This window comes from Pseudolysinimonas kribbensis, from assembly GCF_039531715.1.
GTDB classification, from domain to species: domain Bacteria; phylum Actinomycetota; class Actinomycetes; order Actinomycetales; family Microbacteriaceae; genus Pseudolysinimonas; species Pseudolysinimonas kribbensis.
Window position 1 is genome coordinate 596,269 of record NZ_BAAAQO010000004.1, and the last position, 55,327, is coordinate 651,595.

General features: G+C 71.6%; 57 protein-coding genes and 2 tRNA genes (1 of these 59 cut by a window edge). 21 read left to right on the plus strand and 38 right to left on the minus strand.

Going from position 1 to position 55,327, the window contains the following annotated elements; genetic code table 11:
- Window positions 1–27 precede the first annotated feature (27 nt).
- The gene (locus ABD285_RS13460; RefSeq protein WP_284255086.1) at window positions 28–654 is read right to left on the minus strand and encodes a UdgX family uracil-DNA binding protein; all 627 of its coding nucleotides are present in this window, start codon (window positions 652–654) and stop codon (window positions 28–30) included.
- 73 nt (window positions 655–727) lie between these two features.
- On the opposite strand from ABD285_RS13460, the gene ABD285_RS13465 reads away from it, so the two are divergent.
- Genes ABD285_RS13465 through ABD285_RS13480 form a run of 4 tightly spaced genes read left to right on the plus strand, consistent with a single transcriptional unit; the run spans window position 728 to window position 3,519 of the window.
- Window positions 728–1,267, plus strand: coding sequence for a hypothetical protein (locus tag ABD285_RS13465; RefSeq protein ID WP_284255084.1), 540 nt, complete (start codon window positions 728–730; stop codon window positions 1,265–1,267).
- 10 nt (window positions 1,268–1,277) lie between these two features.
- The gene (locus ABD285_RS13470; protein WP_284255083.1) at window positions 1,278–2,012 is read left to right on the plus strand and encodes a LamB/YcsF family protein; all 735 of its coding nucleotides are present in this window, start codon (window positions 1,278–1,280) and stop codon (window positions 2,010–2,012) included.
- The gene (locus ABD285_RS13475; RefSeq protein ID WP_344203001.1) at window positions 2,009–2,644 is read left to right on the plus strand and encodes a 5-oxoprolinase subunit B family protein; all 636 of its coding nucleotides are present in this window, start codon (window positions 2,009–2,011) and stop codon (window positions 2,642–2,644) included. Before ABD285_RS13470 ends, ABD285_RS13475 begins: the two co-directional genes overlap by 4 nt.
- On the plus strand, window positions 2,641–3,519 hold the full coding sequence (locus tag ABD285_RS13480; protein ID WP_344203003.1) for a 5-oxoprolinase subunit C family protein: 879 nt from the start codon (window positions 2,641–2,643) through the stop codon (window positions 3,517–3,519). The genes ABD285_RS13475 and ABD285_RS13480 overlap by 4 nt, the downstream gene beginning before the upstream one ends.
- A 22-nt stretch (window positions 3,520–3,541) precedes the next feature.
- Here ABD285_RS13480 and ABD285_RS13485 read toward each other — a convergent pair.
- From ABD285_RS13485 to ABD285_RS13515, 7 genes are all read right to left on the minus strand, one after another.
- Window positions 3,542–3,617, minus strand: a tRNA-Ala gene (locus tag ABD285_RS13485).
- A gap of 78 nt (window positions 3,618–3,695) precedes the next feature.
- Window positions 3,696–4,070 carry a ribosome silencing factor gene (gene rsfS, locus ABD285_RS13490; protein ID WP_284255082.1) on the minus strand — a complete coding sequence of 125 codons (375 nt, stop codon included), beginning with the start codon at window positions 4,068–4,070 and terminating at the stop codon, window positions 3,696–3,698.
- Window positions 4,067–5,482 (minus strand): hypothetical protein, encoded by a 1,416-nt coding sequence (locus tag ABD285_RS13495; protein ID WP_344203005.1) that lies wholly within the window; start codon window positions 5,480–5,482, stop codon window positions 4,067–4,069. Before ABD285_RS13495 ends, rsfS begins: the two co-directional genes overlap by 4 nt.
- Window positions 5,479–6,084, minus strand: coding sequence for a nicotinate-nucleotide adenylyltransferase (nadD, locus tag ABD285_RS13500; RefSeq protein WP_284255080.1), 606 nt, complete (start codon window positions 6,082–6,084; stop codon window positions 5,479–5,481). Before nadD ends, ABD285_RS13495 begins: the two co-directional genes overlap by 4 nt.
- A 9-nt stretch (window positions 6,085–6,093) precedes the next feature.
- Window positions 6,094–6,321, minus strand: a complete 228-nt coding sequence (locus ABD285_RS13505) for a hypothetical protein (RefSeq protein ID WP_284255079.1) — start codon at window positions 6,319–6,321, stop codon at window positions 6,094–6,096.
- A 46-nt stretch (window positions 6,322–6,367) separates the two neighbouring features.
- The gene (locus tag ABD285_RS13510) at window positions 6,368–7,636 is read right to left on the minus strand and encodes a glutamate-5-semialdehyde dehydrogenase (protein WP_284255078.1); all 1,269 of its coding nucleotides are present in this window, start codon (window positions 7,634–7,636) and stop codon (window positions 6,368–6,370) included.
- A 9-nt stretch (window positions 7,637–7,645) separates the two neighbouring features.
- A complete protein-coding gene (locus tag ABD285_RS13515) occupies window positions 7,646–8,296 on the minus strand; it encodes a GntR family transcriptional regulator (RefSeq protein ID WP_344203008.1) in 651 nt (216 codons plus the stop codon).
- Between the two features lie 50 nt (window positions 8,297–8,346).
- Here ABD285_RS13515 and ABD285_RS13520 point away from each other — a divergent pair, with 50 nt between their 5' ends.
- Window positions 8,347–9,558 carry an MFS transporter gene (locus ABD285_RS13520; protein WP_284255076.1) on the plus strand — a complete coding sequence of 404 codons (1,212 nt, stop codon included), beginning with the start codon at window positions 8,347–8,349 and terminating at the stop codon, window positions 9,556–9,558.
- A 131-nt stretch (window positions 9,559–9,689) separates the two neighbouring features.
- Here ABD285_RS13520 and proB read toward each other — a convergent pair whose 3' ends face one another.
- The 4 genes from proB to rplU form a co-directional block, all read right to left on the minus strand.
- The gene (gene proB / locus ABD285_RS13525) at window positions 9,690–10,472 is read right to left on the minus strand and encodes a glutamate 5-kinase (RefSeq protein ID WP_344203009.1); all 783 of its coding nucleotides are present in this window, start codon (window positions 10,470–10,472) and stop codon (window positions 9,690–9,692) included.
- On the minus strand, window positions 10,469–12,001 hold the full coding sequence (obgE, locus tag ABD285_RS13530) for a GTPase ObgE (protein ID WP_344203011.1): 1,533 nt from the start codon (window positions 11,999–12,001) through the stop codon (window positions 10,469–10,471). The genes proB and obgE overlap by 4 nt, the downstream gene beginning before the upstream one ends.
- A 68-nt stretch (window positions 12,002–12,069) precedes the next feature.
- Window positions 12,070–12,327 carry a 50S ribosomal protein L27 gene (gene rpmA, locus ABD285_RS13535; RefSeq protein ID WP_284255075.1) on the minus strand — a complete coding sequence of 86 codons (258 nt, stop codon included), beginning with the start codon at window positions 12,325–12,327 and terminating at the stop codon, window positions 12,070–12,072.
- 13 nt (window positions 12,328–12,340) lie between these two features.
- Window positions 12,341–12,649 (minus strand): 50S ribosomal protein L21, encoded by a 309-nt coding sequence (gene rplU, locus ABD285_RS13540; protein WP_284255074.1) that lies wholly within the window; start codon window positions 12,647–12,649, stop codon window positions 12,341–12,343.
- Window positions 12,650–12,804: 155 nt separating this feature from the next.
- On the opposite strand from rplU, the gene ABD285_RS13545 reads away from it, so the two are divergent.
- The gene (locus ABD285_RS13545; protein WP_284255073.1) at window positions 12,805–13,080 is read left to right on the plus strand and encodes a DUF4031 domain-containing protein; all 276 of its coding nucleotides are present in this window, start codon (window positions 12,805–12,807) and stop codon (window positions 13,078–13,080) included.
- 54 nt (window positions 13,081–13,134) lie between these two features.
- Here the strand turns inward: ABD285_RS13545 and ABD285_RS13550 are convergent, their stop codons facing one another.
- On the minus strand, window positions 13,135–15,501 hold the full coding sequence (locus tag ABD285_RS13550; RefSeq protein ID WP_344203013.1) for an Rne/Rng family ribonuclease: 2,367 nt from the start codon (window positions 15,499–15,501) through the stop codon (window positions 13,135–13,137).
- A gap of 321 nt (window positions 15,502–15,822) precedes the next feature.
- Here ABD285_RS13550 and ABD285_RS13555 point away from each other — a divergent pair, with 321 nt between their 5' ends.
- The gene (locus ABD285_RS13555; protein ID WP_284255071.1) at window positions 15,823–16,419 is read left to right on the plus strand and encodes a vitamin K epoxide reductase family protein; all 597 of its coding nucleotides are present in this window, start codon (window positions 15,823–15,825) and stop codon (window positions 16,417–16,419) included.
- 58 nt (window positions 16,420–16,477) lie between these two features.
- A complete protein-coding gene (locus tag ABD285_RS13560) occupies window positions 16,478–17,335 on the plus strand; it encodes a thioredoxin domain-containing protein (RefSeq protein ID WP_284255069.1) in 858 nt (285 codons plus the stop codon).
- Between the two features lie 67 nt (window positions 17,336–17,402).
- Here the strand turns inward: ABD285_RS13560 and ndk are convergent, their stop codons facing one another.
- The 5 genes from ndk to ABD285_RS13585 all read right to left on the minus strand — a co-directional run bounded on the left by ndk (window position 17,403) and on the right by ABD285_RS13585 (window position 23,582).
- A complete protein-coding gene (gene ndk, locus ABD285_RS13565; protein WP_284255068.1) occupies window positions 17,403–17,819 on the minus strand; it encodes a nucleoside-diphosphate kinase in 417 nt (138 codons plus the stop codon).
- A gap of 2 nt (window positions 17,820–17,821) precedes the next feature.
- A complete protein-coding gene (locus ABD285_RS13570) occupies window positions 17,822–18,172 on the minus strand; it encodes a DUF4233 domain-containing protein (RefSeq protein ID WP_284255067.1) in 351 nt (116 codons plus the stop codon).
- 98 nt (window positions 18,173–18,270) lie between these two features.
- On the minus strand, window positions 18,271–19,647 hold the full coding sequence (locus tag ABD285_RS13575; RefSeq protein WP_284255066.1) for a bifunctional folylpolyglutamate synthase/dihydrofolate synthase: 1,377 nt from the start codon (window positions 19,645–19,647) through the stop codon (window positions 18,271–18,273).
- Window positions 19,644–22,844, minus strand: a complete 3,201-nt coding sequence (gene ileS, locus ABD285_RS13580) for an isoleucine--tRNA ligase (protein ID WP_344203017.1) — start codon at window positions 22,842–22,844, stop codon at window positions 19,644–19,646. Before ileS ends, ABD285_RS13575 begins: the two co-directional genes overlap by 4 nt.
- 204 nt (window positions 22,845–23,048) lie before the next feature.
- Complete coding sequence (locus ABD285_RS13585; RefSeq protein WP_284255065.1) at window positions 23,049–23,582, minus strand: TetR/AcrR family transcriptional regulator; 534 nt, start codon at window positions 23,580–23,582, stop codon at window positions 23,049–23,051.
- Window positions 23,583–23,644: 62 nt separating this feature from the next.
- Here ABD285_RS13585 and ABD285_RS13590 point away from each other — a divergent pair, with 62 nt between their 5' ends.
- Together ABD285_RS13590 and ABD285_RS13595 are read left to right on the plus strand one after the other, a co-directional pair.
- A complete protein-coding gene (locus tag ABD285_RS13590; RefSeq protein ID WP_284255064.1) occupies window positions 23,645–24,988 on the plus strand; it encodes an MFS transporter in 1,344 nt (447 codons plus the stop codon).
- Window positions 24,989–25,068: 80 nt separating this feature from the next.
- Window positions 25,069–26,097, plus strand: coding sequence for a hypothetical protein (locus ABD285_RS13595; RefSeq protein WP_344203019.1), 1,029 nt, complete (start codon window positions 25,069–25,071; stop codon window positions 26,095–26,097).
- Here ABD285_RS13595 and ABD285_RS13600 read toward each other — a convergent pair.
- From ABD285_RS13600 to ABD285_RS13625, 6 genes are all read right to left on the minus strand, one after another.
- The gene (locus tag ABD285_RS13600) at window positions 26,075–27,163 is read right to left on the minus strand and encodes a Gfo/Idh/MocA family protein (RefSeq protein WP_284255062.1); all 1,089 of its coding nucleotides are present in this window, start codon (window positions 27,161–27,163) and stop codon (window positions 26,075–26,077) included. The two genes, ABD285_RS13595 and ABD285_RS13600, sit on opposite strands and share 23 nt — an antisense overlap.
- Window positions 27,160–27,942 carry a ThuA domain-containing protein gene (locus ABD285_RS13605; protein ID WP_284255061.1) on the minus strand — a complete coding sequence of 261 codons (783 nt, stop codon included), beginning with the start codon at window positions 27,940–27,942 and terminating at the stop codon, window positions 27,160–27,162. The genes ABD285_RS13600 and ABD285_RS13605 overlap by 4 nt, the downstream gene beginning before the upstream one ends.
- A 37-nt stretch (window positions 27,943–27,979) precedes the next feature.
- Window positions 27,980–28,798 (minus strand): carbohydrate ABC transporter permease, encoded by an 819-nt coding sequence (locus ABD285_RS13610; protein WP_284255060.1) that lies wholly within the window; start codon window positions 28,796–28,798, stop codon window positions 27,980–27,982.
- 12 nt (window positions 28,799–28,810) lie between these two features.
- A complete protein-coding gene (locus ABD285_RS13615) occupies window positions 28,811–29,776 on the minus strand; it encodes a carbohydrate ABC transporter permease (protein ID WP_425565038.1) in 966 nt (321 codons plus the stop codon).
- A gap of 40 nt (window positions 29,777–29,816) precedes the next feature.
- The gene (locus tag ABD285_RS13620) at window positions 29,817–31,022 is read right to left on the minus strand and encodes a sugar ABC transporter substrate-binding protein (RefSeq protein WP_284255059.1); all 1,206 of its coding nucleotides are present in this window, start codon (window positions 31,020–31,022) and stop codon (window positions 29,817–29,819) included.
- 91 nt (window positions 31,023–31,113) lie between these two features.
- Entirely contained in the window at window positions 31,114–31,290 is a 177-nt protein-coding gene (locus ABD285_RS13625; protein WP_284255058.1) for a hypothetical protein, read from the minus strand.
- Between the two features lie 162 nt (window positions 31,291–31,452).
- Here ABD285_RS13625 and ABD285_RS13630 point away from each other — a divergent pair, with 162 nt between their 5' ends.
- The 6 genes from ABD285_RS13630 (at window position 31,453) to ABD285_RS13655 (ending at window position 37,122) form a co-directional block, all read left to right on the plus strand.
- Window positions 31,453–32,505, plus strand: coding sequence for a LacI family DNA-binding transcriptional regulator (locus ABD285_RS13630; RefSeq protein WP_344203023.1), 1,053 nt, complete (start codon window positions 31,453–31,455; stop codon window positions 32,503–32,505).
- Window positions 32,506–32,571: 66 nt separating this feature from the next.
- Window positions 32,572–33,222 (plus strand): hypothetical protein, encoded by a 651-nt coding sequence (locus tag ABD285_RS13635; RefSeq protein ID WP_284255056.1) that lies wholly within the window; start codon window positions 32,572–32,574, stop codon window positions 33,220–33,222.
- A gap of 123 nt (window positions 33,223–33,345) precedes the next feature.
- Window positions 33,346–35,901, plus strand: a complete 2,556-nt coding sequence (gene valS, locus ABD285_RS13640; protein ID WP_344203025.1) for a valine--tRNA ligase — start codon at window positions 33,346–33,348, stop codon at window positions 35,899–35,901.
- 23 nt (window positions 35,902–35,924) lie between these two features.
- Window positions 35,925–36,371, plus strand: coding sequence for a GNAT family N-acetyltransferase (locus ABD285_RS13645; protein ID WP_344203027.1), 447 nt, complete (start codon window positions 35,925–35,927; stop codon window positions 36,369–36,371).
- Between the two features lie 38 nt (window positions 36,372–36,409).
- Window positions 36,410–36,940, plus strand: coding sequence for a hypothetical protein (locus tag ABD285_RS13650; protein ID WP_284255054.1), 531 nt, complete (start codon window positions 36,410–36,412; stop codon window positions 36,938–36,940).
- The gene (locus ABD285_RS13655) at window positions 36,937–37,122 is read left to right on the plus strand and encodes a hypothetical protein (RefSeq protein ID WP_344203030.1); all 186 of its coding nucleotides are present in this window, start codon (window positions 36,937–36,939) and stop codon (window positions 37,120–37,122) included. The genes ABD285_RS13650 and ABD285_RS13655 overlap by 4 nt, the downstream gene beginning before the upstream one ends.
- A gap of 6 nt (window positions 37,123–37,128) precedes the next feature.
- Here ABD285_RS13655 and ABD285_RS13660 read toward each other — a convergent pair whose 3' ends face one another.
- Window positions 37,129–37,335 (minus strand): hypothetical protein, encoded by a 207-nt coding sequence (locus ABD285_RS13660; RefSeq protein ID WP_344203032.1) that lies wholly within the window; start codon window positions 37,333–37,335, stop codon window positions 37,129–37,131.
- 20 nt (window positions 37,336–37,355) lie between these two features.
- Window positions 37,356–37,976: an ArsR/SmtB family transcription factor gene (locus ABD285_RS13665; RefSeq protein WP_344203034.1), complete on the minus strand. Its 621-nt coding sequence runs from the start codon at window positions 37,974–37,976 to the stop codon at window positions 37,356–37,358.
- A 106-nt stretch (window positions 37,977–38,082) separates the two neighbouring features.
- Between ABD285_RS13665 and ABD285_RS13670 the strand changes: the two genes are divergently transcribed.
- On the plus strand, window positions 38,083–40,143 hold the full coding sequence (locus ABD285_RS13670) for a M3 family metallopeptidase (protein WP_344203036.1): 2,061 nt from the start codon (window positions 38,083–38,085) through the stop codon (window positions 40,141–40,143).
- Window positions 40,144–40,221: 78 nt separating this feature from the next.
- Here the strand turns inward: ABD285_RS13670 and ABD285_RS13675 are convergent, their stop codons facing one another.
- The 5 genes from ABD285_RS13675 to clpX form a co-directional block, all read right to left on the minus strand.
- Window positions 40,222–41,202 carry a hypothetical protein gene (locus ABD285_RS13675; protein ID WP_344203038.1) on the minus strand — a complete coding sequence of 327 codons (981 nt, stop codon included), beginning with the start codon at window positions 41,200–41,202 and terminating at the stop codon, window positions 40,222–40,224.
- Between the two features lie 162 nt (window positions 41,203–41,364).
- A complete protein-coding gene (locus tag ABD285_RS13680) occupies window positions 41,365–42,429 on the minus strand; it encodes an LLM class flavin-dependent oxidoreductase (RefSeq protein WP_284255049.1) in 1,065 nt (354 codons plus the stop codon).
- A gap of 47 nt (window positions 42,430–42,476) precedes the next feature.
- Window positions 42,477–45,422, minus strand: coding sequence for a sialidase family protein (locus ABD285_RS13685; RefSeq protein WP_344203041.1), 2,946 nt, complete (start codon window positions 45,420–45,422; stop codon window positions 42,477–42,479).
- A 112-nt stretch (window positions 45,423–45,534) separates the two neighbouring features.
- Complete coding sequence (locus tag ABD285_RS13690; RefSeq protein WP_344203559.1) at window positions 45,535–46,734, minus strand: benzoate/H(+) symporter BenE family transporter; 1,200 nt, start codon at window positions 46,732–46,734, stop codon at window positions 45,535–45,537.
- 14 nt (window positions 46,735–46,748) lie between these two features.
- Window positions 46,749–48,026: an ATP-dependent Clp protease ATP-binding subunit ClpX gene (gene clpX, locus ABD285_RS13695; RefSeq protein WP_284255047.1), complete on the minus strand. Its 1,278-nt coding sequence runs from the start codon at window positions 48,024–48,026 to the stop codon at window positions 46,749–46,751.
- Between the two features lie 126 nt (window positions 48,027–48,152).
- Between clpX and ABD285_RS13700 the strand changes: the two genes are divergently transcribed.
- Genes ABD285_RS13700 through ABD285_RS13710 form a run of 3 tightly spaced genes read left to right on the plus strand, consistent with a single transcriptional unit; the run spans window position 48,153 to window position 50,186 of the window.
- A complete protein-coding gene (locus ABD285_RS13700; protein WP_284255046.1) occupies window positions 48,153–48,749 on the plus strand; it encodes a hypothetical protein in 597 nt (198 codons plus the stop codon).
- Window positions 48,750–48,807: 58 nt separating this feature from the next.
- Entirely contained in the window at window positions 48,808–49,533 is a 726-nt protein-coding gene (locus ABD285_RS13705) for a YcnI family copper-binding membrane protein (protein ID WP_344203043.1), read from the plus strand.
- Window positions 49,530–50,186, plus strand: coding sequence for a copper resistance CopC family protein (locus tag ABD285_RS13710; protein ID WP_344203045.1), 657 nt, complete (start codon window positions 49,530–49,532; stop codon window positions 50,184–50,186). The genes ABD285_RS13705 and ABD285_RS13710 overlap by 4 nt, the downstream gene beginning before the upstream one ends.
- On the opposite strand, the gene ABD285_RS13715 is transcribed toward ABD285_RS13710, so the two are convergent.
- The 3 genes from ABD285_RS13715 to ABD285_RS13725 form a co-directional block, all read right to left on the minus strand.
- Window positions 50,183–50,992 carry a DUF1206 domain-containing protein gene (locus tag ABD285_RS13715; RefSeq protein WP_284255044.1) on the minus strand — a complete coding sequence of 270 codons (810 nt, stop codon included), beginning with the start codon at window positions 50,990–50,992 and terminating at the stop codon, window positions 50,183–50,185. The two genes, ABD285_RS13710 and ABD285_RS13715, sit on opposite strands and share 4 nt — an antisense overlap.
- A 71-nt stretch (window positions 50,993–51,063) precedes the next feature.
- Complete coding sequence (locus ABD285_RS13720) at window positions 51,064–51,738, minus strand: ATP-dependent Clp protease proteolytic subunit (RefSeq protein WP_284255043.1); 675 nt, start codon at window positions 51,736–51,738, stop codon at window positions 51,064–51,066.
- A gap of 11 nt (window positions 51,739–51,749) precedes the next feature.
- Window positions 51,750–52,349, minus strand: a complete 600-nt coding sequence (locus ABD285_RS13725) for an ATP-dependent Clp protease proteolytic subunit (protein ID WP_284255042.1) — start codon at window positions 52,347–52,349, stop codon at window positions 51,750–51,752.
- A gap of 107 nt (window positions 52,350–52,456) precedes the next feature.
- Here ABD285_RS13725 and ABD285_RS13730 point away from each other — a divergent pair, with 107 nt between their 5' ends.
- Window positions 52,457–52,852 carry a tetratricopeptide repeat protein gene (locus ABD285_RS13730; protein WP_284255041.1) on the plus strand — a complete coding sequence of 132 codons (396 nt, stop codon included), beginning with the start codon at window positions 52,457–52,459 and terminating at the stop codon, window positions 52,850–52,852.
- A gap of 19 nt (window positions 52,853–52,871) precedes the next feature.
- Here ABD285_RS13730 and ABD285_RS13735 read toward each other — a convergent pair whose 3' ends face one another.
- From ABD285_RS13735 to ABD285_RS13750, 4 genes are all read right to left on the minus strand, one after another.
- A complete protein-coding gene (locus ABD285_RS13735; RefSeq protein WP_284255040.1) occupies window positions 52,872–53,387 on the minus strand; it encodes a DUF1697 domain-containing protein in 516 nt (171 codons plus the stop codon).
- Between the two features lies 1 nt (window position 53,388).
- A complete protein-coding gene (gene tig / locus ABD285_RS13740) occupies window positions 53,389–54,762 on the minus strand; it encodes a trigger factor (RefSeq protein ID WP_284255039.1) in 1,374 nt (457 codons plus the stop codon).
- Between the two features lie 31 nt (window positions 54,763–54,793).
- Window positions 54,794–54,868, minus strand: a tRNA-Pro gene (locus tag ABD285_RS13745).
- Between the two features lie 47 nt (window positions 54,869–54,915).
- Window positions 54,916–55,327 carry the final stretch of a class I adenylate-forming enzyme family protein gene (locus ABD285_RS13750; RefSeq protein ID WP_344203048.1) on the minus strand. Its footprint extends 1,247 nt past the window's final position, so the window shows 412 of its 1,659 coding nt (coding positions 1,248–1,659); the start codon falls outside the window, past its right edge; it ends in the stop codon at window positions 54,916–54,918.

A 55,327-nucleotide genomic window follows, 5' to 3' on the forward strand; every position in this document is an offset into this window, starting at 1 on the left:
CTGGGCGTTTTTGGCCACGTGGCGCGATCAGGAGGCGGCCTCGTGCGCCACGCGGAGGTCCGCGACGAGCGCCGCGAACGCCGCGTCACGATCCGCGGGATCCCGCGTGCGCAGCAACGCCGAGGGATGGGTCGTGATGAGCGCCGGCGGGTCCGACTCCTCGAGCACGCGCCCCCGTTCGGCGCCGATACGCACGTCGCGGCCGAGCACCGACCGCGCGGCGGTCGCACCGAGGCACACGACGATGCCCGGCCGGACGACCCCGAGCTCCGCCCGCAGCCACGGCCGGCACGCGTCGATGTGGGCGACGGCCGGCTTCTCGTGGATGCGCCGCTTGCCGCGCCGCTCGAACCGGAAGTGCTTGACAGCGTTCGTGACGTAGATCTCGCGGCGCGCGATCCCGGCCTCCTCCACCGCCTGCGCCAGCAGCCGCCCGGCCGGCCCGACGAACGGCTCGCCCTGCCGGTCCTCCTGATCGCCGGGCTGTTCGCCCACCAGCACCAGGCGCGCGGATGCCGCCCCCGCCGAGAACACGACCTGCGTCGCCGGCTTCCACAGCTCGCATCCGCGGCAGTCGGGTGCGGCCGCGCGCAGCGCCGCGAGGTCAGGATGCTCGGGCACCCACTGCTCCGCACCCGGGCGTGCATCGGCCATGCCGGCACGCTAGGCCGAGCGCGGGATCGCGCGCCGCCCTGCCAGCCGATTCGCACCGGCGTACGATCCGGTCATGGCGGGTGCAAGCGCGAGCAGCACCACCCTGGTGGTGGTGGGCGACGATGAGGGCACGACGATCCGCGGCTTCGTCGGGCATGCCAATGTGCGGGCCGCGAGTCTCGCGGGACGCGATGACGACGAGGTCGCCCGCTGGACGCGCGGCGCGTCGACGCCGTATCTAGTGCACGACCGCGACCCGCTCGAGCACGTCGCCGCCGCGTGGGTCGAGTTCTTCGACGACCAGTCCACGCTCGGTGCGCTGGAGCTCGAGATCGACCGGGCGGTCGAGGCTCTGAAGCGCGGGGAGGCGGCGATCCCGGACTATTACCTCGTCGTGAATCCGGAGTCGCTGCCGCCCACCTGGCGGCACTGGTGGCTCGGGGTGATGGCGCAGGCCTCGCCGACCCGCGTGATCCCGCGCGGCGAGGACGAGTCCGGCGTGCGTCTGCTGCGCCGACTGCCGACCGGCAGGCCGTGGCCGGATCCCGCGACCTGGCTCGGCGGCGTGACCGCCGCGGTGCCGGACCGCGTGGGGCTCGGCGGCGCGGCCTAGCCTGGGCTGCATGGCGTTCGAGATCGACCTCAACAGCGACCTGGGCGAGGGCTTCGGCGCCTGGCCGATGGGCGACGACGAGGCGATGCTCGGCATCGTGACGAGCGCGAACATCGCGTGCGGCGCACACGCGGGCGACGCGGGCATCATGCGGCGGCGGTGCGAGTCGGCGGTGGAACGCGGGGTGCGGATCGGGGCGCACGTCGGCTACCGCGACCTGCACGGCTTCGGACGGCGGCACCTGGCGATGGATGCCCGCGCGGTCGAGGACGAGACCCTCCACCAGCTCGGCGCCCTCGGCGCGGCCGCCACCGCGGCGGGCGGTCGCGTGCGCTACGTCAAGCCGCACGGCGCGCTGTACCACGACGCCTCGGACGACCCGGGTCTCGCCGCCGCCATCGCCGGCGCGATGGCGATGATCGACCGCGGTCTCGCGCTGCTCGGCCCCGCCGACACGGAGCTGGAGCGCGCGGCGGCCGCGCACGGGCTCGCGTTCGTCGCGGAGGGGTTCGCCGACCGCCGGTACCGCGACGACGGCCGACTCGTCGATCGGCGCGAGCCCGATGCGATGCTCGACGGCGACGACGCGCTGGCCCAGGCGCTGCGGCTCGCCCGCGGCGAGAGCGCGGCGCCGCGGGTCGGCAGCATCTGCGTGCACGGCGACACCCCGGGCGCCGTCGCGATGGCGCGGCGCATCCGGGAGCGGCTGACCGGCGACGGCATCACGCTCCGGGCCTTCGCGTGAGCTCCCCTCCCCTGCTGCGCCGGGCCGGGGACCGGGCCGTGCTCGTCGAGCCCGGCGACGCCGAGCGGCTCGCCCGGCTGCGCGCCTCGCTCGCCGCCTCGACACCGGATCTCGTGACCGACTGGGTCGTCGGCGCCCGGACCGTGCTGCTCACCTTCGACGGCCCGCCCGATCTGGCCGGTCTCGAACGCGAGGTGGCGTCCCGGATGGCGCAGGCCGCCCCCGCCTCGCACTCGTCGCCCTCCGACGTGCTCACTATCCCCGTGCGCTACGACGGCCCGGACCTCGACGACGTCGCGCGACTGCTCGCCCTCACGCCGGAGGAGGTGATCGCCGCCCATACCGGCACCGAATGGGTGTGCCGGTTCATCGGCTTCGCGCCCGGGTTCGGCTACCTGAGCGCGGACGGCGAGCCGCCGTTCCGGCTCCCGCGGCGCACGCAGTCGCGCCCGGTCGTGCCGGCCGGATCGGTCGCCCTCGCCGACGAGTACACCGCGGTCTACCCGCGCCGCTCCCCCGGCGGCTGGCAGCTCATCGGCACGACCGACCTGCCGGTCTGGGATGCCGCCCGCACCCCGCCGAACGCGATCGCGCCCGGCACGCGCGTGCGCTTCGTGCGGGCCGAGCCGTGACCGGCCGCCGCGAGCTGAACGTGCTCGCCCCCGGCATCCTGAGCCTCATCGAGGACGCGGGCCGGCTCGGCTGGCTGTCGGCGGGCGTGGGCGTCTCGGGTGCGGCGGATCCGGGCTCGTACGAGCTCGCCAACCGGCTCGTCGCGAACCCGCCCGGCGCCGCCGCGATCGAGGTCACGATGGGCGGCCTGCGGGCGGAGGTCGGCTGCCGCACCGTCGTCGCGGTCACCGGCGCCCCCGCGCAGCTGACCGTCGACGGCCGCGCGTTCGGTCACGACAGCGTCGTGCCCGTCGAGCCCGGCCAGGTCATCGAGCTCGGGATGCCGCCGGTCGGCGTGCGCAGCTACCTCGCGATCCGCGGCGGCATCGACGTGGAGCCGGTCCTGGGATCCCGCAGCACCGACACGATGTCGGGCCTCGGCCCGCCGGCGCTGGCCGCGGGCGACGTGCTGCCGATCGGCGCCGAACCGGCCGAGTGGCCGATCGTCGACGTCGCGCCGGTGCCGCCGCTCGAGGCAGGCACCGTCGTCGTGCGTGCAATGGCGGGCCCGCGTGCGGAGTGGTTCGCCGCCCCGCACGTCATCTTCGAGACCGAGTGGATCGCCTCCCCCGCCTCCGACCGCATCGGCGTGCGCCTCGACCCGGCCGACCCGGCGGCGCGACCGGCCCGCGCGATCGACGGCGAGCTGCCGGTCGAGGGGATGCCGCTCGGCGCGATCCAGGTGCCCCCGAGCGGCCAGCCGGTCGCCTTCCTCGCCGACCACCCCGTCACGGGCGGCTACCCGGTCATCGCGACCGTCGACCGCGCCGACATCGGACGGCTCGCGCAGCTGCGCCCCGGCCAGCGCGTGCGCTTCGCACAGCACCGCAGGTAGGGCGCCGCGTCGATCGACCTTTTGGTGGATCTGAGGGGACTCGAACCCCTGACCCCCTGCATGCCATGCAGGTGCGCTACCAGCTGCGCCACAGACCCGTGACCCCGAACGGGGCAACTGCCCCAGGTTACTACACGCGGCGACCGCGGCTCACGCCCGGCCAGACCCCTGGAGGGTCACGCCTCGCGCGCGGCCGGGAGCTCGAGCGGGATGACAGGGCAGTCCCGCCAGAGGCGCTCCAGCGCGTAGTACATGCGGTCCTCCTCGTGGAAGACGTGCACGACGATGTCGCCGAAGTCCAGCAGCACCCAGCGGCCCTCGGAGCGGCCCTCGCGGCGGAGCGGCTTGACGCCGATCTCGAGCAGGGCGTCTTCGATCCCCTCCGCGATGGAGAGCACGTTCCGCTCGTTGCGACCGCTGGCCAGGAGGAAGACGTCGGTGAGGGGCAGCGGCTCGGAGACGTCGAGCGCGACGAGATCGTCGGCCTGCTTGGCGTCGGCGGCTCTCGCCGCGAGCCGCAGCAGCTCGATGGCCCGGTCGGACGCCGTCACAGGACTCCGGAGACGAGGCCGACGACGAGCAGCGTCACGACCACGGCCGCCATGCCGGCGGCGGAGATGATGAGCGCGGTGAGGGCGCGGTTGCCGACCGGCTTCTTCGCGACGATGACGTTGCGGGTCGACGTGTGGCTGCTGATCGCCTTGACCGCGCGCACGGGCTGGGAGTCGGTGGAGACCACCTGGTGGTCACCGGGATCGAGCTCGTGGTCGAGGTGGTGCTCGTCGAGCTGCGTCGGATGCGCGCCCGAGGTGGCGAGGCTGTGCGGCAGGTCGATCGACCCGGTCACGAGGATCTCGCCGGTGCCGAGGTGCGCGAACTCCGGGTTCGGAAGCGAGGGCAGCACGAGGGCGCTCGTCGTGATCGCGCCGCTGCCGGCGCCCACCTTGCGGCTGATCGTCGACTCGTTGACCTGCGTCGCGTCGTCGAGGTCCGCCTGCGTGCTCCAGTGACCGGCCCGGCGAGCGGTCCGTGTGGCGGGAGCGGTCGGGGGCTCGGAGATCGCGGGCTCCGCAGCCACCGGCTCGGCGACGACCGGCTCCGCGGCGACGGGCTCGGCCACGACGGTCTCCGCCACGACCGGCTCGGCAGCCGCGGGCTCCGCGACGACGACCTCCGGCTCCGGCGCGACGGGTTCGATTCCGGGCTCCGGACCGACAGCAGCGGTCGGATCGACCAGCGGCTCGACGAGCGGTGCCGGCGCCGAGTCGGACGGCGGCGCGAAGAGGGCCTCGAACGGCGACAGCACGGGAGCCTGGGCAGGGACGGCCGGCTCGCTCGAGACGGACGCGACGGGCTCGGACGCGACGGGCTCGGATGCCACGGGCTCCGACGCGACCGGCTCGGACGCGACGGGCTCCGATGCCACGGGCTCAGGCGCGACCGGCTCGGGCGCGACCGGCTCGGGCGCCACGGGCTCGGGCGCGACCGGCTGCGGCGCGAACGACGAGGGCGCGGACCGCGGCGCGGGGGCGTCGACCTGCGCGCCCTGCGCCTCGCGAAGCGCGCGCAATTCGCGACGGGTGAGGGTGTACTCGGTCGACTGCGGCGCGCGCTCGACCGGCGACGACGTCGTGGCGGGCATCGGCGGCGCGACCGGCTCGGCGTTCACGGGTGCCGCGTGCGAGCCACGTCCCTCCGGGCTGTAATCGCGCGGACGGTACGTCGGAACATCCTGTTCCGGGAGCATCTGAGTGGCGGCCTCATCGGGCTCGCCCGTCGCCGCTTCGGGGGTGCGGCGAGCACGGAAGTCGGGACCGTCGTAGTGGGGCAAGGGCGCACGATTCTGGGTCGAGTACGTCAGCGGCTCGGCATCCTGCTCGGGCTGCAGACCGTAGGCCGCATTGCGCTCCCCCTGTCGCGCGGCGCGACGGGACTGCAAGGGCGGGTCCTGAAAGGTGGTCATGTCGTCGTACTCCGGTAGAGGTGGTGCTTGGAGATGTACTGCACGACACCATCGGGAACCAAGTACCACACCGGGAATCCCCGGCCGACTCGCTCGCGGCAATCCGTGGAAGAGATCGCCAAGGCGGGTACCTCAAGGGAGCTTACGCGTTGGGGTGGCAATCCGCTAATGCTCAACGAGTGCCCGGGACGCGACACGGCGACGAACTGCGCGAGCTCCCACAGCTCCCCGATGTCCTTCCAGTCGAGGATCTGCGCGATGGCGTCGGCGCCCGAGATGAAGAAGAGCTCGGCGTCCGGGTAGCTCCGCTTCAGATCGCGCAGCGTGTCGATCGTGTAGGTCGGCCCGTCCCGATCGACGTCCACCCGGCTGACGGTGAAATCCGGGTTGGACGCCGTCGCGATGACCGTCATGAGGTAGCGGTGCTCGGCCGAGGTGACCACCCGCTTCATGTACGGCTGGCCGGTCGGCACGAACACGACCTCGTCGAGCTGGAAGCTCTGCCGCACCTCGCTCGCGGCGACGAGGTGACCGTGGTGGATCGGGTCGAACGTGCCGCCCATGACGCCGATCCGGCGACGCCGCCCGGCGGCATCCGTCACCCGGAGCCCCTAGTGGTGGCCGGCCTGGTGGTCGGATCCGTGCCCGTCGTCGTGCGCCGCGTGCGGGTCCGCGGGGAACGGCTCGCGGTCGGCGTGACGGTTGGCGACGTCGCGGAAGCTCCACGAGACGAGCGCCAGCACGAGGAACGCACCCGCCACGATCGCCGGGAACGCCCAGTTCGGCATGATCAGGTGGGCGGGCGCCTCCTCGGCGGCCAGCGTCAGCAGGAAGGACATACGCCGATCCTACCGAGCCGGCCGGCCGATCCGTGCTCCACCGCTCCTAGCCTCTGACCTGCCCGGCACCGCGCACGAGCCACTTGGTGCTCGTGAGCTCCTGCAGTCCCATCGGCCCGCGCGCATGCAGCTTCTGGGTCGAGATGCCGACCTCGGCGCCGAAGCCGAACTCGCCGCCGTCGGTGAACCGGGTCGAGGCGTTCACCATGACCACGGCCGAGTCCACCTCGGCGAGGAAGCGCTCGGCGCGGGCGTAGTCGTTGGTCACGATCGACTCGGTGTGCTTGGTCGAGAACCGGCGGATGTGCTCGAGCGCCCCGTCGAGGTCGTCGACCACGGCGACGCTCATGTCGAGACTCATGTGCTCCGTCGCGTAGTCCTCGTCCGTCGCCGGCGGGAGGCCCGCGACGATCGCGCGCGCCCGGTCGTCGCCCTTGATCGTGACGCCCCGCTCCCGCAGCGCGGCCACGACCGGCGGCAGCAGCCGCGCCGCCGCGCGGGCATCGACGAGCAGCGTCTCGAGGGCGTTGCACACGCTCGGCCGCTGCACCTTCGAGTTGACCGCGATGTCGATCGAGGTGGTCTCATCGGCCGACTCGTCGAGGAACAGGTGCACGACGCCCGCGCCCGTCTCGATGACCGGCACCTTCGACTCGCGCACGACCGAGTCGATGAGGTCGGCGCTGCCGCGCGGGATCAGCACATCGACGCGACCGACGGCGTGCATGAGCATCGTGCCGCCCTCGCGGCCGAACCGGTCGACGGTCTGCACCGCCTCCGCCGGCAGCCCGACGCTCGTGAGCGCGCCCTGCAGGAGCTCGACGAGCACGGCGTTGGTGCCCTGCGCGGCCCGCCCGCCCCGCAGCACGACGGCATTGCTGCTTTTCAGCGCCAGGGACGCGATGTCGATCGTGACGTTCGGCCGCGCCTCGTAGATGGCACCGACGACCCCGAAGGGCACGCGCACCTGGCTGAGCTGCAGACCGTTGGGCAGGGTCGAACCGCGCACGACGACGCCCACCGGATCCGGGAGCGCGATGATCTCGCGTACGGCGGCCGCGAGGCCGGCGAGACGCGTCGGATCGAGGCGCAGCCGGTCCTGCAGGCCCGCGCTCAGGCCGTTCTCGCGGCCGTTCGCCAGGTCGAGCTCGTTGGCGGGCAGGATGCGGTCGGCGCCCGTCTCGATCGCGACGGCGATCGCCTCGAGGGCCTCGTGCTTGCGGCCGGTCGAGGTCGTCGCGAGCACCCGCGCCGCCCGAGCGGCCGCGGCGAGCTCGTCGTCGATCGCGAGCGGGGCGAGGTCGGTCGCGGACATACCCGGATCCTACCGACCGACGACGCGCAGCCCCCGGGCCCGGTCGCCGCGCAGGAGCGCCTCCGCGTGGGCGGCACCGGTGCGCGCATGCTCGACGGCGCGGGCGATGGCGAGGCCGGCATCCCGTGCCCGCAGCGCCGCGACGATGCCGCGGTGGGCGGCGAGCTGGGCGGCGCGCGACTCGGGGGTCGTCACCTCGAGCCATCGGGTGCGCGAGAGCGTCGTCATCGTGGTGCGGATGGCGTCGGCCAAGAACGGGTTGCCCGAGAGCGCACCGAGTTCGGTGTGGAACTCCTCCCCCCAGCGCACCCCGCCCTCCGGGTCGTCGGGTTGGCGGTCGAGGAGCACGTCGAGCCGGTCGAGCTCCGCGTCTCCGGCGCGCTCGACGGCGAGACGCAGCGCCGCGGTCTCCACGGCCTCCCGGAACTCCTCCGCGTGCCGCAGCTCGGCGAGGTCGAGCGGCGCGATCGTCCAGCCGCGCTCGTCGCGCCGCACGAGCCCCTCGCTCTGCAGTCGCGAGAGGGCCGCGCGCACCGGGGTGCGGGAGGCGCCGAGGTCGCTCTCGAGGCCGCGCTCGCTCACCCGCTCGCCGGGGGCGAGGTCGAGCGCGAGGATGCGCGCGCGCAGGCGTTCGTAGGCGCCGTCGGACTGCGTGACCATGTGGGCCTCTCGATTGGTATCCCATCTTGGTATACCAGTAGGATCGCGCCGTGACCAGTGCCGTCGTTCCCGCACGCGGCGCGCACCCGTGGGCGATGCTCGTCGTCGCGGTGTACGCGCAGACCTCGACGACCGTCGTGCTCACCACGCCGGCGTTCCTGATCCCGCTGCTGCACACCGTGCAGGGGCTCTCGCTCGCGCAGGCCGGCCTGCTCGCGGCCGCCCCCAACCTCGGCATGGTGCTCGCGCTGGTCGCCTGGGGCGCCGCCGCCGACCACTGGGGCGAACGCCGGGTGCTCGTGCTCGGTCTGCTCGTCACCGTGCTCGCCGTGATCGGCGCGATGGTCGTGCACGGCTATACGGCGCTCGGGATCGCGCTCGTCGTCGCCGGGATCGGCGCGGCATCCACGAATGCGGCGAGCGGGCGCGTCGTGGTCGGCTGGTTCGCGCGGGAGCGTCGCGGGCTCGCGATGGGCATCCGGCAGGCCTGTCAGCCGCTCGGCACGGCGATCGCGGCCATCGCGGTTCCGCCGCTGGTGGCATCCGGATCGGTGCTGCCGGCACTGATCCTGGGCGGCGCCATGGTGCTCGTCGCGTGCGCGGCGTGCGCGATCGTGATCATCGATCCGCCGCGGCCCGAGCGGGCGCGCATCGAAGGCGTGAGCGACAGCCCGTACCGGCACCCGACCCTGTGGCGCATCCACGCCGTGTCGGTGCTGCTGGTCGTGCCGCAGTTCGCGCTCTCGACGTTCGGGCTGGTGTGGATGGTCGTCGCCCTCGGCTTCACGCCGCTCGCCGCCGGAATCGTGGTCGCCGCCGCGCAGTTCCTCGGTGCGGTCGGTCGGGTCGCGGTGGGCGTGCTGAGCGACCGGGTCGGCAGCCGGCTGCGACCGCTGCGCTGGGTGGCCGTCGCCGGGATCGTCGCCCTGCTCGCGACGGCGGGCTCGGGAGCGCTCGGCCCGGGTTCCCTCGGCTGGGGCATCGCCGCCGCCGGATGCTACGTGCTCGCGAGCTGCATCAGCGTCGCCGACAACGGGCTGGCCTTCACCTCGGTCGCCGAGCTCGCGGGTCCGTTCTGGTCGGGCCGGGCGCTGGGAGCGCAGAACACCGGGCAGTATCTGGGGGCGGCGATCGTCGCCCCGGTCGTCGGCGCGCTCATCGGGCTCGTGGGCTTCGCGGGAGCGTTTGCGTTCGTGGCGATCGCGCCGCTCGTCGCGGTGCCGCTCGTGCCGTCGGCGCGCGTGGAGCGCCACACGGACTGAGCTGCGGGTCGACCGCCCACGCTTGCATCACCCGGGCGCGTTCGCGCGCGCCGACTTGATGCAGACGTGGGCGCTCGGTCGCCGGCGCCGGCGCGGGCGCCGTTCCGGTCTCGGTACGCGACCTGCGGTCGCTACTCGACCCGCTCGCGGGCGTCGAACCAGGTGCCGAGCTCCTCGCCGGCGAGCGCCTCGGCGACGCGTTCGGTCGCCGTGAGGAGCACCGGAGTGCCGGCCGCGGCGGCGAGGCGAGCCGCCGCGATCTTCGTGCCCGCTCCCCCGGTGCCGACTCCCGCGGCGCCGATGCTGCCGAGCTCGACCCCGGCGAGGTCGTCGCCGAAGCCGACGCGCGCGATCGGCTCAGCACCCGGCGTGCCGGGGGGCCGGGTGTAGAGGGCGTCGACGTCGGAGAGCAGCACGAGCAGGTCCGCGCCCACGAGCTCGCTCACCATCGAGGCGAGACGATCGTTGTCGCCGAACCGGATCTCGTGGGTCGCGACCGTGTCGTTCTCGTTGACGATCGGCAGGATCCGCAGCGAGAGCAGCCGCTCCATCGCCCGCTGCGCGTTCGAGCGGTGCGTCGGGTTCTCAAGGTCGCCCGCCGTGAGCAGCACCTGGCCCGCGACGATCGCGTAGCGGTCGAGCTGCTGCTGGTAGCGGAAGACCAGCACGTTCTGGCCGACCGCGGCGGCGGCCTGCTGCGTTGCGAGGTCGGAGGGGCGCGCCTCGAGGTGCAGGTACGGCATCCCGGTCGCGATCGCGCCGGAGGACACCAGCACCACCTCGGCGCCGCGTGCGTGCGTGGCAGCGAGCGCGTCGACGAGCGGCGCGATCCGGCCCGCATTGTCGCCGCTGATCGACGAGGATCCGACCTTCACGACGATGCGCCGGGCGCCCGTCACCGCCGCCCGGGTCACTCGTCGTCCTCCACGACCTCGCCGGTCTCGGCGTCGTCGCGCCACACGCCCGCCTCGCGCTCGGCCTCGAGCTCCGCGCGGGCCTGAGCCTTCGCGTCCATGCGCTCGAAGTAGTGCTCGCGACGCTCGGCGCGCGTCGCACGGCGGTTGTCGTCGAGCCGCAGGTCGGTGCCGCGTGGACCGGCCGGCATGGTCGCGAGCTCGGCGGCGGAGGTGAGCGTCGGTTCCCAGTCGAACACCGCCTCGCCGATGACGACGGTCGAGCCGGGCACGGCGCCCTTCGCGAAGAGCTCGTCCTCGACGCCCAGCTTCGCGAGGCGATCCGCGAGGAAGCCGACGGCCTCGTCGTTCTGGAAGTCGGTCTGCTCGATCCAGCGCTCGGGCTTCGCGCCGCGCACCCGATAGGTCGGCTCGGTGCCGCCCTCCACGACGACGACGACGAAGTCCTTCTCGTCGACCGCCTTGGGCCGGATGACGATCCGCTGCGCCGAGGGCGCCGCCAGCTTCGCGGCACGATCGGCCGCCACCAGCTCGGCCAGCGCGAACGACAGCTCGCGCAATCCCGCGCGGCTGATCGCCGAGACCTCGAAGACGCGGTAGCCGCGCTCCTCGAGCGCCGGGCGCACCAGGTCCGCGAGGTCCTGCGCGTCCGGGATGTCGACCTTGTTGAGCGCCACCAGCTGCGGCCGCTCGAGCAGCGGCGTCTGCCCCTCGGGCACCGGATACGCCGCGAGCTCGCCCAGGATGACGTCGAGGTCGCTGAGCGGATCGCGGCCCGGGTCGAGGGTGCCGCAGTCGAGCACGTGCAGCAGCGCCGAGCAGCGCTCGACGTGCCGCAGGAACTCGAGGCCGAGCCCCTTGCCCTCGCTCGCGCCCTCGATCAAACCGGGGACGTCGGCGATCGTGTACCGGACCTCGCCGGACTCGACGACGCCGAGGTTCGGATGCAGCGTCGTGAACGGATAGTCGGCGATCTTCGGGCGGGCAGCGCTCATGGCGGCGATGAGGCTCGACTTGCCGGCGCTCGGATACCCGACGAGCGCCACGTCGGCGACGGTCTTCAGCTCCAGCCGGACGTCGCCCTCCCAGCCGTGCGTGCCGAGAAGCGCGAACCCGGGCGCCTTGCGTTTCGATGTCGCAAGAGCCGCATTGCCGAGCCCGCCCTGGCCGCCCGCGGCGACGACGATCTCCAGACCCGCGGCATCCAGGTCGGCGAGCACGGCTCCGTCGGCATCCTTGACGACCGTGCCGACCGGCACCGGGAGCACGAGACGCTCCCCCGCGTACCCCGCGCGGTGATCGCCCATGCCCGGGCCGCCGTTGCCGCTTGACCGGTGCGGAGCGCGCTGGTAGTTCAGCAGGGTCGTGACCTGGGGATCGGCGACGAGAACGATGTCGCCGCCGTGTCCGCCGTTGCCGCCATCGGGCCCCGCGAGCGGCTTGAACTTCTCGCGCCGCACCGAGACGCAGCCGTTTCCACCGTGACCCGAGCGCAGGTGGAGGGTCACCTGGTCGACGAACGTCGCCATGTCTTCTTCTCCTCCATGCAGAAAGGGCGGGCCGAAGCCCGCCCTCTCAACGTCGATGCGTCGCGGGGCTACGCCTGCGGAACGACGATGTTGACGACCTTGCGGCGGCCCTTGGCGCCGAACTCGACGGAACCGGCCTCCAGCGCGAACAGCGTGTCATCGCCACCGCGGCCGACATTCTCGCCCGGGTGGAAGTGGGTGCCGTGCTGACGCACGATGATCTCGCCGGCCTTGACGACCTGACCGCCGAAGCGCTTCACGCCGAGGCGCTGGGCGTTCGAGTCGCGCCCGTTGCGCGTCGAGGACGCGCCCTTCTTGTGTGCCATGTCTGCGCCGCCTCTACTTGATGCCGGTGATCTTGACGCGGGTCTGGTCGTGACGGAAGCCCTGACGACGCTTGTACCCGGTCTTGTTCTTGAAGTGCTGGATGACGATCTTCGGGCCGCGCTCGTGGCCGATGACCTCGGCGGTCACCGTGATCTTCGCGAGGGCCTTCGGGTCGTGGGTGATCGTGTCGCCGTCCACGAACAGGACGGGAGAGAGCTCGACGGTGCCGTTGACGTCGGCCTTGAGGCGGTCGAGCACGACGATGGTGCCGACCTCGACCTTCTCCTGCCGGCCGCCGGCGCGCACAACTGCGTAGACCACGGTGATTCCTTACGTTGGCGCAGGCGGATCCTGCGAGTGGAAGTCTGGGCGCGAGAGAACGGCACGGAGCCGACGTGCACCAAGGATCAAGAATAGCCGACGATCGGCCGCTTCATCAAACCGTCTCGTTTCTTCCGCCGACCTAGGATCGCGGGATGACCGTGCTGATCGACGAGGCCATCTGGCCGGCGCACGGCACCGTCTGGGCGCATCTCGTCAGCGACGCGGACTACGACGAGCTGCACGCCTTCGCCGAGCGGGCGGGCATCCCGCGCCGCGCCTTCGACAACGATCACTACGACGTGCCGGAGCGACGCCGCGACGAGCTCATCGCGCTGGGGGCCACGCCCGTCACCGGACGCGAGCTCCTGCGGCGGCTGCAGGCCGCGGGGTTGCGCGTGCGGCAGCGTGACAAGCGCGCACCTCGCTGAAAGCGAAGGCCATCTCTGGCCTTCGCCGCGGCGTCAGCGCCGACGGCCGTCGGTCTACTCCTCAGCCGGGGTGACCGTGCCGCCGCTCGAGGCGCGGCGGGAGCGGCGAGCGCGTCCGTGCCCCGGCGGGTTGGGCTCCGGCAGCGCCTCGAGCACCGAGCCGAGAATCTGCTCGGCCACCTCGGTGCTGATCCGGCGTCCGGCGCGCGGCGCGGGCGTCACCGGGATGTCGAGGATCTCGACCGCCGCCTCCGCCGCTGCGCCCACGGCCTGCTCGACCGGTCCGTCCACCTGCTCGGCGGCGGGCTCGACGGCATCCGGAGCGCCCGACTCGTCGACGAGCTCCTCGCCGGTCTCCGAATGCACGGTCGACTTGGCGATCTGCGCGAGAGCGTTGCGCACGTCGTCGGTCAGCTGATGGGTTCCTCCGGGGCCGTGCCCGTTCTTGGGCCCGGCCGCACCGCCTCCGCGTCCACGACGGCTGCGACCCTGGCCGGGCGCCGCCGCGGGCTGGTCGGCCGACCGGTGCTTGAACACCGGGTCGTGGTGCACGATGATCCCTCGGCCGGCGCAGACCTCGCAGGTCTCGCTGAACGACTCGACCAGGCCGAGCCCCAGCTTCTTGCGGGTCATCTGCACGAGGCCGAGCGAGGTGACCTCGGCCACCTGGTGCTTGGTGCGGTCGCGCGACAGGCACTCGACGACCCGTCGCAGCACGAGGTCGCGGTTCGACTCGAGCACCATGTCGATGAAGTCGACGACGATGATGCCGCCGATGTCGCGCAGCCGCAGCTGGCGCACGATCTCCTCCGCGGCCTCGAGGTTGTTCTTGGTGACGGTCTCCTCGAGGTTGCCGCCGGACCCGACGAACTTTCCCGTGTTGACGTCGATGACCGTCATGGCCTCGGTGCGGTCGATGATGAGCGACCCGCCGGATGGCAGCCACACCTTGCGCTCGAGCGCCTTCTCGATCTGCTCCGAGACCCGGTACTCCTCGAACGAGTCGGGGCCGTCGTAGGTCTCGACGCGGTCCATGAGGTCCGGCGCGACGGCGCCGACGTAACCGCGGATCGTGTCGAGGGCGTCCTCCCCCTCGATCACGAGCCTCTGGAAGTCCTCGTTGAAGACGTCGCGCACGATCTTGACGAGCAGGTCGGGCTCGCTGTGCAGCAGCGCCGGCGCCTGGCCGATCTCGACGGCACGGCTGATCTCGGCCCACTGCGCGGTGAGCCGGCTCACGTCCAGCGTCAGCTGCTCCTCGGTGGCGCCCTCGGCGGCGGTGCGCACGATGACGCCGGCGTCGTCGGGCAGCACCTCCTTGAGGATCTTCTTGAGGCGCGCGCGCTCCGTGTCGGGCAGCTTGCGGCTGATGCCGTTCATCGAGCCGTTGGGCACGTAGACCAGGTAGCGGCCCGGCAGCGAGACCTGCGAGGTGAGCCGCGCGCCCTTGTGCCCGACGGGGTCCTTCGTGACCTGCACCAGCACCCGGTCGCCGGGCTTGAGCGCGAGCTCGATCCGGCGGGCCTGGTTCTTGACGCCGTCGCCCTCGGCGGCCGCCGCAGCGGCCTCCCAGTCGACCTCGCCCGAGTACAGCACCGCGTTGCGTCCGCGGCCGATGTCGACGAATGCCGCCTCCATCGAGGGCAGCACGTTCTGCACGCGACCGAGGTAGACGTTGCCGATGAGGCTGGCATCCTGCGCCCGGGCGACGTAGTGCTCGACGAGCACGCCGTCCTCGAGCACGCCGATCTGGATCCGGCCGAACTTCGAGCGCACGACCATGACGCGGTCGACGCTCTCGCGGCGCGCGAGGAACTCGGCCTCGGTGATGACGGGGCGGCGTCGGCCGGCGTCGCGACCGTCGCGGCGACGCTGCTTCTTGGCCTCGAGCCGGGTCGAGCCCTTCACCTTCTGGGGCTCGGTGATGAGCGGTGCGGCCTTGCGGGGCTCGCGCACCTTGACGACCGTGTTCGGCGCGTCCTCACCGTCGCGGGGGCCCTCCCCCGAGCGGCGGCGGGTGCGCCGACGGCTGCTGGGAGCCGAGCCCTCCTGGGCGGGCGGCTGCTCGCTCTCCTCGGTGGCCACTGCTCCGGGGGGCGGCGGCGGGGGCGCCTGGAACAGGATGGCGAACGGGCTCGATCCGGAGGCGTCCGCCGTCGGCTCGGCGGCCGTCGGGGCCGACCCCGTCGCGGGCTGCGCTGCAGGCTGCTCGGCCTTCTTCCGGCGTGAGCGCTGCGGCTTCTGGGTCTCGGCGGGCGCCGCTTCCGCGGTCGGCGCGTCGAGCACGAGGCCCGTCTCCGCCTCGGCCGAGACGTGCGACGCGGCGCTCTTCGCGCCCGTCACCGCCTTCCGGCGAGAGCGCTTCGGCTTCGCGACGGTCGTCTCGTCGGTGTTCTCGATGTTGTCGTTGTCATCCACCATCGCTGGTGCACTCCTCGCCCGGGTGGTGGCCGCCCACCTGCCGGGTACTCTCGTGCGGCGCCGATTCGGCTCCGCTAATCCTGTCCATCGCCCCATCGGTGGGGACGTCGCGCCCTGTCACGGCGCTCGCGCTCTCTCACGGCACTCTTCGCAACTGGCATGCGACGCGGTGCAGTGCTGCACTCGCGGCCCGGTATGCCCGGTAAGCCTTTATCCGTGGTTCCGTCCCGAGCGCGGCTCGGAGCGGTGACCGAGTGCGATTATCTCACGACTGGGCGCGCGCACCGGCATCCACGCATCGGGTGTTGCCATAATCCCCCCGTGACCGACGCCGCTCCCGCCTCGCGACGCCCCTGGGCTTACGCGATCTTCCTGATCATCGCCGGAGCCTCCGGCTGGTGGGCCTCCTTCCAGCTCACGCTCGACAAGTTCGCGATCCTGGAGCACCCCAAGACGGCGCTGAACTGCAACATCAGCCCATTCGTGCAGTGCGGCACGAACCTGAACTCGCCCCAGGGCTCCGCCTTCGGATTCCCCAATCCGATCATCGGCCTCGGCGGGTTCGCGGCGGTGATCGCCGTCGGCGTCACCCTCCTGGCGGGCGCGCGCGTCGCGAACTGGTACTCGTGGATCTTCAACCTCGGGGTCGCCGGCGCGCTCGCCTTCGTGATCTGGCTCATCGGGCAGAGCGCCTACGTGCTCGGCACGCTGTGCCCCTGGTGCGCGCTGGTCTACCTGGTGATGTTCCCGCTGTTCTGGATCGTCACCCTGCGCAACGCCGCGCACGGCGTCTTCGGCGCGGCCATCACTCCGGCAGGGCGCGCGCTGCTGCCGTGGGCGGTGCCGATCGCGATCGTCTGCCTCATCACGGTCGGGCTGATCTTCCAGCTGCAGCTCGACGTGCTGCACCACCTCTGAGCTGCTTCTTCAGTAGCCTCACAGAGTCCTCCGACCACCGACACTTAGGTTCCACACCGTGCCCGAAGAGCGACTTACCAAGAATCAGCGACGAGAGCAGGCCCGTGAGCTCGCCCGCAAGGAGCGCGAGAAGGCGCAGCGTCGGGATCGCCTGCGCAAGATCCTGATCCCGGTCGTGGTCGTCGTCGTGCTGCTGGCCGCGGCCGGCATCACCACCGCGGTCATCGTCAATCAGCCCAAGCCAGCGCCGGTGAGCGCCAACGGACCGAAGAACATGATCGGGGATGGCATCGTCCTGACCGGCAAGGGCGGCAAGATCGTCGCGACCCGGTCCGCGGGCATCAAGAAGGGCGACTCGCCGTCGCCGATCCCGACCGACACGTCGGCGGGCGCGCCCATCCACATCACGACCTACGTCGACTGGGCCTGCCCGGTGTGCAAGACGTTCGAGGAGGCCAACTCGTCGTACATCTCCGGGCTCGTGAAGTCGGGCAAGGCGGTGCTCCAGGTGATGCCGGTCGCCATCGTCGACCGCAGCTACCAGACGTCGCGGTATTCGAGCCGCGCGAACAACGCCGCCGCGTGCGTCGCGAACTACGACCCCGACGATTTCCTGACGGTGCAGAAGGCGTTCTACGACAACCAGCCCCAGGAGGGCTCGACCGGCCTGACCGACACGCAGATCGTCAACCTCGTCAAGAAGGCCGGGCTCGACGACGGCAAGGTGACGTCGTGCATCAACGGCGAGAGCTTCAAGAAGTGGGTCTCCGCGGCGACGACCCGCGCGACCAACGACCCGACGCTGCAGGGGGCTCAGGGCTTCGGCACGCCGACGGTGTTCGTCAACGGCAAGCAGTACACGACGATCACCGAGGACAACGCGACCTTCAAGGCGTTCGTCGAGTCGGCATCCTGACCGGTGCATGAAATCCGTGCGTCGGCCTCGGCCCGACGTGCGGATTTCGTGCAGCCGCCTGCGCGGGTCAGGCGAACCAGAGGTCCAGTTCCCGCTGGGCCGTCTCCGGGGCGTCCGAGCCGTGCACGAGGTTCTGCTGCACCTTGAGGCCCCAGTCGCGGCCGAGGTCGCCGCGGATGGTGCCGGGGGCGGCCGCGGTCGGGTCGGTCGTGCCGGCGAGGGAGCGGAATCCCTCGATCACGCGGTCGCCGGCCACCCGCATCGCGACGACCGGACCGGACTGCATGAACTCGACGAGCGGTTCGTAGAACGGCTTGCCCTCGTGCTCCGCGTAGTGCCGGGCGAGCAGTTCGCGGTCGGCGGTGAGCATCCGGATGTCGACGAGCTGGTAGCCCTTCGCCTCGATGCGGCGCAGGATCTCGCCGGTCAGGCCGCGGGCGACGCCGTCCGGCTTGACGATGACGAGAGTCTCTTCGACGGGCATGGTCACTCGCTTTCCGCCGGCGGGCGCCGGCGCTCGATCTGGCGGGAACGGACGAAGCAGTAGATCCAGAGGGCGGCGAACACGGCGCCGACGACGTACATCGCGGGCGTCAGGATGCCGAGCAGGATGAGCCCGAGCTGGGCGACGGCGCCCGCGTAGACGGCCCACGTCCAGCGCTGCAGGCCCGCGAGCGCGACCAGCACCACGAGGGCGATGCCGCCGCCGAGCAGGGCGGGCAGCGGGGCGAGCACATGCAGGCCGAAGACGACGAGCGCGGCGAAGAAGATCACCGCGGCCTCCATGCCGAGCACGATCGACAGCAGCGACTCGCGCAACGATCGCGTGCGGCGCACGCGCCCCGCGGGTTGAGGAGCGCCCGGCGCAGCCGGACGCGTCTCGAAACCCTCACCGCGATCCGGGTTTCGAGATGCGTCGCCTCCGGCGGCGCTCCTCAACCCGCGTCACCGCCCTTCCATCCCTCGGCGTCCGCGAGCGCGATGGCCTCGCCCACGAGCGTGATCGACCCGGTGACGACGACCGCACGGCGGGGCGCCGCGGCGGCCCAGTCGCGGGCCGAGGCCAGCGCGAGGCCGGCATCCGTGAAGGAGAAGACGGTGTCGCCGGGCGCGACGCCGCCGACCAGGTCGGCGAGCTCCTCGACGGGGCGCGCCCGCTCGGAGGCCGTGGTCGTCACGAAGAACTGGGTCGCGAACGGGGCGAGCTCCTCGACGATCCCGTGCGCGTCCTTCTCGCGCAGGATGCCGAGCACCACCGTGATCTCGTCGAAGTCGAAGTACTCGGTGATCGCGTTCGCGAGCGCGGCCGCGCCGTGCGGGTTGTGCGCGGCGTCGACGATCACGGTCGGCTCGGTGCCGATGAGTTGAAGGCGCCCCGGAGACGTCGCGGTCGCGAGCCCCTCGGCCACGACATCCGGATCCAGCGCCCGCGTGCCGTCGCCGAGGAACGACTCCACCGCGGCGATCGCTACGCCTGCGTTCTGCGCCTGGTGGTCGCCGTACAGCGGCAGGTAGAGGCCGCGGTACTCGCCCGCCCGCCCGCGGACGTCGATGACCTGGCCGCCGACCGCGACCGTCGTGGACTCGAGGGCGAAGTCGACGCGCTCCACGGCGACGGTCGCCTCGTCGTGCTCCGCGGCCTCCCGCAGCTCGTCGAGCGCCTCGATCGGCTGGATCGCCGTGACGACCGACGCCGCGGGCTTGATGATGCCCGCCTTCGTGCGCGCGATCTCGGCGATCGTGCGGCCGAGCCGCTCGACATGGTCCAGCGCGATGGGGGTGAAGACCGCCACCTGCCCGTCGGCGACGTTCGTCGAGTCCCACTCGCCGCCCATCCCGACCTCGAGCACCATGACGTCGACGGGCGCGTCGGCGAAGATCGCGAACGCGAGCGCCGTGAGCGCCTCGAAGAAGCTGAGCGGCGCCTCGCCCGCCGCGATGAGCTCGGCGTCGACGATGAGCAGATAGGGCCGGATGTCGTCCCAGTTGCGCGCGAACGCCTCGTCGCTCACCGGCCGGCCCTCGATCATGATCCGCTCGGTCACCCGCACGAGGTGCGGGCTGGTGAGCAGGCCGGTCTTCAGGCCGCTGGCGCGCAGCAGGGACTCGATCATCCGGCTCGTCGAGGTCTTGCCGTTGGTGCCCGTGATGTGCACGACGGGCGCCGACCGCTGCGGGTCGCCGAGCAGCTCGACGGCGCGGCGGGTCGCCTCCAGCCGCGGCTGCGGCGTGGCCTCGCCCACGCGGGCGAGGAGCTCCGCGTAGGCCGTGTCCGCCGCTTCCCGGAAGCGCTCCTCGTCGTCGGAGCTCACGCGCGCGTCACCGTGATCTGCACGGTCCGATTCTCCCCCACCGTGACGCTGCCCGCCGCCCCGATGGCGACGTCGAGCGCGGTGGCGAGGGTCTCACCCGCGACCAGCTCGCGGTGCGCCTCGATGGCCGCGACGACCGCCTCGTCGCCGACGAGTACCAGCGCGATCCGGTCGCCGACCTCGAGCCCGGCGTCCTTGCGCGCCTGCTGCACGGCCCGCACGACGTCGCGCGCCAGGCCCTCGGCCTCGAGCTCCGGCGTCACGGCGGTGTCGAGCACGATGAAGCCGCCGCCGGGAAGGAAGGCGATCGCCTGGTCGGCGTCGGCCGCCTGCAGCTCCAGCTCGTACTCGCCCGGCTCGAGCGCGACGCCGCCTGCGGTGACCGCGTCGCCCTCCTGTGCCCAGTCGCCGGACTTCGCCGCCTGGATGACGCGCTGCACCTCCCTGCCGATCCGCGGTCCGAGGGCCCGGGCGTTCACGCCGAGCCGCCGGGTGATGCCCCACTCGCCGAGGCTCGACTCCCCCAGCGGCGCGAACGCGACCTCCTTGAGGTTGAGCTCGTCGCGCAGGATGTCGCCGAACGCGGCGAGCGCGTCGCCGTCGGTGCTGACCACGGTCGCCTTCGCGAGCGGCAGCCGCACCCGCAGCCGGCGCGCCTTGCGCAGCGCGTTGCCGGCCGACGCGATCTCGCGCACGCGGTCCATGGTGCGCACGAGCTCCGGATCGCTCGGGAATTCGGCGGCGTCCGGCCAGTCGGTCAGGTGCACGCTGCGCCCGCCGGTGAGGCCGCGCCAGATCTCCTCCGTGACGAGCGGCAGGAGCGGCGCCGCCACGCGGCACACCGTCTCGAGCACCGTCGAGAGGGTGTCGAAGGCGTCCCGATCGGTGCCGTCCCAGAACCGGTCGCGGCTGCGCCGCACGTACCAGTTGGTCAGCACCTCGGCGAAGTCCCGCAGGGCGAGCGCCGCGAACGGGCTGTCGAGCGCGTCGAGGTGCTCGGTGACCTGCTCCAGCAGCTCGCGGGTCTTGGCGAGCAGGTAGCGGTCGAGCACGTTCGTGCTGTCGGTGCGGCGGGCCGCGCGGTATCCGCCCGGTCCCGCGGTGTTCGCGTACAGGGTGAAGAAGTAGTACGTCGACCAGAGCGGCAGCAAGAGCTCGCGCACGCCGCCCCGGATGCCCTCCTCGGTGACGACGAGGTTGCCGCCGCGGATCACCGAGCTCGACATGAGGAACCAGCGCATGGCATCCGCGCCGTCGCGATCGAAGACCTCGCTCACGTCGGGGTAGTTGCGCAGCGACTTCGACATCTTCTGCCCGTCGTTGCCGAGCACGATGCCGTGGCTGATCACGTTCGAGAACGCCGGCCGGTCGAACAGCGCCGTCGCGAGCACGTGCATGAGGTAGAACCAGCCGCGGGTCTGCCCGATGTACTCGACGATGAAGTCGGCCGGGTTGTGGCTGTCGAACCACTCCCGGTTCTCGAACGGGTAATGCACCTGCGCGTAGGGCATCGAGCCGGAGTCGAACCAGACGTCGAAGACGTCCTCGATCCGCCGCATCGTCGACGCCCCGGTCGGGTCGTCGGGGTTCGGGCGGGTGAGCTCGTCGACGAACGGCCGGTGCAGATCCACCTCGCCGTCGTCGTTGCGGGGCAGCCGGCCGAAGTCGCGCTCCAGCTCGGCAAGGGACCCGTACACATCCACGCGCGGGTACGCGGGGTCGTCGCTGCGCCAGACCGGGATCGGCGATCCCCAGAACCGGTTGCGGCTCACCGACCAGTCGCGGGCGTTCTCGAGCCACTTGCCGAACTGGCCGTCCTTGACGTTCTCCGGCACCCAGGTGATCTGCTGGTTGAGCTCGAGCATGCGGTCCTTGAGCTCGGTGACGCGCACGAACCAGCTCGACACCGCCTTGTAGATGAGCGGATTGCGGCACCGCCAGCAGTGCGGGTAGCTGTGCTCGTAGCTCTTGACCTGGAACAGGCGTCCGTCGGAGCGCAGCAGCTTGATGAGCTCCGGATTGGCATCCGACCACAGCAGGCCGGCGACCGGGGCGACCTGCGGCAGGAACCTGCCGCCGTCGTCGAGCGACAGCACGACCGGGATGCCGGCCGCGGCGCAGACCACCTGGTCGTCTTCGCCGTATGCGGGCGCCTGGTGCACGATCCCGGTGCCCTCGCCGGTCTCGACGTAGTCGGCGACGAGGATGCGCCAGGCGTTCTCCATGCCCGGCCGGTCCTCGTAGAAGTCCCAGATGCGGTCGTACTGCACGCCGTCGAGCTGGGCGCCGTCGACGCGCAGCCGGCGCGCCTGCACAGCCTCGGTCACCGACTCGTAGCCGAGCTCCTTGAGGTACGCCCCGATGGTGTCGGTCGCGAGGAGGTACTCCTGCGGGCCCTGCACCGACGGGATCACCGAGTACTCGATGCCGGGGCCGACGGCGAGCGCCGCATTGGTCGGGAGGGTCCACGGGGTCGTCGTCCAGGCCAGCGCGTTGACGCCCGTGAGACCCAGCACCTCGGCGCGCTCCCCCACGAGCGGGAAGGTCACGGTGACCGACTGGTCCTGCCGCTGCTGGTAGACGTCGTCGTCCATCCGGAGCTCGTGGTTGCTGAGGGGGGTCTCGTCGTTCCAGCAGTACGGCAGCACGCGGAAGCCCTCGTAGGCGAGCCCCTTGTCGTACAACGACTTGAAGGCCCAGAGCACGCTCTCCATGAAGGTGACGTCGAGTGTCTTGTAGTCGTTCTCGAAGTCGACCCAGCGCGCCTGACGGGTGACGTACTCCTCCCACTCCCGCGTGTAGCGCAGCACCGACTCGCGGGCGCGGGCGTTGAAGACGCCGATGCCCATCTCGCGGATCTCATCCGTCTTCGTGATGCCGAGCTGGCGCATCGCCTCCAGCTCGGCGGGCAGGCCGTGGGTGTCCCAGCCGAACCGGCGGTGCACCTGCTTGCCGCGCATGGTCTGGTAGCGCGGGAAGAGGTCCTTCGCGTAGCCGGTCAGCAGGTGGCCGTAGTGCGGCAGGCCGTTCGCGAAGGGCGGGCCGTCGTAGAAGACCCACTCCGGGCATCCCTCGCGGCGCTGCACGGACGCGCGGAAGGTGTCGTCCTTCTTCCAGAAGGCGAGGATGCCGCGCTCGATCTCGGGGAGGTCGGGACTGGCGGGGACTGCGCCGTTCTCGACGTGCAGCGGGTACATCTCGCGGTTCCTCCTCGTGCGATGGTCTGCACGAGGACGACTCACGCCGCGGTACCACCTCGCTTGCCGATCCCGGGAAACCGGACCGGCCGCTCATTGCACGCGATGACGGGCGCACCCGCTCGGGTCTACTCCCCCGCCTCGCGGCCGGGTTTCTTCCGAGGACTCCCCGGTGATGGCCGGATCGCTGTCGGTATCGCCATGCTACTCGACCCCCTCGCGGAGCACGGCGAGGGCGTCGTCCACGTAGCGACGCAGCGGATCCCGCGCCGACCCGGCGAGCGCCCACGCCTCCCAGCCGACGGAGATCGCGGCGGCCAGCGCGCGGTGGCGCACCCGCGCGGCCAGCCCGTGATCGCCGTCGGCGCGGGCGAGCAGATGCTCGAGCCGCGCGGTGCGCTGCCGGCCCGACTCCGGGAGCTCATCGGCGACGCCCATCGCCTCGGCCTGGCCGACCGCGAGCGGCACGCGGCAGCCGTCGAGTGCGCCCGCGAGCGCCGTGGAAGCCGGCTCCCCGCGGTCCAGCGCCGCCTCCAGCACGTCGAGGGCGTCGTCCACCTCCAGCCAGAGCAGGTCGGACTTGGCGCTCACGTAGGCGAACAGCGTGGCGCGCGCCACGCCGGCGCGCTGTGCGATGTCGGCGAGCGAGGTGGCCGCGTAGCCGCGCTCGAGGAAGAGCTCGCCGGCGGCCTCCTCGATGGTCGCGCGGGAGGAGGCGCGGGGACGTCCTGCGGGCATGGCCGGATCTCCACTAGGCTCGACGGCGGCAATTGATGGACTCCGTCCAGAATAGAGGCTCCGTGACCACCGCGACCGTTCCCGTCGGCTCCGCCCCCGCGCCGGATCCGGCCCCCGCGCCGCCGACCCGGGTCGCGCGCCGGGTGCTGTGGGCCTCCCTGGTCGGCACCTCGCTCGAGTCCTACGACTTCTACATCTTCAGCTACTTCTCCGCGCTGTTCGCCGCCCCGCTCTTCTTCACGCCGCTCGGGCCGGTGGGCGGCACCCTCGCGGCGCTCGCGAACATCGGGGTCGGCTTCGTCATCCGGCCGGTCGGCGCGATCGTGTTCGGACACCTGGGCGACCGGATCGGGCGGCGGCGCACGCTGCTCGTCACGATCCTGCTCATGGGCGTCGCCACCGGCGCCATCGGCCTGCTCCCGTCGTACGCCACGGCCGGATGGCTCGGCGCCGTGCTGCTCGTGCTGCTGCGCCTCGTCCAGGGCTTCTCGCTCGGCGGCGAGTGGGCCGGCGCCGTGCTGCTGGCCTCGGAGCACGCGGGGCAGAAGCGCCACGCGTTCTACGCGGCGGTCCCGCAGCTCGGATCCCCCGTCGGCTCGCTCGCCTCGGCGTTCATCCTGATCGGGTTCATCAACGCGTTCGGCGCGGGGCTCGGGCCGAACGCCCTCGACGGCTGGGCGTGGCGCCTGCCGTTCCTGGTCGCGATCCCGTTCCTGCTCGTCTCGCTCTACCTGCGCTGGTCGATCGACGAGACGCCGGTGTTCCGGGAACTGACCGAGAAGAACGAGCGCTCGCGGGCGCCCTTCCTCGACACCTTCCGGCGACGCCCGCTGGCCGTGCTCCTCGGTGTCGCGGTGGCGCTGCTGGGCATCGGCTCCTACTCCCTCATGAACACCTACACGGTCAACTACGGGGTCAGCCATCTCGGGTTCTCGAGCACCCAGCTGCTCATCGCCACGAGCATCGGCGGCCTCCTGCAGCTCGTGACGATCCCGCTGTTCGGCGCGCTCGCCAACCGGGTCGGGTCGGCGCGGGTCGTCGCGTGGGGCGCCGTCGGCACCCTGGTGATCGCCTTCCCGATGTACTTCCTGCTGCAGTTCGCGACGTTCCCGATCCTGGTCGGCACGATGATCGTCGGCGGCATCCTGCCGACCGCCAGCTGGGCCGCCCTGGGCGGGCTCATGAGCGACCTCTTCCCCGGACGGTTCCGGTACTCCGCGATGTCGATCGCGTACAGCATCGCGGCCGTGATCTCGGGATTCGTCCCGTTCCTCACCGACGGACTCGGTGCGGCGACCGGATTCGCCTGGTGGCATCCGGGTGTCGTGCTGGCGATCATGTCGCTGATCACGGCCGTCGCGGCGTTCGCCTCGGTGCGCCGGAGCCGGCCCGTCGAGACGCTCTGAGAGCCCGCGCTCGGGGGGTCCGCCGCAGTCCGGCGTCGCCGTAGGCTGGGGGTCGCCCCCGCCCACCGCACCGAGGACACATGAGCGACGAGCACGACGACGACGGCCTGAGCGAGCTGTTCGGACCACCCGGGAGGACCGGGCAGCACCCGCAGCGGCCCGCTCCTCAGCAGCCCGAGCCGCAGCAGCCCGAGCCGCAGCAGCCGGCGACCCCGAGCTGGGAGCTTCCGACCACGGCCATGCCGCAGCAGGATGCCCCGCCCCCCGCCACCGAGCCCGCGCCGTCGGAGCCCGCACCCGCGGAGCCCGCTCCCGACCCGCTCGCCTGGCTGCTGGCCGGGCAGCAGGCCGCGCCCACCCCGGTGGCCGAGCCGCCCGCACCGACCACCGCATTCGCGCCCGCGACCAGCCCCGGCGGCGAGCAGCCCCCGGCATCCGCGGCTCCCTCGAGCGCCGACCCGTTCGGCGTCGCGTCCGCGGCCGCCGGCCTCGGCGTCGGCGCCGCGGCGGAGGACCTCGCCACCCGGCGTTTCGAGCCGACGCCGCCCGTCGGTGGCGACGACGGCGACGGCCCGGTGGGTCCGGGCAACAACCGCCGCACCCTCCTCATCCTCGGGATCGTCGGCGGCGTGCTGCTCATCGCGATCATCGTGCTGGGCATCGTGCTGCTCGCGCGCGGCTCGGCGCCGACGCCGACGCACTCGACCTCGCACTCGCAGTCCCCGTCGGCGTCCGAGACCCCGAGTTCCTCGCCCACCCCGAGCCAGACCCCCAGCGCGACGCCGACCCCCACGCCCACACCCACGCCGACCCCGACCGTGGCGCCGCCACCCCTTCCGACCGTGTCGGCCAAGGCGACCTCGCCGGACTGCACCGACCCGACGAAGACCGACGCGCCGTTCACGATCAACTACTCGTCGAGCAACGCCACCGTGGTGAAGCTGGCCAACGGCAGCACGATCGTCGCGCAGGAGGCTCCCCCCGCCGCCTTCCCGGGGCTCCAGTACGACTGCACGGCCGCGGCTCCCAGCTACACCGTCACCGCGACGGGGCCCGGCGGCGACTCCGCGCCGGTGACCGTACCGATCACGCCGACGACGAAGCCGTAGCCGACATCGCCTCGAGCGCCCCACGCAGATCCTGCCGCGGCGCGCGCTCGATCGCGCTCGCGCGGGCCCGGGCGAGCAGCTCCGCGATCTCGACCCGCCGGCCGGTCTCGGCCGACTCCACGGCCGCCTCGACCATCGCCAGCGACCGGATGTTGCGCCCGATCGCCCCGGACGGCTCCTCGCCGGATCGCACCGCGCTCACGAACTCGGCGAGCGCGCCCGCGATCTCCTCCGCGGCGCCGGGAGCGAGGTCGGCATCCCCGCGTGCACTGGAGCGCACGCGGTGCTCGCCGTCCCACGTGGCGGTGCCGTCGGGGCCACTCGCTCGCCACACGCCGTTCCACGAGGTCTCGAGCCCCTCGGCGACCCAGCTGCCCGTGTACTGATAGCGCGTGCCGTCGTCGAACCGGAACACGGCGCAGGCCGCGGCGTCCCCGTCGAACCAGCTCCACGACGGGTTCCACGCCTCGCACCACACCGAGACGGGATCGGCCCCGAGCAGGTAGCGGGCCGCATCGAAGGCGTGCACGGCCATGTCGACCAGCAACGGATGCGCCATCTCCTCCCGGAAGCCGCCGAAGTGCGGTCCGCGGAAGAACTCGGTCGTGAGCACCCCCGCCCCGCCGATCTCGGCGATCGCCTCGCGGTAGCGCTCGAGCGACGCGTAATAGCGGCGCGACTGGCTGATCATGAGCAGGCGTCCGGTCACCTCGGCCGCCGCCGCCTGCACGAACGCGTCGGCCACGGTGGGCGCTGCCGGCTTCTCGCACAAGACGGGCAGCCCCGCGAAGAGCGCCTCGACGTTGACGGCGGTGTGCGCGACCGGCACGGTCACGTCGATCACGGCATCGGCATCCACTCGTTCGAGCAGCGCTCCGAGGGATCCGGCCACCTCGGTCCGGAACCCGATCGCCTCGAGCGCCGACCGGGCGAGGGTCTCGTCGAGATCGGCGACGCCGACGAGCTCGACGTCGGGTGAAGCCTGGATCGTCCGCAGCCAGTTGCGCCCCATCGCGCCGGCACCCACCTGGACGACGCGCAGCGGCGTCGCCGCGGCACCCGTCACTCGGCCTGCTCCGTGTTGTGCATCGCGCCCGCGTAGCCGTGGCCGGTGAAGAAGTCGCCCGAGTCGTAGCGCAGCAGGGTCGGGAGCGCGCGCTCACCGTCGCTCCTGGCCCACTCGACCCCGTTGGCGATGACGTGCAGCACATCGGGGTGGTGGTACACGGGGTAGTCCTGGTCGCCCGGGCTGAAGTAGAAGATCCTGCCGTTGCCGCGGCGGAACGTCATGCCGCTGCGGAACACCTCGCCCCCGGTGAACGAACTGATGAAGATCAGCTCGTCGGGCGCCGGGACGTCGAACTGCTCTCCGTACATCTCCTGCGCCGGGATCTCGATCGGGTGCGGGATGCCGCGGGCGATCGGGTGGGTCGGATCCACCGTCCAGACCAGCTCCCGGTCGTTGTCGCTGCGCCAGCGCAGCGTGCAGGTCGTGCCCATGAGCTTGCCGAAGATCTTCGACCAGTGCCCGGAGTGCAGCACGAGCAGGCCCATGCCGGACAGCACGTGGCGGTGCACGCGCTCCACGACCTCGTCCGAGACCTCCGCGTGCGCGGCGTGCCCCCACCAGGTGAGCACATCCGTGCGGGCGAGCACCTCCTCGGTGAGCCCGTGCTCCGGGTCGTCGAGGGTCGCCGTCGTCACCACGGCGCGGTCGCCGAGATACCCCTCGATGCCGCGACGGATCGCGTTGTGCATCCCGTCCGGGTAGATCTCGGCCACGTGCGGCTCGAGCTGCTCGTGGCGGTTCTCGCCCCAGACGAGGACGCGGATGGGGGTGCTCATGGTGTGGTTCTTCCTTCTGTGATCGTCGACTGCGGGACTACTTGAGCGCTCCGCCGAGCGCGCCGGCGGCGATGTAGCGCTGCGCGACGATGAGCAGCACGATGGCGGGGATCGACGCCAGGACGGCGGTCGCCATCACGGGACCCCAGTTCTGCACGTTGCCGCTCAGGTACTGGTAGATGCCGAGGGTGACCGGGCGCACCTTGTCGCTCGTCGTGAGCGTCAGGGCGAAGGTGAAGTCGCTCCAGGTGAAGAGGAACGTGAACAGGGCCGCCGTGATGATCGAGTTCCGGCTGATCGGCACGACGATCGACCAGAACGCGCGGAACTGGCTCGCGCCGTCGACGCGTGCCGCCTCGACGAGCGAGGCCGGGATCCCCAGCATGAAGGCCCGCATGATGAGCACCGCGAACGGGATGCCGAGCGAGGCGTCCGCGAGGATCAGCCCCAGATAGCTGTCGAGCAGCCGCAGGTCGTTGAACGCCGTGTACAGCGCGTTGGCGATCACGATGCCCGGGATCATCTGCGCGATGAGCAGCGCGAGCAGCACGATGCCCTTGCCGCGCAGCCCGAACCGCGCGAGCGCATAGGCGGCTGGTGCGGCGACCACGAGGGTCAGGATGACCGAGCCGATCGCGACGATGAGGCTCGTGCCGAGGTTCCCGAGCTGCTGCGAGAACGCCGCCTGGTACCCGGAGGTGTCGACTCGCGCCGGGAACGGCGCACTGCTGACGGCGCTGCCGTTGGCCTGCAGCGACGCGTTGACCATCCAGTAGACGGGGAAGACCATGACGGCCAGGAACAGCACGCCCAGGATGGTGAACGGGAGCCTGCGGCCGAGCGAGTCGCGCTTCATCGATGTCGTCTCCTACTCGTCGACGGCGCGGCGGTTGAGCCGCAGGTACACGATGCTGAAGGCCAGCGAGATCACGATCAGGATGTTGCTGACCGCCGCGCCCTGGCCGAAGGTGAAGTCGACGAACGAGTAGTGGTACGAGCTCGTCGCGAGGGTCTGGGTGGCGTTCGCCGGCCCGCCGCCGGTGAGCCCGAGGATGATGTCGAGCACCTTGAGCGTGTAGACGACGCCCAGCACCAGCACCACGCTCACCACCGGCCGCAGATTCGGCCAGGTGATGTAGCGGAACGCCTTCCAGCCGGTCGCGCCGTCGAGCGACGCGGCCTCGTACAGTTCGCCCGGGATGTCCTGCAGCCCGCTGTAGAGGATCGTCACATTGAACGGGATGCCCAGCCAGATGTTCACGATGATGACCGCGACGAGCGCGACGTCGGGGCTGGAGAGCCACGGGATCGGCGCCGGGATCACGTGGATCGCCAGGAGCGTCTGGTTGACCACCCCGCTGTCCTGATCAAGCATCCACTTCCACACCGCGCTCGACGCGATGAGGGGCAGCAGCCACGGCAGCAGGAGAAGTGCTCGGAGCACCCCGGCGAGCGGGAACCGGCGGCGGAAGAACAGGGCGAGCAGCAGCCCGAGGATGAACTGCCCGACGATCGAGCCGATCGTGAACAAGGCGGTGTTGATGAGGGTGGTCGAGAAGAGCGAGCTCCTGATCACCTCGAGGTAGTTGCCGATGCCGACCCACGGCGCCTCTCCGGTGAAGAAGGTGCGGGTGCCGTAGTCCTGGAAGCTCATCGTGATGTTCTTCACGATCGGGAATCCGAAGAACAGCACGATGTAGGCGAGCGCCGGCAGCAGGAACAGCCACTGGGTGAGGCCGAGGCGCCGGCGGGCGCGGCGACCCTCCGGCCGTTGCGCGCCCCGGAGGGAGGTGAGGTCGCGGGAGCGGCCGGCCGCCGCGTCGATGGTGGTCACGATGTCACTCCTCCTCTTCTCCGGGGCGCGCGATGCCGTGCTAGTTGGAGCCCTGCGCCTGCTTGAGCGCCGCCGACGGCGTCGCCTTGCCGGTCAGCGCGAGCTGCTCGGCGGTGTAGATCTTCGTCGCGGCCTTCGGCCAGTCCGCGCCGAGCTCGCCCGTGCGGGCGCGGGCGTGCGAGACGACCTCGACGAACGGCTGGATGAGCTTGTTCGAGGCACCCACCTTGGCCGCCGTGGCGAGGTTCGCCGGCACGTCTCCCTCACCCTGGGCGATCGTGACCTGGTTCTTGGAGCTCGTGATGCACTTCACGAGCTTGCCGGCCGTGGTCATCGTGCCCCTGTCGCCGGTCTCCGGCACCGTGAACGCCTCGCCACCGAGGGGCGCGACGGCGGTCTGGGATGCCGTCCGCGTCGGCATCGGAACGGTCGCCCAGTGCAGGTCGGGGAATTTCGCCAGCGAACCGAACTGCCACGGGCCGTTCTCCATCATCGCGGCCTTCCCCGCCGTGAACTGGTCGAGGGCGTCGGACTGCGCCCAGTTGATCGAGGCCTTCGAGATGGAGCCGTCGTTCATCATGTCGACGAGGAACTGCAGCGCCTGAGCCGTCTGCGGAGTGTCGATGTTCTTCTCATCGCCGCCGTTGGTCCACATGAAGGGCAGGAACTGCCAGGTGCCCTCGTAGGTGTTGATCCCGCTGAACGCGAAGCCGTACACCCCGTTGCCGGTGAGCTGCTTCGCGTCGGACCGGAGCTCGTCCCAGGTCTTCGGGGGCGTGAGGCCCGCCTTGGTGAACATGTCGGTGTTGTAGAAGAGGGCGAGGGAGTTGACCGCCGGCGCGAGACCGTACAGGTCGCCCTTGTAAGTGCCGGCCTTGACCACGGCGGGGGCGAATCCATCGCCGGAGATGCCGTAGTCCTTGAGCGGCGAGAGTGCGCCGGACGAGGCGATCTGCTGGACGTCCGGGTTGTCGAGCATCAGCACGTCGGGCAGGTTCTTCGCCGACGCCTGCTGCAGCACCTTCGCGATGAGGCCGGCCCCGGGAACGTGGGTCGCCTTGATCGTGACGCCGAGCGCGGTGCCGCAGGTGTTGTAGACACCCTCCATGACCTTGTCCTGCGGCGACTGGTAGTAGTCCTCGACGGTGAGGGTGGTCGTGCCGGACGATCCTCCGCCGCTGGAACAGGCGGCCAGCGCCGTTCCGATCAGCAGCGCCGCTGTCGCGGCCGCCGCCAGAGTGGTCATCTTTCGCATGTGATTGACTCCTTCTGCCGGAGGTCTCCGGCGGATCTGCGCACGCCCGGTCGCAACGGCGCGTGTGCGGTGAGCAGGGGTGTCATTCCCACGCCCGCGCGGCGAGAGCCGCGCCGGGCGCTCCGTTCGGCGGCCGGCCGGAGACGGCATCCCGGGGTCGCTGCTCCGGGATGCCGGGACCGAGCGCGTCGCCGACGAAGTCGAGCTGCCGTCCGCGCACGACGGGGAGGCGGTCGGGGGCATCATCGCTCCTGCTCACGTCGTCGTCGGGGAATCGGCTAAGCGCTTTACCAACGCTCGCCAGCCATTGTGGACAGAGCGTGCACGCCCTGTCAACGAAATCTTCTAAGCGCTTTACCGGGGACCGCGATCCACCTGGGATACTGAGCCCACGCGCCGTCGGCGCGGGCAGGAGGTGCGCATGGCCACGATGCAGGACGTCGCCGACCGCGCCGGCGTCTCCATCGCGACCGTCTCGTACGTCGTCAACGGCACGAAGAACGTCTCGCCCCCGACACGGGCGCGGATCGAAGCCGCGATGGACGAACTGCGCTATCGCCGCAACGTGGTCGCCCGGGCACTGGCGAGCTCCCGCACGCATATCGTCGCGCTCCTGCATCCCGTGCTCGGCAACCGGCTCGGCGGCACCGTCATGGGCTTCGTGATCGCCGCGTCCAACGGTGCGCGCGCCCGCGGGTACGACCTGGTGCTCTGGCCGGTGGAGGACGAGGAGCAGATGTCGCACCTGCTGGCCGGCGGCCTCGTCGACGGCGCGCTGCTCATGGAGGTCCGCGTGCACGATCCGCGCGTCGACGAGCTGGTCACCTCGTCGGTGCCGTTCGCGCTCATCGGTCGCACCCACGACGAGACCCTCCCCTTCGTCGACATCGACTTCGCCGCCACCATCGACACCGCGATGCGGCATCTCACCGACCTCGGCCACCAGGCGATCGCCCTCGTCGACGGGAACGACGAGACGGGCTGGGTCGCCGACCTCGGGCCGACGGTGCGCACGGAAGCCGCGTATCGCGAGCACATGACGGCGGTCGGCGGTCGATCGGTCGTCATCTCCGTGCCGCCGAACGCGGCGGGCGGAATCGAGGCCGCCCGCCGCCTGCGCGACGAGGCGCCCGAGGTCACCGCCATCCTGCTGATGAACGAGCAGGCGGCGACCGGGCTGGTCAGGGGGCTGCGCGAGCTCGGGCGCTCCGTCCCGAGCGACGTCTCCATCGTCGCCGTCTCCTCCTCGATCGAGATGGGCGAGATGGTCGATCCCGTGCTCACCGTGCTCGAGGCGCCCGCCCGGGAGTTGGGGCAGCTGGGCATCGACGCGCTCATCGATCAGCTCGAGGGCGTCGACACCAGCCGCCGGCAGGTGCTTCTGCCGTGCACGCTCGTGCTGGGGGAGTCCACGGCTCCCCCGCCTCGCGCGCGCCCCCCGGCGGGGCCGGCCGCGCGCCCGGGCGGCCATTGAGCGCGACCGATCCGGCCCCCTAGAGTGTGACCCGTCCGCGAGCCGCATCGACGGAGAGGACGGTCCATGAGCGACGACCCGACGCAGCGCCTGGACATGTCGCCCGGCGGCGAGCCCGCACCGGATGCCGCCGCCACGTCACGCGACCGCCGCACCCTGCTCATCGTCCTCATCGTGATCGGCGCTGCCGTGCTGATCGGACTCATCGTCACCGTCGTGCTGCTCCTGCTCGGCACGGGTCGACCACAAGCGCTCGCGACCGCCAGCGCCACCCCGACCACGGCGGGCGCCGAGCCGACACCGGTCGCCACGAGCGCCGTCCCGCGCCCGACGGCGACCTCGACTGCCGAGGGTGGCGGCTCGCAGAACGGCGGCACCGCACCCCAGCCCACCGGTGGCGTCTTCACCGCATTCACCGCGCCCGCCACCGTGCGCTGCGAGGCGCCCGCGACGAACTTCACCCCGCCGCCGATCAAGGTCCGGGTGTCGTGGCAGACGATCCGCACCGACTCGGTCTGGTTCGTGCAGGGCACGAGCGACGCGGCCGACTCGCAGTACATGCAGGTGCCCGTGAGCGGCAGCCAGGAGGACTTCCCCTACGAGGTCGACTTCGCGTGCGGCTCCGCTTCCGCCACGTACAACCTCACGCTCGTCGGCTCGGACGGCCGGCACGTGCAGAAGATCTGGACCGTCACCAACACGGGCGACCGCTTCTAGCGACCTCGGTCCCGGGCCGCGCGATGCGCGGGCCCGCCGTACGTCGCGCCCGTAGACTGAGCCGGTCACAACCAGGCACCTCCCCACCGACACGGTGCCGCGCATATCGAACCGGAGCCCGTCATGACGTCTGCCATCCCCGGACCTGCCATCCCCGAGCGGCCCGCCCTCGAAGGGCTGGAGCAGAAGTGGTCCGCCGACTGGGAGCAGGCGGGCGTCTACCGGTTCGACCGCGCCGCCGCGCTCGAAGCCGGCCGCGCCGCGCTCTACAGCATCGACACGCCGCCGCCCACGGCATCCGGATCGCTCCATATCGGGCACGTGTTCAGCTACACCCACATGGACCTCGCCGCGCGGTTCCAGCGGATGCGCGGCAAGCACCTGTTCTACCCGATGGGCTGGGACGACAACGGGCTGCCGACCGAGCGCCGCGTACAGAACTACTACGGCGTGCGCTGCGACCCCTCGCTGCCCTACGTCGCGGACTTCACGCCGCCGCACCACGGCGACGGCAGCGGCAAGCCCGCCGACCAGGTGCCGGTCTCACGCCGCAACTTCATCGAGCTGTGCGAGCGGCTGACCGAGGAGGACGAGGTCCAGTTCGAGGACCTCTGGCGCGCCCTCGGCCTGAGCGTGGACTGGTCGCTGACCTACCGCACCATCGGCGCCGAGGCGCAGCGCGCGGCGCAGCGCGGCTTCCTGCGCAACCTCGCCCGAGGCGAGGCCTATCAGGCGGACGCCCCCTCCCTCTGGGACGTCACGTTCCGTTCCGCGGTGGCGCAGGCCGAGCTCGAGGATCGCGACCAGCCGGGCGCGTACCACCGCGTCGCATTCCACGCGGCCGACGGCTCCCCCGTGTTCATCGAGACCACGCGACCGGAGCTGCTGCCCGCGTGCGTGGCCCTCGTCGCGCATCCCGACGACGAGCGCTACCAGGCGCTGTTCGGCACCACCGTGACGACGCCGCTGTTCGGCGTCGAGGTGCCCGTCGTGGCGCACCACCTCGCCCAGCAGGACAAGGGCTCCGGCATCGCCATGATCTGCACCTGGGGCGACCTGACCGACGTCATCTGGTGGCGCGAACTCGACCTGCCCGCCCGCGCCGTGATCGGCCTCGACGGCCGGCTCGTCGCGGAGGCGCCCGCCGCCGAGCTGTTCACCGACGCCGGCCGCGCGGTCTACGCGGAGCTGGCGGGCAAGACGGTGTTCAGCGCGAAGCAGCGGATCGTCGAGCTGCTCGGCGAGGCGGGCGAGCTGGAGGGAGCGCCCAAGCCGATCCAGCATCCGGTCAAGTTCTACGAGAAGGGCGACCGCCCGCTCGAGATCGTCTCGACCCGGCAGTGGTACATCTCCAACGGCGCCCGCGACGAGGCGCTGCGCGATCGGCTCATCGAGGCCGGGCGCGCGATCGGATTCCATCCGGAGCATATGCGGGTGCGCTACGAGAACTGGGTCGGCGGCCTCACCGGCGACTGGCTGATCTCGCGGCAGCGATTCTTCGGCGTGCCGATCCCGGTCTGGTACCCGCTCGACGCGGCCGGCGAGGCCCTGCGCGAGCAGCCGATCGTGCCGGGAGAGCATCTGCTGCCGGTCGACCCGGCCTCCGACCCCGCGCCCGGCTACGACGAGGCGCAGCGCGGGCAGCCGAACGGCTTCGTCGGCGAGCTCGACATCATGGATACCTGGGCGACCTCGTCGCTCACGCCCCAGATCGCCGGCGGGTGGGAGACCGACCCGGAGCTGTTCGGTCTCGTCTTCCCGTACTCGCTGCGCTCGCAGGGGCAGGACATCATCCGGACCTGGCTGTTCTCGACCGTGCTGCGCGCGCAGCTCGAGCACCACGAGGTGCCCTGGGCCGATGCCGGCATCTCCGGATTCATCGTCGATCCCGACCGCAAGAAGATGTCGAAGTCGAAGGGCAACGTCGTCACGCCCGGCGCGCTGCTTCAGGAGCACGGGTCGGATGCCGTGCGCTACTGGGCCGCATCGAGTCGCCTCGGCACCGACGCGGCCTTCGATCCGCAGAACCCCAAGACCATGAAGATCGGCCGGCGCCTCGCGATCAAGGTGCTCAACGCGGCGAAGTTCGTGTACTCGTTCCCGGGTGAGCCCGGTGCGGTGACGGCGCCGCTGGACGTGGACATGCTCGCCGAGCTCGCCGTCGTGGTGCGCGAGGCGACCCACGCGTACGACCAGTACGACCACGCCCGCGCCCTCGAGGTCACCGAGCAGTTCTTCTGGACCTTCTGCGACGACTACCTCGAGCTCGTGAAGGAGCGGGCGTACGCGGGCGACGCGAGCGCGGTCACCGCGCTTCGGACGGCGCTCGATGTGCTGCTGCGCCTGCTCGCCCCCGTCATCTCCTTCGCGACCGAGGAGGTGTGGAGCTGGACGCACGAGGGATCGATCCACACCGCGGCCTGGCCGGTGCTCGACGCCGAGGCCCCGCGCGGGCTGCTGCCGGCCGTGAGCGCGGCGCTCATCGGCATCCGGCGCGCGAAGACCGACGCGAAGGCCTCGCAGAAGACCCCCGTGCGGTCGGCGACGATCGCGGGGCCGGCGATCCTGGCGGAGGCGGCCGACGACCTGCGCGCGGTCGGCCGGATCGCGCAGCTGTCGTTCACCGGGGCCGACGAGATCGCCATCACGGCGATCGACCTCGACGAGAGCGCCGCGTAGCGAGGTCGGCGTAGGGTCCGAGGATGGCCACCGTGCGCGACATCCGGCGGGACGACCTCCCGGCCTGGCGGGGGTTGTTCCGCGCCTACGGCGCGTTCTACGAGACCGCCTTCGACGACGCCCAGCTCGACCACGTCGGCGAGCTCCTGCTGGACTCCGCGTCGGGGATCGACGTGATCGTGGCCGAGGACGACGCCGGGCGGGTCGTCGGATTCGCGCACTTCCGCTCGCATCCCGACACGTTCTCGGCCGGGCACGACTGGTTCCTCGACGACCTGTTCGTCGAGCCCGACACCCGCGGCGGCGGCATCGGCTCCGCACTCGTCGAGGCGGTGGCGCAGCGGGCCCGGGCGACGGGCCCGGCCGGCACACTGCGCTGGATCACCGCGCAGAGCAATGAGCGCGCGCAGCGGGTCTACGACCGGGTGGCCCGTCGCACCACCTGGGTCACCTACGAGAAGGACCTCTGACGAACGCGCGGCACACGGGAACGGCGGCAGCGGCCGCCATGCTCGTCGCGCTGACCCTCCTGCTCTCCGGATGCTTCCCCGCCCCGCCCTCGCAGGACGGCCTGGCGCAACCCGACGCCGTCACGCCGTATCCGGAGCTCACCGACGTCACGGTGGTGCGGTTCTGCCCGCCGATGGTGGGCGCCCACTTCGACGGCGTGGTCGGCCCGCTCGACCGCGTCTACGCGTGCAGCACGAACGTCTCGCTCCCGAGCGACGGGATCACGACCTACGGTCCGTGGCAGCTCGCCTACCTGCTGCCCCACCCGGCGGCGCTGCTGAGGGCGTACGCGGCGCCGAACGCGGTCGCCCGGCCGGCGGGCCAGTGCGGCACGGTCATCGTCGACCCGCTCATGGTGTGGGTCGACCGGGGCGGCGACTTCGCGGCCTACTATGCCCCCGTGGACGGATGCGGAGCGCCGACGGTCGCGGCGGCGAAGGCGTACGACGACAGCCGGCGGATCGTCGTCGCCGATGCCGATACGGGAGCCCCGCTGTACAACCCCTTCCAGCCCGGCCGGGGGTCGTGATGCAGCTCGGTGGACGTTGGTCGGTCGGCGCGACGCCCCCGGGCCGGCTGCCGCAGGACCTGCTCGCGCGGATCGCCGAGGTCGAGGCGACGTTGCCGCCCGACACGACGCTGCGCTGGACCCTGACATGGCTGGAGGGCCGCCCCGTCGTCGAACTCGACGACGGAACGACCCTCGGCTGAGATCGCTCAGAACACCCGCAACAGGCGCGCCTGGGCGGTCGCCGCCTCGTGCTCGGCGATCGCCTGCTCGCGCACGCGGGCCCGACGCACGTCCTCCCGGTCCAGGGGCTGCGCCGCGTGCCGCCCCCAGGTCTCCAGCATCCGGCCGACCCGGATGGCCGCCGCCGCCAGCCCCGTGGGCCGCGGTTCGCAGATGATGACTCCCGCGCTCATATGCTCAACTCCTCCGCTCATCAGGAATTCTCCTCGGCACCACCGACATCGGCGGGGCCCGGAATGGGCTCCGCATCGACGATCGGGATGCCGTTGATCTGCAGCTGAACAGGCCGCGCGCCGGGCTCGGTCTGGGCGCGCGAGATCTTGATGTACGGCTTGACCAGCTCCTGCAGTTCGTCGTTCAGTCGCCGGAGCTGCGCGAGGGTCAAGCGCAGGTTCGAGACGTCCATGATCCCGGCCTCGAACCAGTCGTGGCTGAGCAGCACCTCGCCGCGCGACAGGTAATCGTTGACGATCTGCCGCTGGTTGCGCACCCACTCGGAGAGGATCATGTCGCTCGCCGCGCGCTCGACGCTCTCGGGCGCGAAGTCGTACCCGCGCAGCGTGATCCCGCCGGGCACCCTCTCCCACCAGCGCTCGCGACCCGATCCGCGCCCTTCGACCTCGCGCACGAGGCCGTTCTTCTCGAGTTGACGCAGGTGGTAACTCGTGGCGCCGCTGGACTCCCCCAGCCGTTCGCCCAGCTTGCTGGCCGTCGCCGGCCCGTAGGTCGACAGCGCGTCCAGGAGCGCCACGCGCAACGGGTGCGCGAGGCCCTTCAGGGCTTCGGTGTCGAGAACGCGGGACTGATCGGCCATGTGTCCAAAGATAGCATTGCAAAGATCCCTTTGCAACTCATCCTTTGCAGCGGTTTATTTGCAGAGGTCTCTTTGCACGTCGCGGGTCGCCTCGTAGGCTGGCCGCATGGTCTCGTCTGCGAATCCCTTCTTCGACCCCAGCACCCTCCCGTTCGGCTTCCCGCCGTTCGCCGACATCCGCGACGAGCACTACGAGCCCGCGTTCGAACGGGGCATGGCCGATCAGCTCGCCGAGATCCAGGAGATCGTGCGCGGCCGCGACGAGCCGACGTTCGACAACACTCTCGTGCCGCTGGAGCGCAGCGGGCAGATCCTCGAGCGGGTCGGGTACGTGTTCTTCAACAAGAGCTCGTCCGACTCCAGCGACTTCACGAACGAGCTCGAGGAGCGCATCGCGCCGAAGCTCGCGGCCCATCACGACGCGATCCTGCTCGACCCCATGCTCTACTGGCGGGTCAAGACCATCCACGACGCCATCCAGGCCGGCGGCGACGCCGCCGCCGGGCTCGACGCCGAGCAGCGCTACCTCGTCGAGCGCTGGTACACGGAGATGACGATCGCCGGAGCCGCCCTCGACGACGCGCAGAAGCGGCGCCTGCGCGAGCTGAACCAGGAGATCTCGACCCTCACCACCCGGTTCGAGAAGAACCTGCTGAACGACACCAACGAGCTCGCGGTGCACGTCACCGATGTGGCGGAGCTGGCCGGGCTCGGCGAGGGCGAGGTGTCGGCCGCGCGCGAGGCCGCCGCCGCGCGCGACCTCGAGGGCTGGCTCGTCACCCTCGTGCTGCCCACCGGGCACCCGTGGCTGGCGTCGCTCACCGACCGCGGGCTGCGCGAGCGGATCATGACGGCATCCCGCTCACGGGGCGGCCGCGGCGGCGAGCACGACAACCGCGAGAACGTGCTGCGCATCGCCCGCCTGCGCGCCGAGCGCGCCGAGCTGCTCGGGTTCTCGTCGCATGCGGCGGCCGTCACGGCCGACGAGACGGCCCGCACGCCGGAGGCCGTGGCCGACATGCTGGGCCGCCTGGCTCCCGCCGCGGCCCGCAACGCACGCGCCGAGCAGGCCGACCTGGCCGCGGTCGCGGGCGACCTCGACGGCGGGCTGCGCGCCTCGGACTGGAGCTTCTACACCGAGAAGGTGCGCGCCGAGAAGTACGACGTCGACACCGCGGCACTGCGCCCGTGGTTCGAGGCGGAGCGCGTGCTGCACGACGGCGTCTTCTACGCCGCGCACCTGCTGTACGGCGTGAGCTTCACCGAGCGCCCCGATCTCGTCGCCTACCACCCCGATGCGCGCGTGTTCGAGGTGAGCAACGAGGACGGCTCGGCGCTCGGCCTCTACATCCTCGACCTCTACACGCGCGACTCGAAGCGCGGCGGCGCGTGGATGAACCCGCTCATCTCGCAGGACGAGCTTCTGGGGCATCCCGGCTCGGTCGTGGTCAACAACCTCAACGTTCCGAAGCCCGCCGCCGGCCAGCCGACGCTGCTGACCTTCGACGAGGTGTCGACGTTCTTCCATGAGTTCGGGCACGCGCTGCACGGACTGTTCGCGCACGTGACGTATCCGAAGTTCTCGGGCACGAACGTGTTCCGCGACTTCGTCGAGTTCCCGAGCCAGGTCAACGAGATGTGGATGCTGTGGCCCGAGGTGCTGGAGAACTACGCCCGGCACCACGAGACGGGCGAGCCGCTGGATCCGGCCGTCGTGGAGCGCATCCGGGAGTCGGAGCAGTTCAACCAGGGCTTCGCGACGTCGGAGTACCTGGGTGCCGCGCTGCTGGACCAGGCCTGGCACAAGCTGTCGAGCGCCTCCGCCGAGGCGATCACCGACGTGGCCGCGTTCGAGGCCGACGCCCTGCGTGCGGTCGGCCTCGACGACCCGCTCGTGCCGCCGCGCTACGGCAGCACGTACTTCGCCCACGTGTTCTCGGGCGGCTACGACGCGGGCTACTACTCCTATATCTGGAGCGAGGTGCTCGACGCCGACACGGTCGAGTGGTTCAAGGAGAACGGCGGCCTCACCCGCGCCAACGGCGACCGGTTCCGCTCGCGCCTGCTCGGCGTCGGCGGATCGAAGGACCCCCTCGAGGCCTACCGCGACTTCCGCGGTCGCGACGCCGACATCGCGCCGCTCCTGAAGCGCCGCGGGCTCGACTAGCGCCTCAGCCCGACGGGCGACGGGCGACGGTCGGCTGGCGACGGGCGGCGACCGTAGCGCTGAGCGCCCACGTTCGCATCACGCCGGCACGTGCACCGGCGCCCAGGTGGTGCGAACGTGGGCGCTCGGCCGCGGGAGGCCGGCATCCACGAGCAGCGTCGACAATGCGGCGGGCGAACGGGCGACCGCCCAGCCCCATCGCACCACGCGCCAGCCGAGGGCCCGGATGCGGTCCTCGCGCAGCTTCTCGTCGATGACGACCCGGGCGGCATCCTGCCCGTCCATCCACTCCTCGCGGAGGTACTTGCCGATCCCGTCGAATTCGCCGATCAGTCCGTGCTCCGGCCAGCAGAAGTCGCCGAACATCTCCCCGTTCCTGTCCACCATCGGGAACTGGAGCAGCGGCTGCGGCACCCCGACCCGGTACATCGTGGCCCGGCTCACGCTCTCCCCCGGTGAGCCGGCGCTCCCGTCGGCAAGGGCGCCGAGAAGTCGCGCCTGCCCCATCCCGCGCCCCTCCCGGTCGAGGAGCACGGCGAGCTCCTCGCGGGCGATGCGCGCGCCGCCCGCCTCCGCGATGCCGCTCAACGCAGAGTCCACCGCGGCGAGCCCGCCGGCGAGCGAACGCGTTCGCAGCAGGCTCACGACCGTCTCGCCGAGCGTCGTGACCCGGATGCCGTCGATCCGCGCGACATCCCGCGGCACCCCCGTGGCGTGTCGCATGATCGCCCGCGAGGAGTGCCCGCCTCCGATGCCGTCGGCGACGTGCACGATCGGCGGAGGGGTGCCGATGACCGGCAGCCGCCAGAGCGCCGCGGCGGACTCGCTCACGAAGACCCGCCGACCCTCGGTGCGCAGGTCATGGGCGTAGACGAGCTGCCGATGCGAGTCCTCGCGCGAGGGCGGGCGCGGCGGAGGTTCGCGGTAGACACCGCGAACCACGCGCTGCAGACGGCCCGACCGCGCGGCGCGGGCGAGAGCGTTGCGCTCCGGCGCGGTCACGGCATGCGCGGTGCGGGTGAAGCGCGTGCGCCAATCCGGGTCGATCGAGATCTCCACCCGAACACGGTGACCGATCGACGGGGCGCCCGGGGGCGCCGCGATGCCCTTCGGGGATGGCGCCACGCCGCGCGGCGTGTGCAGGGCTGCGAGCGCCCACGTTCGCATCACGTCGGCACGTGCACCGGTGCCCACATGATGCGAAAGTGGGCGCTCGGCCCGTCAGGTCGCGGGTGCAGCGACGGGCGCGACACCGGGCGCGGCGTCGGGCGCGGCACTCGGCGCGGCATTCGGAGCCAGCTCGCGCAGGGTGCGCAGCCGCGTGTCGAGCGTCGGCCCCTGCGGCACGACGATGACCTCGTCCGCCCCCGTCGACGCGACCAGGCCGTCGATCGCCGCGCGCACCTCGTCGAGGGTGCCGATCGCCTGATGCCGGATGCGCTGCTCGGCGAAGGCGCGCTCGCCGTCGGTCCACGGGTGCGCCTCGGCCTCCTCGAGCGACGGCAGCCGGGTGGGATGCCCGCTGCGCAACCGCAGGAACTGCAGCTGCCCGGGCAGCATGAGCCGCCGCGCCTCGTCGGTGGAGTCGGCGACGAGCGTCGAGATCGCGACCATCGCGTGCGGCTCGCTCAGCACGACCGAGGGCCGGAATGCGTCGCGGTAGAGCTCGAACGCGAGAGGCGTCTGCTCGCCGCCCGCGAAGTGGTGCGCGAAGGCGAACGGCAGGCCCATCATGCCCGCCAGCCGCGCGCTGAAGTCGCTGGACCCGAGCAGCCACAGCTCGGGCGAGTCACCCATCCCCGGAACCGCCACGATGCGCGAGCCCTGTCCCCCGTCGAGCGCCGGGATGGTGCCGAAGTACGCGAGCAGCTCGAGCACCTGCGCGGGGAAGTCGTCGACGGTCTCGACGCCGACGTTGCGCCGGATCATCGCCGAGACGAGCGGATCGGTGCCGGCCGCGCGACCGAGTCCGAGGTCGATGCGGTCGCCGTGCAGCGCGACGAGCGTGCCGAACTGCTCCGCCACGACGAGCGAGGAGTGGTTCGGCAGCATGACGCCGCCCGACCCCACGCGGATGCGCTCCGTCGCCGCCGCGACCGCGCCGATCAGCACGGGCGGCGACGAGCTGGCGATGCCGGGCATCCCATGGTGCTCGGCGACCCAGAACCGCCGGTAGCCGATCCGATCGGCCTCGCGCGCGACGGCGATCGTGTCGGCGAGCGCCTCCGAGTGCGAGGAGTCGGATCGGACGACGGCGAGGTCCAGCACGGAGAGCGGAATCGTCATGAACTCGTCAACGCGCGGCGGCGCCCGGTACTTCCGCGGAAATCGAATCAGCCGAGGGCGGCGCACTGCCCCCGGCTCGGGCCGTCCACCGTGTCCGGGACCGCGGAGTCGGTGGGCGCGATCGAGTTGCCCGTGCAGGAGAGCGGTCCGTGCACGACGACCCCCGAGAGCACGGCCGCCATGGCGCCCCGCGTGCCCGTGATCGCCACCGGCCCGGTGACCTCCGCACGGTCCACCACGACGCGACCGTGCGTGGCCCCGATTGAGAGCGCGCCGGTGAGGGTGTCGGGGTCGCAGCCGCGGATGGTGTCGCCGACGGACACGTTCCCGACGGTGCCGGTCAGAGTCGTCGTGCCGGAGACGGTGGACCCGCACAGCGAGACGACCGACGCACCGCTGGTTCGGAGGGGACCGCGGATCGCCGACCCCTGAACGATCAGGCGCCCGCCGTCGGAGACCGTGACCGATCCATTGACCGTCGCATGGTCCAGGCACAGGCCGCCCGCACCGGCCGACAACGGACCGTTGTGGACCCCCGTGACGACCTGCGTGCAGGGCGCGTCGACGCCCACCGCGCGGGCCCACACCTGCCAGGGGGTCACCCGCCCCCGGTCTCCCAGCACCAGGACGGTCGCCGAATCCAGCGCGGTGAAGACGCCGTTCTCGGAGTTGGTGTAATCGATGCCGACCGGCGTGGACCAGTCGTCACCGCGGCCGTCCTTCGACACGGTCATCACCATGCCGGGGCGCCCGGCGAGCAGGACCAGCTCCCCGGTCGGCATGAGCTCCATGGTCGGGTAGACGCTGTACAGAGGCTGCGCCGAGGGACCGGTCGCGACCTGCTTCTGCGCGGTCCAGGTGCGGCCGTCGTCCGTCGACCGGGCGTAGGTCATGGGCAGGTACGAGCCCTGCCGCATGACGGCGAGGAGCGAGCCGTCGGCGAGGCGCTCGATCACCGCCTCGCACGGACCCTGATATCCGGAGGTGGCGTCCATCGCAGGATCGTCCGAGGCGATCGTCCCCTGGATGGACCAGTCCACGCCGCCGTCATGGGAGACGAGCAGCACCGAGCGGTACCGGACGTCGGGCGCGTAGTAGCCGTAGCCCGTCTGATACAGGGTGCCGTCCGCATCCTCCACCACGCTGTGCACCAGCACGAAGCCGCCGAGCGGGGAGCCCGGGCGGTCGGTGACCGAGGAGATCGTGCGCATCGGCTGCGGCGTGGTCAGGATGCCGCTGCGGACCGTCCACGTCGCACCGCCGTCGTGGGAGACCGCGGTGTCCACCTCCGACTGCAGGTCACCCGAATCGGGCGTCATGTACGTGTGGTAGTCGACGGCGAGGATGCCGCCGTCGCGCAGCCGGGTGAGGAAGAACGATGGGGCATCCGGCATCGGATTGGACTGCTGGTCGCTCGCCCAGGTGACGCCGCCGTCATCGGAGTAGGCCATCCGGTTGCCGTTCGTGTTGCTCGCGTCCGAGTGCGCCGGGTAGTCGGCGAGGATGCGTTGCCCGTCGCCGTGCGGCACGACGACGTCGGACGTGGGCAGCTGCACCTGGCCGACGGCGTCGATCGTGGCAGGCAATCCGACCTCGAACGGCGCGGTGCCGAGCGCCGCCGTCGGCGTGTCCGCGACGGGGCCGAAGGTCACATCGTCGACGAAGACGTCGTCGCCGACGCCCACCGGTCCGGCGCTGGCGAACGCGAACCCGGTGATCGCGGTGATCTCGTCATGCCGGGAGCTGTTGTTGCCGATGGCCGGTCCGCCGCTTCCGACGTACGTGCCGTCGACCGTGACGTGCACGGCCTGATCGTCGACCGGCACCGAGAGCTGGACGTGACTCCAGCGTCCGATCGGGACCGTGCCGGCCGGCGCCAGGGGGTACCAGGCACCGAGCTGATCCCAGGAGAGGGCGCCGTCCGCGCCGAGCCTCAGATGGAACACGGCGCCACCGGGAAGGGCCGCCCCGATCAGGGCGCTCCCCGTGATGTCGAACGCGAATCCCTTCACGGCCACCGGGTACATCTCGAAGGACAGGTAGGCGCCCTGCACCGCCGGGGTCGCACACGTCAGCAGGGCCTGCGACGTCGGGCTCGTGTCGGTCACGCGCACCGAATGCCGCCCCGCGTGAGCCCGCTCAGCGCTCACCGTCGGCGCCACGCTTCCCACCGGGGTCCCGCAGCCCGACGGCACCGAGCCGACCGCGTCGGACTCGAGGCCGTCGACCGCCCCCGGCGTGAAGTCCCGCGTCGGCGGCACTCCGGGCTCCGTGTCGGTGAGGGGCCCGAAGGTGACCGAGTCGACGAAGGCGTCGTCGCCGACGGCCGCCGTTCCCGAGCTGGCGAAGCCGAACCCAGTGATCGCACGAATCGGGTTGTCGCTGCCCGTGGCCGGTCCGGCGCTGGCGACGTCGGTGCCGTTCACCCCGACGTAGACCGAGCTGTTGTCGCTCGGCACGGCCAGCTGGATGAGGCTCCATCGCCCCGCCGCCACGGTGCCTGCCGGCGCCAGGGACTGCCACCCGGTGCCGCTGTACCAGCCCATGGCGCCGTTCGCCTGAACCCTGAGGTGGAAGACGGCGGTGCCGTCGATGTTCGTCGGGCCCTTGCTCGCGACACCGTCGATGTCGATCATGACGCTGAGGGCGTTGACCGGATAGATCTCCAGCGACATCTCGGCACCCTGCTGCGTGACGTTCTCGCAGTTGCTGACGACCAGTGCGGATGAGCTGGTGTCGTGGATGCGCAGCGAGTGCGAGCCGTCGTGGGCCCGTTCGTCGCTGACCGTCGCGGCCGCCCGGCCGGCCGGTGTGGTGCATCCCGCGGGCACGGAACCGACCGCGTCCGACTCGAACGAGAAGGTGGTCGCGCCCCCTCCCGTGTCGGCCTGAGCGACGGCCGGTGCGCAGAACACCGTCGCGAGCGCCCCTGCCGCGAACACCGCGACGAAGCGGGAGCGGAGGGAGAGAGAGTGGTGCGTGTTGACGGTCATGAGCGATCCCCTTCGATCAGACTCGGCATGATCGTCTTTTCATGGAACACCGTTCCATGTCAAGCAACCGCTCCGCATCGAGGCGGAGCGCCCCCCTGGCCGGCGTCGCGCGCTACGCGGTCACCGGCGGCTCGGGATCGCCGTCGGATGTCTCCCCCGCGGGCTCCGGTCGGCGTCGCCCGAGATGGAGCGCGAGCATGACGATGCCGCCCACCACGAGCCCCCAGAAGGGCGCGCCGATGCCGAGCACCTGGATGCCGGACGCGACGACCAGGAACGTCGCCACGGCGACGATGCGGTGCTCGCTCTCCTCGAACGCGGCGACGAACGCACCGACCAGGGCGCCCAGCAGGGCGAGCCCCGCCACCGCCTCGATGAGGACGGGGGCCGATGCCGCGACGATCGCACTCGCGGCGCCCGAGACGGGCGCGATCACGAGGTAGGCGATGCCGGCGGTCACGCTCGCGATCCAGCGCCGGCTGCGATCGGGGTCGGCGTCGGGGCCGGCCATCATCGCGGCCGTGATCGCGGCGAGGTTGATCGCGTGCGCCCCGAATACCGAGCCGATCGCGGATGCGGCACCCGTCGAGGCCAGAATCGTACGTGCCGGCGGGTCGTCGTAGCCGAAGGTGCGCAGCACGGCGAAACCGGGCACGTTCTGGCCGGCCATCGTGACGATGTACAGCGGCACGCCGATGCTCACCAGCACGAACGGATCGAAGACCGGCGCCACGACCCGCACGGTCGGCAGCAGCGAGGCCGGGGCGACATCCGGGCGCGTGAGCACGATCGCGACGATCACGGCGACGACCGCCCCGGCGACGGCCCAGCGCGGTGCGAATCGAAGCAGCACGAGCCACACCACGATCGCCGGCAGCGTGAGCAGCGGCAGCGTCACCGCCGACGTCGCGGGGGCGAGGCAGATCGGCAGCAGCACGCCGGCGAGCATCGCCGACGCGATCGGCCGCGGGATGCGCGTCATCGCCCGCGCGAGCCATGGCCACAGCCCGGTGATCAGCAGCAGCACACCGCACAGCAGGAACGCGCCGACCGCGGCGCGGAAGTCGCCGGTCGCGTGCCGGGCGGCGATGAGAAGCGCGGCCCCGGGCGTCGACCAGGCGAACGCCAGCGGCTGACGGAAGCGCAGCCCGAGCACGATCGCGACGATGCCCTGGAACAGGGTCAGGATGAGCAGGCCCGACGCCGCCTCCTCGGGCGTGGCCCCGACCGCGCGCAGGCCCGCGATGACGAGCGCGAACGAGCTGGCGAACCCGGTGACGGCGGCGACGACCCCCGCGACGACCGGCTGCATCACGCGAGCTGGCGCTACGCGGACTTCTCGGTGCGACGCGCGGGATGCGGCACGATCGTGGGTGCGGCGTTCTCGAGCACTGCCTCCCGCGTCACGACCACGCGCGCCACCTCGTCGTTCGAGGGCACGTCGAACATGATCGGGCCCAGCACCTCTTCGAGGATCGCGCGCAGGCCGCGGGCTCCGGTCTGACGCAGCACGGCGAGGTCGGCGATCGCCTCGAGGGCGTCGGCCTCGAACTCGAGCTCGACGCCGTCGATCTGGAACATGCGCTGGTACTGCCGCACGAGGGCGTTCTTCGGCTCGGTGAGGATCTCCATGAGCGCGTGCTGGTCGAGCGGAGAGACCGTCGTCACGACCGGGAGACGGCCGATGAACTCCGGGATGAGCCCGAACTTGTGCAGGTCCTCCGGGAGCACCTCGCTGAACAGCATCGACTCGTCGCGCTTGGAGTGCAGCGGGGCGCCGAAGCCGATGCCGCGCCGCCCGACCCGGGCGGAGATGATGTCCTCGAGGCCGGCGAACGCGCCCGCCACGATGAACAGCACGTTCGTCGTGTCGATCTGGATGAACTCCTGGTGCGGATGCTTGCGACCACCCTGCGGCGGCACCGACGCGACCGTGCCCTCGAGGATCTTGAGCAGCGCCTGCTGCACGCCCTCGCCCGACACGTCGCGCGTGATCGACGGGTTCTCGGCCTTGCGGGCGATCTTGTCGACCTCGTCGATGTAGATGATGCCCGTCTCGGCGCGCTTCACGTCGTAGTCGGCTGCCTGGATGAGCTTGAGCAGGATGTTCTCGACATCCTCGCCGACGTACCCCGCCTCCGTGAGCGCCGTCGCGTCCGCGACCGCGAACGGCACGTTGAGCCGCTTGGCCAGGGTCTGCGCGAGGTAGGTCTTGCCGCAGCCGGTCGGCCCGATCAGCAGGATGTTCGACTTGGCGATCTCGATGTCGTCGATGACGGCGTCCGCCGCGGCGACGCTCTGCCGGGCCCGGATGCGCTTGTAGTGGTTGTAGACGGCCACCGAGAGCGCGCGCTTGGCCGGCTCCTGCCCGATCACGTACTCCTCGAGGAAGTCGAAGATCTCACGCGGCTTCGGCAGGTCGAACTCGCTCGAGGCCTCCTCGCCGGCCTCGGCCAGCCGCTCCTCGATGATCTCGTTGCAGAGTTCGACGCACTCGTCGCAGATGTACACGCCGGGACCCGCGATGAGCTGCTGGACCTGCTTCTGGCTCTTGCCGCAGAACGAGCACTTCAGCAGGTCGGCGCTCTCACCGATGCGTGCCATCCCGGGTCTCCTCCCGTGCGTGGGGAGTGCCTCCCCGCTGCGGTAGACCGAGCCTAACCCGAACCCTGGACGCCGGCTCGCACTGTGGGGAGAACGTGACGCGGCGTGGCGGATAGCCTGGATGCCGTGCACACACGGGCGGAACGACTGGCCCGAGGGTGGCTGGTCGGCGCCTTCGCGACCGGGGTCGCCGCGGTCTCGCACACGCTCGCGGGCGGCTACCGCCCCGATCCGCTCGGCCTCGGCGCCGCGCTCCTCTTCGCGGGGATGCTGGGCACCCTCGCGATCGGCCGGCGCCCGAGCCTGGCGCGGCTGGTCGTCGCGGTGACGGGGTCGCAGCTCGCCTTCCACCTGCTGTTCACGTTCCTCGGGGTGTCTCCCGCCGCGAGCGCGACCCCGAGCATGCCGGGCATGCACATGGACATGACCCCGGCGATCCCGGGCATGCCGGCGATGCACGATCACCTCGGCCATCTCACCGACCCCTGGATGTGGCTCGCGCACGTCGTCGCCGGCGCGCTCACGGTCCTCTTCCTGCGTCGCGCCGAGACCGCGGTCTGGGGGATGCTGCGCCGCCTGGTCGTGCGCGTGCTGCGGCCGGCCGTCGCCGCACCGACCGCCCGCCCCGCGGCCGCCCCCGTCTTTCGGGTGCGCGTCCTGCGCCCCGTCGCCCGTGTCGCGGCGCCGCCGCTGCGCGGTCCCCCGCTCCTTCCGTCGCACTGAACCACCCGCACGCCCGGGCCCTCCGGCGTGCGCTCAGAACGATCGAAGGAATCCATCCATGCACATCCCTGTCCGCCGCACCCTCGCGGCGCTCGGCGCCGGCGCGATCCTCGCCCTCGCCGTCCCCCTCGCCGCGAGCGCGCACGTCACGCTCCAGACGAACACCGCGGCCGCCGGGTCGTACACGCTGCTCACCTTCAAGGTGCCCAACGAGTCGGCCGACGGCGCGACCACCGACAGCATCGCCGTCGCCCTCCCCACCGACCACCCGCTCGTGAGCGCGTCGTACGTGCCGGTGCCCGGGTGGACCGCGACGGCGACCACCGAGACGCTGCCGAAGCCGGTGACCAACGGCGACGACACCATCACCCGTGCGGTCACCCGGGTGACCTGGACGGCCCCGGCCGGGCACGGCATCCCGACCGGGGCGCTCGGGCTGTTCCAGCTCTCCGTCGGGCCGGTCCCGTCGGTCGGCAGCCTCGCGTTCCCCGCCGAGCAGACCTACAGCGACGGGTCGGTGGTGTCGTGGAGCCAGAAGGGCGCGAACGCCGAGCACCCGGCCCCCGTGCTGTACGTGAACGACGCGCCCCCGGCATCCGGAGCGACCGCACCCTCCCCCCGCGTGACGGCGACCGCATCGCAGCCGCTCTCGAGCGCGCCCGCGACGCCCGACGTCATCGCCCGGGTGTTCGGGATCGTCGGCATCGTCATCGGCGCGGTCGGGCTCGTGATCGGCGTCGCCGGGATGTCGGCACGCCGCCGCACCCGCGGGGACGCGTCATGAGGCGCGGCCTCCTCGCCGCGTCGACGGGGCTGCTGGTCGCCGCCGCGGTGCTCGTGCTCGCGGCGCCGGCGTCGGCTCATAACCAGGTGATCTCGACCACGCCGGCGGCGAAGGCGACACTGACCTCGTTGCCCAGCCGCTTCGCCGTCACCACCAACCTCCCGCTGCTCGACGTGAGCGGCGACGGGGAGGGCTTCGCGTTCGAGATCCGCAGCTCGGCGGGCGCCTACTACGGCGACGGCTGCATCACGATCCAGGACGACGCGATGTCGATCAAGCCGGCCATCGGACCGGCGGGCACGTACACCGTGATCTACCAGCTCGTGTCGCAGGACGGCCACACCGTCAGCGGCTCGTACCCGTTCACCTGGAAGCCCTCCGGCGCGTTCACGCCCGCCACCGCGCACCGGCAACCGCAGAACTGCGGCCGGGCTCCGCTCGCCGCCTCCACGGCGACGCCCGGCGATCCGGATGCGGCGCGCTCGCAGTCGGCGCCGATCGCCGATGTGCTGTGGATCGGCGGCGCGCTCGTCGCCGTCGCGCTCGCGGTGGTCGTCGCGATCGTCCTCGTGTCACGGCGGCGGCGTGCCGAGGGGCGCGAGCACGACGAGCCCGAGCGCGACGAGCCGCATCCGGACGAACCGCGGCGCTAGAGCTTCGCGTACCTGGCGCGGAATCCGCAGTACACGCCGTAGGCGATGAAACCGATCCCGATGAGCACGACGAGCACCTCGCCGAAGGGCAGGCGCACGACGGCCTGGAAGGCCTGATCGAGCCCGCCGGACTTGTCGGGATCGGCCGTCGCCGCGGCGATGACGAGCAGCACGCCCAGCACCGACAGGGCGATGCCCTTCGCGACGAACCCGGCGACGCCCACGACCTCGATCACATCCCGGATGGCGGTGGTCGGCCGGCGCAGATCGTCGAGGAAGCTCCGGCGCACGCCCTTGACGACGAAGTACACGCCCGCGCCCAGCACACCGAGTCCCACCGCCACGAGCAGCACGACGCCGCCCGGCACGTGCAGCAGCTGGGCGGTGAGGGTCTTGCCGGTCGCGCCCTTGCCGCCGCCGACGGCCACCGAGATCCCGATGCCGGCGAGGAACAGGTAGCCGATCGCCTGCCCCCACGCCGAGAGGCGCGAGCGCCAGCGCAGCTTCTCGTCGCGCTGCTCGGCCGTGATGCTGCGGGCGACCTGCCAGACGCCCAGCGCGCCGAGGCCGAGGATCATCGCCCAGACCAGCACGATGCCGCCGGGCGCGTGCGTGATCGAGCGCAGAGCTCCGGTCTGGTCGGCGCGGCCACCGCCGGCGTGCAGCCCGATGGAGATCGCGATGATCCCGATGATGACGTGCAGCACGCCCGCGACGGCGTACCCCGTGCGCGCGAGAAGACGGAACGCGGGGGTGCGCTCCAGGTCGGAGGCGGCGCGCTCGACCTCCTGTTCGGTCCCAGCCATGCGATCGACGGTAGAGACGACGCAGCGCCCGGGACCTCAAGTCCCAGGCGCTGCGGAGTGTCGAGCGGCGGTCAGCTGCCGATGGCGGCCACCGGCAGGTTCTTGCGGCTCGTGAGCACCTGGTCGATCAGCCCGTACTCGAGCGCCTCGTCGGCCGAGAGGATGGTGTCGCGCTCGATGTCGTCGTGCACCTCCTGCTGCGACTTCTTCGAGTGCCGCGACAGGGTCTCCTCGAGCCACGTGCGCAGGCGCAGGATCTCCTTCGCCTGGATCTCGATGTCCGACGCCTGCCCGCGGCCGGCCTCGCCGACCGCCGGCTGGTGGATGAGCACCCGGGCGTTGGGCAGGCCGAGCCGCATGCCCGGCGTGCCGGCGGCGAGGATCACCGCGGCGGCCGAGGCGGCCTGGCCGAGCACGACCGTCTGGATGCGCGGACGGATGTACTGCATCGTGTCGTAGATCGCGGTCATCGCCGTGAACGAGCCGCCGGGGCTGTTGATGTACATCACGATGTCGCGGTCGGGGTCCTGCGACTCGAGCACGAGCAGCTGGGCCATGACGTCGTCGGCCGACGCGTCGTCGACCTGCACGCCGAGGAAGATGATGCGGTCCTCGAAGAGCTTCGCGTAGGGGTCCTGACGCTTGAAGCCGTAGGCCGTGCGCTCCTCGAACGAAGGCAGGATGTACCGCGACTCCGGCATCCGGGCGGCGAGGTCGCCGCCGCTCATGAAGGTGGGGGTGTCCATCTGTCGCGTCCTTACTTCGTGTCGTTCGTGTCGTCGGTGCCGCCGCCGCCGATGACGTCGGCCGCGGACTCCCGGATGTGATCGACGAAGCCGTACTCGAGGGCCTCGTTCGCGCTGAACCAGCGATCGCGATCGCCGTCCGCATTCACCTGCTCCACCGACTTGCCCGTCTGGGCCGCGGTGATCTCGGCCAGGCGCCGCTTCATGTCGAGGATGAGCGCGGCCTGGGTCTGGATGTCGGAGGACGTGCCCCCGAATCCACCGTGCGGCTGGTGCAGCAGCACGCGCGCGTTCGGCGTGATGTAGCGCTTGCCCTTGGTGCCCGCGGTCAGCAGCAGCTGGCCCATCGAGGCGGCCATGCCGATGCCGACCGTCACGATGTCGTTCGGCACGAACTGCATGGTGTCGTAGATCGCCATGCCGGCCGTGATCGAGCCGCCGGGCGAGTTGATGTAGAGGAAGATGTCCTTCTTCGGGTCCTCGGCCGCGAGGAGCAGGAGCTTCGCCGCGATCTCGTTCGCGTTGTCGTCGCGCACCTCGTCGCCGAGCCAGATGATGCGATCCCGCAGCAGCCGGTCGAAGACGCTCGGCTGGAATGGCGTGTCGGCCATGGGTGATGCTCCTGTTCGGTTGATGTCGCTGTCGAATCTATCGAGGGGGTGCGGCACCCCGCGGGGGTGTTCGCCGTGGGCAGAGACGGCGTCCGTAGTCTCGACGCATGACGACGACTGACGACGCCCTGCACCTGTTCGAGGAGGCCGGTGAGCACGACTCCGCCGGACGCGAGGAGCAGGCCGAGCCGCTGTATCGCGCGGCCCTGGCGGCCGGGCTGCCGACCGCCGAACGGATCCAGGCCGTCATCCAGCTCGCCTCGACGATCCGCAACCTCGACCGGGGCGAGGAGGCGCTCGGGATGCTCGAGGCCGAGTCCGAGGGACGCCCGGTCGACGAGTGGACACCCGCCCTCGCCGCGTTCACCGCCCTCACGCTCGCGAGCCTGGGCCGCGATCGCGGCGCGCTCGTCGTCGCCCTGCGAGCGCTCATCCCATCGCTGCCGCGCTACCACCGATCGGTGGCGGCCTACGTCGACGAGCTCGCGGACGGCGCGCGCTGACCGCTCCGGCCGGACCGGCTCAGCGTGCGAGCTTCTCGAGCGTGTTGAGGTTGCGCGTCGTCAGCCACGGCTTGTGCCGCGCGACGGCCTGCGCCCTGCCGAAGGCGCTGTCGAGCGTCGAGCCCTTCGGCACGCTCCAGTAGAGGACGCCCTCGCCCTCCGCGATCTGCTCGACGTCCGGGTCGAGCTCGGTGGCGAGCAGCTCGGCGCGCACCTCGGGCTTCACCACGAAGACGACGTACGCGTGCCGGTCGTCGCTGCGCGGGAACGGGAACCCCGCGGTGATCTTCGCGACCGCCGCCGCGGTGAGCACGTGCACCCAGGCCTCGTAGCCGAAGCGGTCGCCGAGCGCCCCCTCGAGGCGCGTCTTCGCCGTCGCCGCGGGCTCGCTCGTCGTGAACAGCACGTTGCCGCTCGCCAGCACCGTCGCCACGTCGTCGTAGCCGAGGCCGCGCACGACGTCGGCGAGATCCGCGGACTTCACCGTGATCCCGCCGACGTTGACGCCGCGGAGCAGCGCGACGAAACGCGTCACCCTAGTGGTCGTGGCCCTCGTGGTCGTGGCCGGCGTGGTCGTCGGGGCCGGCGTCGGGGGTCGTGACCACGGCCTCCGGGTCGTCCGGATCGCCGAGGGCGCCCGCCGTGAACGCCGAGACGTCGACGTCCTTGCCCTTGGTGTCGGTGACCTTGGCCCGGCTCAGGATGACGGCGAGCGTCTTCGAGCGCGCGACCTCGCCGATCATGGCGGGCAGCTGCCCGTTCTCGTCGATCACCTTGATGAACTCGCCCGGCTCCATGCCGTACTGCGCGGCCGCCTGCACGAGGTACGTGGTGAGCTCGTTCTGGCCGACCTTGATCTCCTCGGCCTCGGCGATCGCGTCGAGCAGGATCTGCGAGCGGAACGTCTTCTCGGCCGACTCGGCGACCTCCTTGCCGTGCTCCTCGTCTCCGACACGGTTCTCCGCCTCGAGGTGGCGCGTGACCTCGTCGTCGATGAGCTGCGGCGGCACCGGGATGTCGACCTTCTCGAGCAGCGTGTCGACGATCTTGTCGCGCGCCTCCACGCCCTGGCCGAACTCCTTCTGCTTGGTGAGCTGCTCGCGCACGTCGGTGCGGAGCTCGCCGATGGTGTCGAACTGGCTCGCGATCTGCGCGAACTCGTCGTCGGCCTCCGGGAGCTCGCGCTCCTTCACCGAGAGCAGCGTCACCGCGACCTCGGCCTTCTCGCCCTCGTGGTCGCCGCCGAGCAGCTCGGACTCGAACGTGGTCGACTCGCCGGCGGTGAGCGTGTCGAGCGCCTCGTCGATGCCCTCGATGAGCTCGCCCGAGCCGAGCTCGTAGCTCACGTTGCTCGCGGTGTCGACCTCCTCGCCGCCGATGGTGGCGACGAGATCCAGCGTGACGAAGTCGCCCGTCTTGGCGGGGCGGTCCACGGTCACGAGCGTGCCGAAGCGGGTGCGCAGGTTGTCGAGCTCGTTCTCGACCTCGTCGACGCTCACGGCGACGGGCTCCACCTCGAGCTTCATGCCGTCGTACTTCGGGAGCGCGAACTCGGGGCGCACGTCGACCTCGACGGTCACGTGCAGGTCGCCCTGGAACGTCTTCTCGTCGGGCCACTGGGTGACGTCGGCCTCGGGACGGCCGAGCGGACGCAGCTTCTCGGCGTCGGCGGCCTCGCGGTAGAAGCGGTCGAGCCCGTCGCTCACGGCGTGGTTGAGCACCTCGGCACGGCCGACGCGCTGGTCGATGATGGGCGGCGGCACCTTGCCCTTGCGGAAGCCGGGGATCGTGACCTCCTCCGCGATGTGCTTGTATGCGTGATCGATCGACGGCTTGAGGTCGTCGGGGGTCACGGTGATGCTGAGCTTCACGCGCGTGGGCGAGAGCTTCTCGACGGTCGCCTGGACCATAGGGGATGTCTCCTTGTGTGGGGTCGTGCTGTCGGGGCGACAGGATTCGAACCTGCGGCCTCCCGCTCCCAAAGCGGGTGCTCTAGCCAAGCTGAGCTACGCCCCGGGCCGGCCGGCTGCCGCGGGCGTGACCCTCGGATGGCCCCGTCGAGTCTACGGGGTGACGAACAACCCGGCTGCCGCGTCGTGGGTGGCCCGCTGCTTCATCACGAAATGCTGCTTCTTACCGGTCGCCGTGTAGGGCAGCTCGTCGACGATCGCGTAGCGACGCGGGCGCTTGTAGTCGGCGAGCGCGACGCTGTCCTTGCAGAACGCGTCGAGCTCCGTCGCGAGCGCCTGCAGGTCGACGCCGGACTCGCGCGGGCGCAGGTACGCGACCACCAGCTCCCCCCATTCCGGATCCGGCAGGCCCGTGACGATGGAGTCCGCGACCGCCGGATGGCTCGCCAGCAGCTCCTCGACCTGCACCGGGTGCACGTTCTCGCCGCCGGAGATGATCATGTCGTCCTTGCGGCCGACGATCGTGACGAGCTCGTCGCCGTCCCAGGTGGCGAGGTCGCCGGGG

What these genes read in the sequence shown, in the direction of transcription:
- ABD285_RS13460 (WP_284255086.1), bottom strand. Translation starts at nt 654, where the DNA reads ATGGCCGATGCACGCCCGGGTGCGGAGCAGTGGGTGCCCGAGCATCCT.
- ABD285_RS13465 (WP_284255084.1), top strand. Translation starts at nt 728, where the DNA reads ATGGCGGGTGCAAGCGCGAGCAGCACCACCCTGGTGGTGGTGGGCGAC.
- ABD285_RS13470 (WP_284255083.1), top strand. Translation starts at nt 1,278, where the DNA reads ATGGCGTTCGAGATCGACCTCAACAGCGACCTGGGCGAGGGCTTCGGC.
- ABD285_RS13495 (WP_344203005.1), bottom strand. Translation starts at nt 5,482, where the DNA reads ATGACCACCTTTCAGGACCCGCCCTTGCAGTCCCGTCGCGCCGCGCGA.
- ABD285_RS13505 (WP_284255079.1), bottom strand. Translation starts at nt 6,321, where the DNA reads ATGTCCTTCCTGCTGACGCTGGCCGCCGAGGAGGCGCCCGCCCACCTG.
- ABD285_RS13510 (WP_284255078.1), bottom strand. Translation starts at nt 7,636, where the DNA reads ATGTCCGCGACCGACCTCGCCCCGCTCGCGATCGACGACGAGCTCGCC.
- ABD285_RS13515 (WP_344203008.1), bottom strand. Translation starts at nt 8,296, where the DNA reads ATGGTCACGCAGTCCGACGGCGCCTACGAACGCCTGCGCGCGCGCATC.
- obgE (WP_344203011.1), bottom strand. Translation starts at nt 12,001, where the DNA reads ATGGCGACGTTCGTCGACCAGGTGACCCTCCACCTGCGCTCGGGTCAC.
- rpmA (WP_284255075.1), bottom strand. Translation starts at nt 12,327, where the DNA reads ATGGCACACAAGAAGGGCGCGTCCTCGACGCGCAACGGGCGCGACTCG.
- ABD285_RS13545 (WP_284255073.1), top strand. Translation starts at nt 12,805, where the DNA reads ATGACCGTGCTGATCGACGAGGCCATCTGGCCGGCGCACGGCACCGTC.
- ABD285_RS13550 (WP_344203013.1), bottom strand. Translation starts at nt 15,501, where the DNA reads ATGGTGGATGACAACGACAACATCGAGAACACCGACGAGACGACCGTC.
- ndk (WP_284255068.1), bottom strand. Translation starts at nt 17,819, where the DNA reads ATGCCCGTCGAAGAGACTCTCGTCATCGTCAAGCCGGACGGCGTCGCC.
- ileS (WP_344203017.1), bottom strand. Translation starts at nt 22,844, where the DNA reads ATGTACCCGCTGCACGTCGAGAACGGCGCAGTCCCCGCCAGTCCCGAC.
- ABD285_RS13585 (WP_284255065.1), bottom strand. Translation starts at nt 23,582, where the DNA reads ATGCCCGCAGGACGTCCCCGCGCCTCCTCCCGCGCGACCATCGAGGAG.
- ABD285_RS13595 (WP_344203019.1), top strand. Translation starts at nt 25,069, where the DNA reads ATGAGCGACGAGCACGACGACGACGGCCTGAGCGAGCTGTTCGGACCA.
- ABD285_RS13605 (WP_284255061.1), bottom strand. Translation starts at nt 27,942, where the DNA reads ATGAGCACCCCCATCCGCGTCCTCGTCTGGGGCGAGAACCGCCACGAG.
- ABD285_RS13610 (WP_284255060.1), bottom strand. Translation starts at nt 28,798, where the DNA reads ATGAAGCGCGACTCGCTCGGCCGCAGGCTCCCGTTCACCATCCTGGGC.
- ABD285_RS13620 (WP_284255059.1), bottom strand. Translation starts at nt 31,022, where the DNA reads ATGACCACTCTGGCGGCGGCCGCGACAGCGGCGCTGCTGATCGGAACG.
- ABD285_RS13630 (WP_344203023.1), top strand. Translation starts at nt 31,453, where the DNA reads ATGGCCACGATGCAGGACGTCGCCGACCGCGCCGGCGTCTCCATCGCG.
- ABD285_RS13635 (WP_284255056.1), top strand. Translation starts at nt 32,572, where the DNA reads ATGAGCGACGACCCGACGCAGCGCCTGGACATGTCGCCCGGCGGCGAG.
- valS (WP_344203025.1), top strand. Translation starts at nt 33,346, where the DNA reads ATGACGTCTGCCATCCCCGGACCTGCCATCCCCGAGCGGCCCGCCCTC.
- ABD285_RS13645 (WP_344203027.1), top strand. Translation starts at nt 35,925, where the DNA reads ATGGCCACCGTGCGCGACATCCGGCGGGACGACCTCCCGGCCTGGCGG.
- ABD285_RS13650 (WP_284255054.1), top strand. Translation starts at nt 36,410, where the DNA reads ATGCTCGTCGCGCTGACCCTCCTGCTCTCCGGATGCTTCCCCGCCCCG.
- ABD285_RS13660 (WP_344203032.1), bottom strand. Translation starts at nt 37,335, where the DNA reads ATGAGCGCGGGAGTCATCATCTGCGAACCGCGGCCCACGGGGCTGGCG.
- ABD285_RS13665 (WP_344203034.1), bottom strand. Translation starts at nt 37,976, where the DNA reads ATGGCCGATCAGTCCCGCGTTCTCGACACCGAAGCCCTGAAGGGCCTC.
- ABD285_RS13670 (WP_344203036.1), top strand. Translation starts at nt 38,083, where the DNA reads ATGGTCTCGTCTGCGAATCCCTTCTTCGACCCCAGCACCCTCCCGTTC.
- ABD285_RS13680 (WP_284255049.1), bottom strand. Translation starts at nt 42,429, where the DNA reads ATGACGATTCCGCTCTCCGTGCTGGACCTCGCCGTCGTCCGATCCGAC.
- ABD285_RS13685 (WP_344203041.1), bottom strand. Translation starts at nt 45,422, where the DNA reads ATGACCGTCAACACGCACCACTCTCTCTCCCTCCGCTCCCGCTTCGTC.
- ABD285_RS13690 (WP_344203559.1), bottom strand. Translation starts at nt 46,734, where the DNA reads ATGCAGCCGGTCGTCGCGGGGGTCGTCGCCGCCGTCACCGGGTTCGCC.
- clpX (WP_284255047.1), bottom strand. Translation starts at nt 48,026, where the DNA reads ATGGCACGCATCGGTGAGAGCGCCGACCTGCTGAAGTGCTCGTTCTGC.
- ABD285_RS13705 (WP_344203043.1), top strand. Translation starts at nt 48,808, where the DNA reads ATGCACATCCCTGTCCGCCGCACCCTCGCGGCGCTCGGCGCCGGCGCG.
- ABD285_RS13710 (WP_344203045.1), top strand. Translation starts at nt 49,530, where the DNA reads ATGAGGCGCGGCCTCCTCGCCGCGTCGACGGGGCTGCTGGTCGCCGCC.
- ABD285_RS13715 (WP_284255044.1), bottom strand. Translation starts at nt 50,992, where the DNA reads ATGGCTGGGACCGAACAGGAGGTCGAGCGCGCCGCCTCCGACCTGGAG.
- ABD285_RS13720 (WP_284255043.1), bottom strand. Translation starts at nt 51,738, where the DNA reads ATGGACACCCCCACCTTCATGAGCGGCGGCGACCTCGCCGCCCGGATG.
- ABD285_RS13725 (WP_284255042.1), bottom strand. Translation starts at nt 52,349, where the DNA reads ATGGCCGACACGCCATTCCAGCCGAGCGTCTTCGACCGGCTGCTGCGG.
- ABD285_RS13730 (WP_284255041.1), top strand. Translation starts at nt 52,457, where the DNA reads ATGACGACGACTGACGACGCCCTGCACCTGTTCGAGGAGGCCGGTGAG.
- tig (WP_284255039.1), bottom strand. Translation starts at nt 54,762, where the DNA reads ATGGTCCAGGCGACCGTCGAGAAGCTCTCGCCCACGCGCGTGAAGCTC.